This is a genomic window from Streptomyces sp. NPDC049879 (assembly GCF_044461265.1).
In the GTDB taxonomy this organism is placed as follows: Bacteria; Actinomycetota; Actinomycetes; order Streptomycetales; family Streptomycetaceae; genus Streptomyces.
In genome coordinates this window covers 287,079-343,311 of sequence record NZ_JBITKT010000007.1, presented here as the reverse complement: position 1 = coordinate 343,311, position 56,233 = coordinate 287,079, and the positions used below count along the sequence as shown (strand labels likewise).

The window sequence follows — 56,233 nt, the reverse complement described above, 5'->3', positions numbered from 1 at the left end:
CAGCAGGTCGGGCGCCGCGCCCAGTTCCTCGGTGGTGCGCCGCGTCGCCGCGAGGAAGGGCTCCTCACCCGGCAGCGGATGCCCGCAGCACGTGTTCGACCACACACCGGGGGAGTGGTACTTGCCGTGCGCGCGGCGCTGGAGCAGCAGCCGTCCCGCGTGGTCGAAGAGGAAGACGGAGAACGCCCGGTGGAGCTGCCCGGGAGCCTGGTGGGCCGCCAGCTTCTCGGCCGTGCCGATGGTCCTGCCGTCCTCGTCCACGAGTTCCAGCATGATCGGCTCCGCCGCGACGGCGCTGCTGTGGGGCATGGCTACCTTTCCCTCATTTCCCGGAGCACGCCGTAACGGCGCATTTCCCAGGTTTTCTGGCTTTCCCCGGATCTGCCCGGTTTCCCGGCCAGTCTGCCGCACGGCCCCCCGCGCGCGGGCCCGCTTGCGGAATGACGCGCCTGCCCCCGCCTCCACCCCCGGGTGGAGGCGCCGCCCCGTCCCGCGGCCGGGGAAGCCGTGCGCGGCAGGCCGGCAGCGGGTTCCCGGGCGCGCACGGTGATGCCCGCATCGCATAAGGTCGCCTCGGTCCCCCGCGGGAACCATGCCGTGGGAGCCGTGCCATGCGAGCCTGACGTGAACGCCGGGTTTCCTCACTCCAACGCCATTCTTGCCGCACGGTGGTCATCGGATAATCTCTGCCGACGTGCGGGCCGCAGAGAGCGGTTCCGCCCCAAGGAGTGAGTCAAGCTGTCGACCGCGATCCTCACCGGTTCGCCCCTTCCCGGGTCGCCCCTCGAAGACGACCTGCGCGCGCTGGGATTCACCGTCACGGTGGCCGACGACGCCGCCGCGTTGACCGACGCCCTCGCCGCCGCCCCGGCGGGCGGACGCGTCGCGCTCGTCGATCCGCGCTTCACCGGCCACCGGCACAGCCTGCGCCTGGGACTGACCGATCCACGCTTCGACGCCGCCGCGATCCCCGGCGCCGTGACCGCCCGCCCGCAGGCGCGCCCCGCCCTGGCCGCCGCGCTCGGCGGCGCGACAGCGCGGACGGCCCCCGCCGCGACGCGCAACCCCGTTGCGGGCGGCGCCCGTTCCGCCGCACGCCCGGCCACCGCGCCGCTCGCGGACCGCGTCGCCGCCGCCGTCGAGGCGGCCGGCACCGCCGTCCACCGCCCCGAACTCGGCGCCCTCGTCGCGGCCGTCCCCGCCACCGAGGCGGAACGGGCCGAGGCCGCCGCCGCCGTCGCCGCCGTGGACGACGAGGCCGTACGGCTCCGCTCCGCCGTCAAGTCCCGCGACGGGTTCGTCACCACCCACCTCGTCAGCCCGTACTCCCGCTACCTCGCCCGCTGGTGCGCCCGCCGCGGCCTGACGCCGAACCAGGTGACGACCGCTTCCCTGGTCACCGCGCTGATCGCCGCGGGCTGCGCCGCCACCGGCACCCGCACCGGCTTCGTCGCCGCGGGCGTCCTCCTGCTGCTGTCCTTCGTGCTCGACTGCACCGACGGCCAGCTCGCCCGCTACTCCCTCCAGTACTCCACCCTCGGCGCCTGGCTCGACGCCACCTTCGACCGCGCCAAGGAGTACGCGTACTACGCCGGACTCGCCCTCGGCGCCGCCCGCGCCGACGACGACGTGTGGGCCCTCGCGCTATCCGCGATGATCCTCCAGTCCTGCCGCCACATCGTGGACTTCGCGTTCAACGACGCCCACCCCCCCGCCGCGGGCAGCGGCGGCACGCGCGCACCCGCCGTCGCCCTGTCCGGACGGCTGGACAGCATCGGCTGGACGGTGTGGGCCCGCCGCATGATCGTCCTGCCCATCGGCGAACGCTGGCTGCTCATCGCCATCCTCACCGCGCTGACCACGCCCCGCGTCACCTTCATCGTCCTGCTCGCCGCCTGCGGATTCGCCGCCTGCTACACCACCGCGGGCCGCCTGCTGCGCTCCCGCCGCCTCCCAGGACCGACCCCGCAGGCCGCCCTGACGCTGACCGGCCTCACCGACAACGGCCCGCTCGCCGCCCTGGTCAGCCGCCTCCCCGCCAGGCGCGGCCCGTTCCCCGCCCCCGCCTGGGCGCTCGGCGGAACGGCGCTGCTCGTCGCGACCGCGCTGTGGTCGGGCACCGACGGCGGCTGGGTCACGGTCCTGGCCGCCGCCTGCTACGCCTTCGCCGCGGGCCGCGCGCAGGCCGCGCCCCTGCGCCGCCCGTTCGACTGGCTGCTGCCGCCGCTGTTCCGGGCCGGCGAGTACCTGACGATCCTGGTCCTGGCGGCCCGCAGCGAGGTGAACGGAGCCTTGCCGGCGGCTTTCGGCCTGGTGGCCGCTTGCGCCTACCATCACTACGACACGGTGTACCGCCTCCGCGGCGGTGCCGGGGCGCCTCCGCCCTGGCTGGTCCTGGCCACCGGCGGCCACGAGGGGCGCACCCTCCTGGTCACCGTCGCCGCCGCCCTCTGGGCGTCGGGGCAGGGCTTCACCGTCGCGCTGACCGTCCTCGCCGGGGCGCTGGCGCTCCTGGTGCTGGCGGAGAGCATCCGATTCTGGGTCTCCTCGCAGGCACCGGCCGTACACGACGAAACAGGAGAACCCGCATGATCGGCCTCGTGCTGGCCGCCGGCGCCGGACGGCGTCTTCGCCCCTACACCGACACCCTGCCCAAGGCACTGGTGCCGGTCGTGAACCACGAGGGCGAGGACGCGGACACCAGAACCGTCCTCGACCTCACGCTGGCCAACTTCGCCGAGGTCGGCCTCACCGACGTCGCGATCGTCGTCGGCTACCGCAAGGAGGCCGTGTACGCGCGCAAAGCCGCGCTGGAGAGCCGCTACGGCGTGCGCCTCACCCTCGTCGAGAACGACAAGGCGGAGGAGTGGAACAACGCCTACTCCCTGTGGTGCGCCCGTGACGTGATCGCGGAGGGCGTCATCCTCGCCAACGGCGACACCGTCCACCCCGCCTCCGTCGAGCGCACGCTGCTCGCCGCGCGCGGCGGGGACCGCCGCATCATCCTCGCCCTCGACACGGCCAAGAAGCTCGCCGACGAGGAGATGAAGGTCGTCGCGGACCCCGAGCTGGGCGTGCGGCGCATCACCAAGCTCATGGAGCCCGCCGAGGCCACCGGCGAGTACATCGGCGTCACCCTGATCGAGCCGGACGCCGCCGCCGAACTGGCCGACGCCCTGCGCACCACGTTCGAGCGCGACCCGCAGCTGTACTACGAGGACGGCTACCAGGAGCTGGTCAACCGCGGCTTCCGCATCGACACCGCCCCCATCGGCGACGTCAGCTGGGTCGAGATCGACAACCACGAGGACCTCGCCAGGGGACGGGAGATCGCGTGCCGGTACTGACCCGTCTCATCCCGTCCCCCGTCTCGGTGGACATCGCCGCCGGGGCGCTGGACAACCTGGGCGGGCTCCTCGCCGACCAGCGGATCTCCTCCTCGGGACGGCTCGCCGTCGCGATCAGCAACGGCTCGGGCGCCGCCCTGCGCGACCGCCTGAGCCCGGCCCTGCCGGGCGCCGACTGGTACGAGGTCGGCGGCGGCACCATCGACGCCGCCGTCCAGCTGGCCGACGCGATGCGCTCGGGCCACTACGACGCCGTCGTCGGCCTCGGCGGCGGCAAGATCATCGACGCCGCCAAGTACGCCGCCGCCCGCGTCGGCCTGCCCATGGTCGCCGTCGCGACGAACCTGGCGCACGACGGCATCTGCTCGCCGGTGTCCACGCTCGACAACGACGCGGGCCGCGGCTCGTACGGCGTGCCGACGCCGATCGCCCTGGTCGTGGACCTCGACGTCATCAGGAACGCCCCGGTCCGCTACGTCCGCTCGGGCATCGGCGACGCCGTCTCCAACATCTCCGCCATCGCCGACTGGGAGCTGTCCCACCGCGAGACGGGCGAGCAGGTGGACGGCCTCGCCGCCGCCATGGCCAGGCAGGCGGGGGAGGCGGTGCTGCGCCACCCGGGCGGCTGCACGCAGGACCCGTTCCTCACCGTCCTCGCCGAGGCCCTGGTCCTGTCCGGCATCGCCATGACGATCGCGGGCCACACCCGCCCGTCCTCCGGCGCGTGCCACGAGATCTCCCACGCCCTCGACGTCCTGCACCCCAGGCGCTCCGCGCTGCACGGGGAGCAGGTCGGGCTCGGCGCCGCCTTCGCGATGCACCTGCGCGGGGCGCACGACGACTGCCGGCTGATCGCCGACGTGCTGCGCCGCCACGGGCTGCCCGTGCTGCCAGGCGAGATCGGCTTCAGCACCGAGGAGTTCGTGACGGCCGTCGCCTTCGCCCCGCAGACGAGGCCGGGCCGTTACACCATCCTCGAACACCTCGATCTGACCACCGACGAGATCAGGGACGCGTACGCGGACTATGTCAAAACCATCGGTAGCTGAACTCAGGCCGGTCGTGCACCCCGCCGGGGTCAAGGACCGGCGCAGCGGTGAGCACTGGGCCGGGCGCCTGTACATGCGGGAGATCTCGCTGCGCTGGACCAGGCACCTGGTCGGCTCGCGGATCAGCCCCAACCAGCTCACGTACCTGATGGTCGTGGCGGGCGTCGCGGCGGGCGCCGCCCTGCTGATCCCGGGCCTGGCCGGGGCGGTGCTCGCCGCGCTGCTCATCCAGCTCTACCTGCTGCTCGACTGCGTCGACGGCGAGGTGGCCCGCTGGCGCGCGCAGACGTCCGTCACCGGCGTCTACCTCGACCGCGTCGGCCACTACCTGGCCGAGGCCGCGCTGCTCGTCGGCTTCGGCGTACGGGCGGCCGACGTCTTCGCGGCCGAGGAGTCCGCGCCCAACTGGCTGTGGGCCTTCCTCGGCACCCTGGCCGCGCTCGGCGCGATCCTGATCAAGGCGGAGACGGACCTGGTGGACGTCGCCAGGACCCGCAGCGGTCTGGCGGCGGTCAAGGACGAGGCGGCGACGCCCCGGTCCTCCGGTGTCGCGCTCGCGCGGCGCGCGGCGGCGGCCCTCAAGTTCCACCGGCTGGTGGGCGGGGTCGAGGCGTCGCTGCTGATCCTGGTGGTGGCGGTGCTCGACCTGATCGGCGGCGACCTGTTCTTCACCCGCCTCGGTGTCGCGCTGCTCGCGGGGATAGCGGTCCTCCAGACGCTGCTGCACCTGGTGTCGATCCTCGCGTCCAGCAGGCTGAGGTGACATCTGTGGGCACGGCACAGCTCAAGCTCGGCGCGGTCGTCCTCACCATGGGCGACCGGCCGGAGGAACTCCGCGCGCTGCTCGACTCGGTGGCGGCCCAGGAGGGCGAACGGATCGAGGTGGTCGTCGTCGGCAACGGCGCGGCGCTCCCCGGCCTGCCCCCAGGCGTCCGCAGCGTCGAACTCCCCGAGAACCTCGGCATCCCCGGTGGCCGGAACGTGGGCATCGAGACGTTCGGTCCCGGGGGCGGTGAGGTCGATATGTTGCTGTTTCTGGACGACGATGGACTACTTCCAGACAAAAACACGGCGCAATTGGTTCGGGCGGCGTTCGCGGACGATCCGAAGCTCGGCATCGTGAGCTTCCGCATCGCCGATCCGGAGACGGGCACCACACAGCGGCGGCACGTTCCCAGGCTGCGCGCCTCCGACCCGATGCGCTCCTCGCGCGTGACGACGTTCCTCGGCGGCGCCAACGCCGTGCGCACCCAGGTGTTCCAGCAGGTCGGGGGCCTGCCCGACGACTTCTTCTACGCGCACGAGGAGACCGACCTCGCCTGGCGCGCCCTGGACGCCGGGTGGTCCATCGACTACCGCGCGGACATGCTCCTGTACCACCCGGCGACCCCGCCGTCCCGGCACGCGGTCTACCACCGGATGGTGGCCCGCAACCGCGTGTGGCTCGCCCGCCGCAACCTGCCGCTGCCCCTGATCCCCGTGTATCTCCTGGTCTGGGTGCTGCTGACCCTGGCGCGCCGTCCGTCGGGCAGCGCGCTGAAGGCGTGGTTCGGCGGCTTCGCCGAGGGCTGGCGCACGCCGAGCGGTCCCCGCAGGCCGATGCGTTGGCGTACGGTATGGCGCCTGACCCGTCTGGGACGCCCCCCTGTCATCTGACAAGCTCGGGTCTGAGACCATCCCCGTGCCGCTGTACGGCGGCAGTGCCTACCGCCTTTGCCCTGCGAGGACGAGAGTTACCAGGTGAGCGAGACCACGCGCGAGAGTGCGCCCCCACGCGCCGTACCACTGGCCGAACTGGCGGCCAGGCACGGCCTGACCGTCAGCGGTGCGCGGCCTTCCCTTCCCGAGTACATGAGGCAGCTGTGGGGGCGCCGGCACTTCATCGTCGCGTTCTCCCGGGCCAAACTGATGGCCCAGTACGGCCAGGCGAAACTGGGCCAGCTGTGGCAGGTGTTCACGCCCCTGCTCAACGCGTGCGTCTACTTCCTGATCTTCGGACTGCTGCTCGGCGGACGCGCCGGGATGACCAACCGGGAGTACATCCCCTTCCTGGTCACGGGCGTCTTCGTCTTCACCTTCACCCAGGCGTCGGTGATGGCCGGGGTCAAGTCGATCTCGGGCAACCTCGGGCTGGTGCGCGCCCTGCACTTCCCGCGGGCCTCGCTGCCCATCGCCTTCTCGCTCCAGCAGCTGCAGCAGCTGCTCTACTCGATGATCATCCTGGTCGTGATCGTCATCGGCGCCGGACACTACCCGGCCCTGACCTGGCTCCTGGTCGTCCCGGCGCTCGCCCTCCAGCTCGTCTTCAACGCGGGCCTGGCCATGATCATGGCCAGGCTGGGCAGCAACACCCCCGACCTAGCCCAGCTGATGCCCTTCATCCTCCGCACCTGGATGTACGGCTCCGGCGTCATGTTCCCGCTGCGGACGATGGTCGAGGGCCGCGCCGACGGCCCGAGCTGGGTCGCCACCGTCCTGGAGGCGAACCCCGCCGCCGTCTACATGGACCTCATCAGGTACGCGCTGATCGACAGCGACATGCACAACGCCATACCGGCGACCACCTGGCTGTGGGCCCTGGGCTGGGCCGTGGTGATCGGTGCCGGCGGATTCCTGTTCTTCTGGAAGGCGGAGGAGAAGTACGGCCGTGGCTGACAACACCCCGGCCCTGGCGGCCGACGACGGGCGCAAGCCGACCGTGATCGCCGAGGACCTCCACATCGTCTACCGCGTCTACGGCGCGGGGAACCGCGGCAACGCCACCGCCGCCCTGCGCCGCATGATCCGCCGCGAGCCGTCCCGCCGCGTCCGCGAGGTGCACGCCGTGCGCGGCGTCAGCTTCGTCGCGTACCGCGGCGAGGCCATCGGCCTCATCGGCACCAACGGCTCCGGCAAGTCCACGCTGCTGCGCGCCATCGCGGGCCTCCTGCCCGCCGAGAGCGGCCGGGTCTACACGGACGGCCAGCCGTCGCTGCTCGGCGTGAACGCCGCGCTGATGAACGACCTGACCGGCGAGCGCAACGTCATCCTCGGCGGCCTGGCCATGGGCATGTCCCGCGACCAGATCCGCGCCCGGTACGACGACATCGTGGACTTCTCGGGCATCAACGAGAAGGGCGACTTCATAAGCCTGCCGATGCGCACCTACTCGTCCGGCATGCAGGCCAGGCTGCGGTTCTCCATCGCCGCAGCCAAGGACCACGACGTGCTGATGATCGACGAGGCGCTCGCCACCGGCGACAAGAAGTTCCAGCGCCGCTCCGAGGCCCGCGTCCGCGAGCTGCGCGAGGAGGCGGGCACCGTCTTCCTCGTCAGCCACAACAACCGGTCGATCCGCAACACATGCGACCGCGTCCTGTGGCTGGAGAAGGGCGAGCTGGTGATGGACGGCCCGACCGACCAGGTGCTGAAGGCCTACGAGGAGGAGACGGGCAAGTAGCCCGCCGCCCCGCCCGACCCCCGCCCGGAACCACTGGAGCCCGGCCGCGTGTCCCCGGCCGGGCTCATCAGACCATAAGGTAAAACAGCAGACATGACGACCACGGCGTGCTGGACGACGAGGGGCCGCCCGTGCTGACGGCGACACCGGGCGGCGGCCCCGGCGGCACGGGGGAGAGCGGCGGCACGGGGGACCCCGGGGGAGTGCTCGCCAAGGCGGCCCACGAGAACTTCCCGGTCGCCCCCCGCTTCCTCCCCCGCGCCTGGCGCGACGACCTGATGGCCGTCTACGGGTACGCCCGCCTCGTGGACGACATCGGCGACGGCGACCTCGCGCCCGGCGACGGCGACGCCGTGCTCCTCGGCCTCGACGCCGACGCCGTGACCGACCCCCTCGCCATGCTGGACGCCGTCACCGACGACCTCCACCGCGTCTTCGCCAGCGCCCACGGCGGCCCCCCGCCCCGGCACCCGCTGGTCCGCGAGCTGATCCCCACCGTCCGCCGCGCGGGCCTCACCCCCGGCCCGTTCCTCGACCTGATCGAGGCCAACCGGATCGACCAGCGCGTCAGCCGCTACCCCGACTGGGACGCCCTCCTCGACTACTGCCGCCTGTCCGCCAACCCCGTCGGCCGCCTCGTCCTGGCCATCACCGGCACCGCCACCGAGGACAGCCTGCGCCGCTCCGACGCCATCTGCACCGCGCTCCAGATCGTCGAGCACGTCCAGGACGTCGCCGAGGACCTGCGCCGCGACCGCGTCTACCTGCCCTCCGACGCCATGCGCCGCTTCCGCGTCACCGAGGACGACCTCGCCGCGCCCACGGCCAACGCGTCCGTGCGCACCCTGGTCGCCTGGACGACCGACCGGGCACGTAGGCTGCTGGACGAGGGAGCCCCGCTGGTGGGGAGCCTGCACGGGCGGCTGCGACTGCTCCTCGCCGGCTTCGTCGGCGGCGGACGCGCCGCCGCCCAGGCCATCGCCGGCGCCGGGTACGACGTGCTGGCGGGCCCACCCCGACCGTCCAAGGGCGGCCTGCTGTACGCGGCGGGAACGACACTGCGAAGAGGAACGTGAGCTTCAATCCCGTGAGTCCCGCACCCAGGAGAGCCCCGCTGCCGCCCGCCGTCTTCGCGGCCTACGAGTACTGCGCCGCCGTCTCCACCCGGCACGCCAGGAACTTCAGCTACGGCGCCCGCCTCATGCCCCTGGCCAAGCGCCGCGCCCTCTACGCCCTCTACGCCTTCGCACGGCGCGTGGACGACATCGGCGACGGCACCCTCGCCCCCGACGTCAAGGAGACCCGCCTCACCGGCACGCGCGACCTCCTCCAGCGGGTCCGCGACAAGCAGGTCACCGAGGACGACACCGACCCCGTCGCCGTCGCCCTGGCCCACGCCACCCGCCGCTTCCCGATCCCGCTCGGCGGCCTCGACGAGCTGATCGACGGCGTACTTCTCGACGTCCGCGGCCACGCCTACGAGACCTGGGACGACCTGCGCCACTACTGCCGCTGCGTCGCCGGGGCCATAGGCCGTCTGTGCCTGGGCGTCTTCGGCACCGCGCCCGGCGCCCGCGGCACCGACCGCGCCGCCGAGTACGCCGACACCCTCGGCCTCGCCCTCCAGCTGACCAACATCCTGCGCGACATCCGTGAGGACGCCGACAACGGCAGGACGTACCTCCCCGCCGAGGACCTCCGCGCCTTCGGCTGCGAGGCCGGTCCCCACCTCGACCCCGCGCCGCCCGGCGCCGACTTCCCCGGCCTGGTCCGCTTCGAGGTGCGCCGCGCCCGCGAGCTGTTCGCCCAGGGCCTGCGGCTGCTGCCCATGCTGGACCGCCGCTCCGCCGCCTGCGTCGCCGCCATGGCCGGCACGTACCACCGGCTGCTCGACCTGATCGACGAGGACCCGCACGCCGTCCTGCGCGGCCGGGTCGGCCTCCCCGGCGCCCAGAAGGCCGTCGTCGCCCTGCGCGGCCTGACGGGATTCGACACCCGCCGCGTCGCGCGGGCGGGCCGCACATGACACCGCCCCCGGCCCCGCACACGTCCCCGCACACAGCGGTCGTCGGCGGCGGCCTCGCCGGGATCACCACCGCCCTCGCCCTCGCCGACCGCGGCCACCGCGTGACGCTGCTGGAGACCCGCCCCCGCCTCGGCGGCCTCGCGTTCTCCTTCCGCCGCGACACCCCCGCGGGGCAGATCACCGTGGACAACGGCCAGCACGTCTTCCTGCGCTGCTGCACCGCCTACCGGGGCTTCCTCCAGCGCATCGGCGCCACCGCCCTCGCCCCCCTCCAGCGCCGCCTCGACGTGCCCGTCACCGACGCCGCCACGGGCCGCACCGGCCGCATCCGCAGGACCGCCCTGCCCGTCCCCCTGCACCTCGCGGGCTCCCTGGCGCGTTACCCCCACCTCTCCCCGGCGGAACGGGCCGCCGCCCCCCGCGCCGTCCTCGCCCTGCGCCGCCTCGACCCCGCCGACCCCGCGCTGGACGACCAGGACTTCGCCTCCTGGCTCCGCCGCCACGGCCAGAGCGACCGCGCCGTCACCGCCCTGTGGGACCTCATCGGCGTCGCCACCCTCAACGCGCGGGCCGCCGACGTGTCCCTCGGCCTGGCCGCCATGGTCTTCCGCACCGGCCTGCTCACCGAGCCTGGCGCCGCCGACATCGGCGTGCCGGACGTGCCCCTCGGCGAACTGCACGACACCCTCGCCCGCACCGCCCTGGACAGCTCCGGCGTCACCACCCACCTCGCCACCCGCGTCCGCCGCCTGCGGCCCGCCCCCGGCGGCGGCTGGCGCGTCACCGTCAGCTCACGCTCCCTCGCCCCGGCCGCGCAGCCCGTCCGCGAGCTGACCGCCGACTCCGTCGTCGTCGCCGTCCCGCCGGACGCCGCACGGGCGCTGCTGCCCCACGACGCCCTGCCCGACCCGTCCGCCCTCGCGGCCTTCGGCACGGCACCCATTCTCAACGCCCACGTCCTGTACGACCGGACCGTGCTGCCCCGCCCGTTCCTCGCCGCCCTCGGCAGCCCCGTGCAGTGGATCTTCGACCGCACCCGTCCGGCCGGGGTCACCGAGGGCCAGTACGTCGTCCTGTCGCAGTCCGCCGCCCAGGAGGAGATCCAGCTCCCGGCCGACGTCCTGCGCAAGCGCTACCTGCCCGAGATCGCCCGCCTGCTGCCCGCCGCACGCGGCGCGCGCGTCCGCGACTTCTTCGTCACCAGGGAACGCGCCGCCACCTTCGCCCCCACCCCGGGCGTGGGGCGGCTGCGCCCGGGACCGGTGACCCGCGCCCCCGGCCTGCACCTGGCCGGTGCGTGGACCGCCACCGGCTGGCCCGCGACGATGGAGGGCGCCGTGCGCAGCGGCCTCGCCGCCGCGCGCGCCGTCGCACCGTGACGGCGCGTCCCGTGACCCCCCTGACCACCCCCGCACCGCCCGCACCGGAAGTCCCGCCCCGAGCACCACGCACGCCCAGCGCCAAGGAGAGCATGTGAACGCCACGGAAGCCCAGCCCGCCAGCGCCGTCCCGGCGCTGCTCGCCCGCGGACGGGAACTGGCCGCTCCCGCGCTGCGCTCCGCCGTCGCCAGGCTCGCCCCGCCGATGGACACCATCGCCGCCTACCACTTCGGCTGGATCGACGCCGAGGGCCGCCCCACCGACGCCGACAGCGGCAAGGCCGTACGGCCCGCCCTCGCCCTGCTCTCCGCCGAGGCGGCCGGTGTGCCCGCCGACGCGGGCATCCCCGGCGCGGTCGCCGTCGAGCTGGTCCACAACTTCTCGCTGCTCCACGACGACCTGATGGACGGCGACGAGCAGCGCAGGCACCGCGACACGGTCTGGAAGGTCCACGGCCCCGCCCAGGCCATCCTGGTGGGCGACGCGCTGTTCGCCCTCGCCATCGAGGTGCTCCTCGAACCGGGCACACCGGACGCCGCCCGCGCCACCCGCCGCCTCGCCACGGCCAGCCGCCGCCTGGTGGACGGCCAGGCCCAGGACATCGCCTTCGAGCACCGCGAGCGCGTGAGCGTCGCCGAGTGCCTGGAGATGGAGGGCAACAAGACCGGCGCCCTGCTGGCCTGCGCCGCCGCCGTCGGCGCGGTCCTCGGCGGCGCGGACGACCGCGTCGCCGACGCGCTGGAGGAGTACGGGCAGCGCCTCGGCCTCGCGTTCCAGGCCGTGGACGACCTGCTCGGCATCTGGGGCGACCCGGCCACCACAGGCAAGGCCGCCTGGAGCGACCTGCGGCAGCGCAAGAAGTCGCTGCCCGTCGCCGCCGCGCTCGAAGGCACAGGACCGGCCGCCGGGCGGCTCGCCGCGCTGCTGATGGCGGACGCCAAGAAGTCGCCCGAGGAGTTCGAGGACTTCGACGAGGCCGAGTTCGCCACCCGGGCCGCGCTCATCGAGGAGGCGGGCGGCCGCCGCCTCGCCGAGGAGGAGGCGAGGCGGCAGTACGACGCCGCGCTCGGCGCGCTGGACGGGCTCGACCTGCCCGACGGCGTACGCGGCCGGTTCGAGGCGCTGGCGGACTTCGTGGTGGTGCGCACGAAGTGAGCGCGCCCCCCGGCGTCACCCGTCCGTGAGGAGCGCGCGGCGCAGCCCCGCCAGGTCGGCGGCCGTCAGCCCCAGCGCGTCGCCGAAGTACGCCGCGGGCCCGCCCCAGGCCGCGTCGATCTCGTCGAACGCCGCCGCCAGGTACTCGGCGCGCGCGTCGAACAGCGGCGCCAGCAGCTCCCCGACCTCGGCCGCCAGCGCCTCCGTCAACGGCGGGGCGCCGCTTCCCCGCCGCACGGGGTAACGGCGGTGCGGCGCGTTCGACTTCAGGTAGTCGGCCACGATCGCGTCGCGCTCCACGCCCACCGCGAGCAGCGTCAGCGCGACGGTCAGCCCGGCCCGGTCCTTGCCCGCCGCGCAGTGCAGCAGCGCGGGCGTGCCCCCGCCCGCCAGCGCGCGCAGCACGCGCCCCAGCTCCACCGTCCGGTACTGCACCATGTGCCGGTACGAGGTGACCATCCGCCCGGCCGCCCGCCCGCCGTTCAGCGCCTCCCGCAGCTCCGCGACGCCGCCGTCCCGCACCATCGCCCAGAACTGCGCGCCGTCCGCCGGGTCGCTCAGCGGGACACCGACGTTCCGCACGCCGGGCAGCGCCACGTCCGGGCCGTCCAGCGCCTGGTCGGCGGCGTTCCTGAAGTCGAAGACCGTCCGCAGGCCGAGTGACGCCAGGAAGGCGCGGTCGGACGCGGTCGCCGCCGCCAGGTGGCCGCTGCGGAACAGCCGCCCGGGGCGCACGCGCCGCCCGTCCCCGGCCGGCAGGCCGCCGAGGTCTCTGAAGTTGCGCACGCCGGTCAGCACGGGCTCGCCGGTCTGCGGTGCCGTCATGGACCCTCCTCGCTCGTCAGGCAGGGGCAGCGAAACCCTACGGCGCCCGGACGCCCCCGCCCAGAGGCCCCGGCCACGCCGTCCGGCGGCTCCGCGGGGTCCGTCCGCGCCTGCGCCACCGCCGGACCGGCGGCCGCCCGCGCGCCCCGGCGCGTCCGGGGCCCCCTGCCCGGCGCCCGGCCCCGGGCGCATGATGGGACGTGTGACCGACGCACTCTTCCCCCGCGACCGTGCCGACGTGGCACCGGGGGCCGTGCACCTGCCGGACTGGCTCGACGACGCCCGGCGGCACGCCCTCCTCGCCGCCTGCCGCGCGTGGGCACTGCCGCCCGCAGGGCTGCGCACGGTCCGCTTCGGCGGCGGCGTCATGTCCGTCCGCCAGGTCTCCCTCGGCCGCCACTGGCACGCGGGCGGCTACGCCCGCACCGTCGTCGACGGCGACGGCGCGCCCGTGAAACCGTTCCCCGCCTGGCTCGGCGCCCTGGCCGCCGCGGCGGCGGCCGACGCGGGCTTCCCGCCGCCCGCCGACCCCTACGACATCGCGCTCGTCAACTTCTACGACGCCTCGGCCCGGATGGGTATGCACCGGGACTCCGACGAGCACTCGCCCGCGCCCGTCGTGTCGTTCAGCCTCGGCGACACGTGCGTCTTCCGCCTCGGCGGCACCGAGCACCGGGGCCGCCCGTGGACCGACACCGAACTGCGCTGCGGCGACGCGTTCGTCTTCGGCGGCCCCGCCAGGCTGGCGTACCACGGGGTGCCGCGCACCCGTCCGGGCACCGCGCCGCCCGGTCTCGGGCTCACCGGGCGCCTCAACATCACGGTCCGCGCCTCCGGCCTCGACTGACCGCCGGGACGGCGCGCGCGGTCAAGACAGCCGCTGCCGTATTCACCCGTAGGGAGGTGGCGAGGGGTGGCGATTGGCGGAACTGTAGCTCTGCGCAGTGGTGTTGAGCCATAGCGTGGCCTCGGCACATTGATCCGCCCGATAAGGACACCGATGCCAGAACAGCCACGCACCGGGGCAGCCACCGGTCGCCACAGCCGGCCGGCCGGCACGGCACCGGGCGCGGGAGAGTTGGGGTGCAGACGCCGCCTGCTGCGCCTGGCCGTGCTCCCCGCCGCCCTGGTCACCGCCGTCTCGACGGTCACCGTCGCGTACCTGCTCGTCAGCGGCGGTCCCCAGCGGACCGTGGCGGGCGGTTTCGCGCGCTGGGCGGTGCCCGCGGCCGCCGCGGTGCTGGTGGGCGCGGTCCTCGCCGGAGCGGTTCTCCTCGCCCTCACCGAGGCCAGGCTGCACGCCGGGCGGCTCACCGCGCTGCGCCGCCAGGCCAGCCGCGGCCGGGTCGAATTGCACGCGCTGCTGCGGAAGGTGGAGCGCGGCGAGCGCATCAGGCCGCCCGAGGGCCCGCCGCCCGCCGAGCCGGACGACGCCGACGCGTACCGCAGGCTCGGGCACGAGATCGCCGCCGCCGGGTACGCGGCCGAGTCCGCCGTCGCCCAGGCCGCCTCCCTCGCGGGCGCGGTCTACGCCGGGGACGAGCGGGTCGAGGTGTTCGTCAACCTCGCGCGCCGCATGCAGTCCTTCGTGCACCGTCAGCTCGAATACCTCGACGAGCTGGAGAACGATGTCGAGGAGCCCGAACTCCTCAAGGGCCTCTTCCACATCGACCACCTCGCCACCCGCATCAGGCGGCACGCGGAGAACCTCGCCGTCCTCGGCGGCGCCGTCTCCCGCCGCCAGTGGACCCGGCCGGTGTGCATGTCCGAGGTGCTGCGCTCCTGCATCGCCGAGGTCGAGCACTACTCGCGCGTCAAGCTGGTGCCGCCCTTCGAGGGCACCGTGCGCGGCCACGCCGTCGCCGACGTCGTGCACCTCCTGGCCGAACTGGTCGAGAACGCCACGGAGTTCTCCGCCCCCCAGACCCAGGTCCTGCTGCGCGTCCAGCGCGTCACCGCCGGTCTCGCCATCGAGGTCGAGGACCGCGGCCTCGGCATGACCGTCACCGAGCAGAACCGCATGAACGCCATCCTGTCCGGCGCCGAACGGCTCGACGTCGCGCAGCTGCTGGAGGACGGCCGAGTGGGCCTCTTCGTGGTCTCCACGCTCGCCAAGCGGCACGACATCGTCGTCCAGCTCCAGAGCAACATCTACGGCGGCGTGCAGGCCGTCCTCGTCCTGCCGCACGAGCTGCTCGGCGACGAGTCGGAGGGGCACTACGTCCCCGGCCGCCCCGTCACGCAGGCGGGGGACCAGTACGCGCTGCCCGCGCCCCTGCCCGCCCCCGCCGGACCGGTGGCTGACGGCGACCCCGCCGCCCCGCCGCCCCGGCCCGCACAGCCCCCTGCGGCACCACCGGCGGCCAGGCCCGCCCCCGCGCAGCCCGCGGACGAGGAGCGGCCCGCCGCGTCCCCCGCGGCTGCCGCCGCCGACCGTTCGGATCGGCCCCCGCTGCCGCGCCGCCCCCGCCCGCGCCACCTCGTCCCGCCCCCGCGCGACACGGCCCCCGCCCCCCAGGCGCCCCGCCAGTCCGCCAGGAAGGGCGGCCAGGGCGCCGTCCCCGCCCCGCTCGACCCCGGGCTCACCGCCGCCTTCCGGCGCGGCGCCCGCCTCGCCGAGGAGGACGGGGACAGATGACCCGCCCCACCCCGCCCGCCACCCCGCCGAGCGCACCGGCCGCGCCGTGGTGACCGACACGCCCTGGCCACCCAGGACCGACCCGGCCTGGCTGCTGGCCCACCTCGTCGACCGCCTGCCGCAGGCCCGCAAGGCCGTCCTGCTCAGCAGCGACGGCCTGCCCCGCGCCGCCCACGGGCTCGACCCGGAGGACGCCGACCAGCTCGCCGCGCTCGCCTCGGGACTCCACGCCCTGGCCAGGACCGCCGGGAGCGGGCCCGCCGCCCCCGGCGGCCGCGTCCGCCGGATCACCGTCCGGCTCGACTCGGGGCTGCTGATCGTCACGGCCGCGGGGCAGGCCGCGGCGCTCGCCGTCCTCGCCGACCCCGACGCGGACGCCGCCGCGCTCGGCCACGAGATGGCCCTGCTGGTCCGCAGCGTCAGGGCCGCCCTCGCCATCCCGCTGCGCCAGGGGGCCAGGGGATGAACGCGACCGGCACGCCACGCGCCACCACGGCCGTGGCGTCAGGACCCCTGCTCGACGAGGACGCGGGCCGCCTGGTCCGCCCCTTCACCGTCTGCGGCGGGCGCACCAGGCCCGCCGCCCGCCTCGACCTGCTGAGCGTGGTCACGGCCACCGGGCGGCGGATACGCCGCAGGCTCGGGCCCGAGCACGCCCAGGTCCTGCGCGTCTGCCAGGGACCGGCGTCGGTCGCCGAGATCGCCGCGCACGTCGGCCTGCCCGCCGCCGTCACCAAGGTCCTGCTCTCCGACCTGCTCGACTCGGGAGCCGTCACCGTCAGCACTCCCGCGTCCCCGGGCCGCTTCGTCACGGACCCGGCCCTGCTGCGGGCGGTGCTGCACGGGCTGCGGCAGCTCGTGTGACGCCCGCCCGGGCGGGGGCGGCCCGTATCCGATCCACGCAAGGAACACCATGTCCACGATGGGCTTCGACCCCACAGGCCGGCTGCTGCCGACACCCGACGACCCGGACGCACCGGCCCGCGCGGAACGGCTGCGGCAACTGGGCGTCGGCGCCGAGGCGGACCCCGCCTTCGACGCGGCGGCGCGCGACCTGGCACGCCTGGCGGGCACGCCGCTCGCGCTGGTCAACTTCGTCGGCGAGCGGTACCAGTTCTTCGCCGGCCTCTACCCCCTGCCCGGCCCCGGCGAGAGCCGCACGGCCCCGCGCGACCGCGGCTTCTGCCCGTACGTGGTGGTACGCCGCAAGGCGCTGGTGCTGGACGACGTGACCGACTACCCGCGGTTCGCCGGGAACCCGGTGGTGGACGAGGAGGGCATCCGCTCCTACCTGGGCGCCCCGTTGCTCGACCTGGACGGCAGCGCGCTGGGCACCGTCTGCGTGCTCGACCGGCTGCCGCGCCCGTGGGGGCGTCCGGGCCTGGAGAGCATCAAGGCCGCCGCGGCCGAGCTGTCCGGGCGCATCCTGGCCGGGGCGGCGGGCTGAGCCGGCCCGCTCCCTCCCCGACGGGCGCACGGCGTGCCGGACGGACCGTTCCCCGGCCCGTCCGGCACGCCGTGCCGTGCCCGCGTGAAGCGTTCCCGTCAGGCGTCGGTGTCGCCGCCGAAGCGCGCCCGGTAGCCGTCGAGGTCCTCGTCGGTGATCTTCGCGAACAGCACCGGCGGAACGGTGAACGCCGTCCCCGCCGGGACCGCGTCCAGCGCCCGCGCCTCCTCCGGCGACACCCACTGCGCGGTGTCGTCCAGGGCGAAGACCGCGCGCAGCGTGCGCGCGCTGGACGGGATGATCGGCTCGGACAGCACCGCGTAGAGGCGGATGAGGTTCATCGCCGTGCGCAGGGTGAGCGCGGCGGCGTCCTCGTCGGTCTTGATCTCGCGCCAGGGGGCCTTCTCCTCCAGGTAGGAGTTGCCCGCGCTCCACAGCGCGCGCAGCGCGAAGGCCGCCTTGCGGAACTGGAGCGCCTCCAGGTGCTCCTCGTACTCGGCGAGCAGCCGCGCCACCTCGTCCCCGAGGCGCCGCTCGGCGTCGCCCGCCGCGTGCCCGGCCGGCACGGCGTCGCCGAAGCGCTTGCGGGAGAACGTCAGGACGCGGTTGACGAAGTTGCCCAGCGTGTCGGCGAGGTCCTTGTTCACGACCGAGGAGAACAGCTCCCAGGAGAACGACGAGTCGTCCGACTCCGGCGCCCCCGCCATCAGGAAGTACCGCCAGTAGTCGGCGGGCAGCAGGTCGAGCGCCGTGTCGGCGAAGATGCCGCGCTGCTGCGACGTGGAGAACTTGCCGCCGTAGTACGTCAGCCAGTTGAACGCCTTGACGTAGTCGACGCGCTTCCACGGCTCCCGGGTGCCGATCTGCGTGGCGGGGAACATCACCGTGTGGAACGGGACGTTGTCCTTCGCCATGAACTCGGTGTAGCGCACCGAGTCGTCCGCCTCGTACCACCACGAGCGCCAGTCGCGCGCCTCGCCGGGACCGGCCGCGTCCGCCCACTCCTTGGTGGCGCCGATGTACCCGATCGGCGCGTCGAACCAGACGTAGAACACCTTGCCCTCGGCCGCCAGGTCGGGCCACACGTCCGCCGGGACGGGCACGCCCCACTCCAGGTCGCGGGTGATGGCCCGGTCGTGCAGGCCCTCGGTCAGCCACTTGCGGGCGATGGAGGAGGCCAGCGTCGGCCACTGCTCGCCGTGGGCGTCCACGAAGGCGGCGACCTCGCTCTCCAGCTTCGTCTGGAGCAGGAACAGGTGCTTCGTCTCGCGGACTTCGAGGTCCGTGCTGCCGCTGACGGCGGACCGCGCGGACACCAGGTCGGTCGGGTCGAGGACGCGCGTGCAGTTCTCGCACTGGTCGCCGCGCGCCGCCTCGTAGCCGCAGTAGGGGCAGGTGCCGACGATGTAGCGGTCGGGGAGGAAGCGGCCGTCGGCGGGGGAGTAGACCTGGCGGGTGGTCCGCTCCTCGATGAAGCCGTTCTCGTGCAGGCGGCGGGCGAAGTGCTGGGTCACCTCCACGTTCTGCGCCGACGAGGTGCGGCCGAAGTAGTCGAAGGCGAGCCCGAAACCGTCGTAGATCGCCTTCTGCGCCTCGTGCTGCTGCGCGCAGAACTCCGCGACGGGCAGTCCGGCGGCCTTGGCGGCCAGCTCGGCCGGGGTGCCGTGCTCGTCGGTGGCGCAGATGTAGAGGACCTCGTGCCCGCGCTGCCGCAGGTAGCGGGAGTAGACGTCGGCGGGGAGCATCGAGCCCACCATGTTCCCCAGGTGCTTGATCCCGTTGATGTAGGGCAACGCACTGGTGATGAGGTGTCGGGCCATCCTCGGATGCTCCAATGATCGAGAGAACGCGCGCAGTGACGGGGTCACGGAGGGTGACAAATCACTGTTGTGGACATCACGCATCCTACCGATGCGCGGAAGGGCGGCCCCACCAGGTTTCCCCGGCGAGCGGGCCGCTCAGACCGCTTCCGGCAGCCGCTCCGGCGGTCCCGGCCTGGCGTAGAACCAGCCCTGCGCCGAGTCGCAGCCCAGCTCCCGCAGCCGGTCCGCCTGCGTGGACGTCTCGACGCCCTCCACGGTCACGGACAGCTCCAGCGTGTGCGCCAGCGACACGATGCCCTCGACGATCTTGAGGTCCACGGGGTCGGCCGGCGCCCGCTGGAGACCGAGCGTGAAGGAGCGGTCGAGCTTGAGCGTGCTGGCCGGGAGGCGCCGGAGGTTGGCGAGGTTCGAGTAGCCGGTGCCGAAGTCGTCCAGCGCGATGCCGACGCCGAGGTCGGCCAGCTCGCGCAGGGGCCGCAGCTCGTTCTCGTCCGCGCGGATCATCGCCGTCTCGGTCACTTCGAGGCACAGCGAACTGGGCGGCAGCCCGGCCTCCTTCAGCACCGAGATGGTGTCCTCCACCAGCTCCGGGTGGTGCAGCTGCCGCGGCGACAGGTTGACGTTGACCTTCAGCGGACGCGGGCCGCCGATGCCGCGCACCTGCCACTGGCACGCCTGCCGCACCGCCTCCTGGAGCACCCAGCGGCCCAGTGGCACGATCAGCCCCGTGTGCTCGGCGAGCGGGATGAAGCGGTCGGGGCCCAGCACGCCGTGCCGGGGGTGGCTCCAGCGCACCAGCGCCTCGGCGCCCTCCAGGCTGCCGTCCTCCATCTTCACCAGCGGCTGGTACTCGATGAAGAACTCGGCGCCCTTCAGCGCGGCGGGCAGGTGGTGGGTGAGGTGGTGCCTGCTGATGGCACGCGCGTCCGAGTCGGGGTCGGCGACGGCGTACCTGTTGCCGCCCTCCGCCTTCGCGCGGTACATGGTGATGTCCGCGCTGCGCAGCATCTCCGCCGAGCTGAGGTACCGCGCCGGGCCCTCGACGACGCCGATGCTGGCCCGCACCATCAGCTCGCGGCCGCCGACGTCCACCGGCGTGGACAGCGCGTACAGGGCGCGTTCCGCCAGCTCCGTCACGGTCTCGGGCGACGGCGGGTCCAGGACGAGGGCCACGAACTCGTCGCCCCCGATCCGCGCGAGCATCTGCCCGGGGCCCGACGCGCAGTCGTGCAGCCGCTCGGCCACGGCGATCAGCAGCTGGTCGCCGACGGCGTGGCCCAGGCTGTCGTTCACCGCCTTGAAGCCGTCGAGGTCGAGGTAGCACAGGCCGATGCGGGCGGTGTCGGAGGCGCGGGAGAGCGCCTGCTCCAGGCGCTCGAAGAACAGCGAGCGGTTGGGCAGGTCGGTGAGCGCGTCGTGCGTCGCCTGGTAGCGCAGCCGCAGGTTGAGCAGGCGCCGCTCGGAGACGTCCTCCATCATCGCGAGCATGTAGCGCGGCTCGCCGTTCGCCGCCCGCAGCAGGGAGACCGTGAGGTTGGTCCACAGGACGGTGCCGTCCGTGCGGCCGTACGACTTCTCGACCTGGAAGTGCTCGCGCTCGCCCCGCATCAGCTCCCGCTGCATCCGCCACACCTCCGGCGGATCCTCCGGATGCGTCCACTCCAGGATGGAACGGCTGCGCACATGGTGCTCCGAGCCGCCGAACATCCGGGCCAGCGCGTCGTTCACATCCAGCACGCGCCCGCTCATGTCCGCCAGCGCGATGCCGAGCGCGGCGTCCTTGAAGACGGCGCGGAAGCGCGTCTCGCTCTCGTGCAGCGCGCGGGCTATCTCCCGCTGCGCGCTGAGCGCCGCCCGGGACAGCGCCTCCTGCTCCGCGCGCGTGCGCTCCTGGAGCGCGGCGGCGTACCCGGCGGCGATGGCGTGCTGGAGCCGCGTGCTGCGGGCGCGCGCCTCGTCGGCCGGCAGCTCGGCGGGGTCGGAGCAGTACAGCGGCAGGTAGGCGTCCACGACGCCGAGGACGCGGGGCAGCGCCTCGGGCACGGTGCAGTGCGCCGCCACCAGCGCCTCGCCCACGGCGCGGCCCGGCGACGGGTCGAACGGGCGGGCGCGCAGCGCGTCGGCGAGCCTGCGGGTCAGCCCGGCCATCAGCTCCTCGAACTCGGCCCTGGTCATCGAGGTGGCCGTGTCCGCGTAGACCGCGCGGCACCAGATGCGGGCGAAGCGCCGCAGGCCGTCCGGCGGTTCGCCGCCCGCGCCGTGCTCGTGCGGGCCGAGGGGCCCGGTCGGCGGCGTCACGCCTTGCGCCCCACGCCGGCGAAACCCGCGGCCGCCACCGGGTCCTCCTCGTCGGCGGGCCCGTCGGGGCGCCACTCCGGCAGGGGGACGAGGCCCGGCTCGACCAGCGTGAAGCCGTCGAAGAACCGCTCGGTCGCGGCCCTGCCGCGCATCACGAGCGTCGCGCCGCCGCGCCGGTACACGTCGCTCAGCTCCGCGCCCTGCTCGTGGGTGGCGAGCCCGGCCTCGGTGGTGGCGTGGGTCAGGATCAGCAGGCTGCCAGGTGCGAGGGCGTCCCGGAGCGTGGCCACGTGTCCCTCCGGCTTCTCCTCGTCGGGCAGGAAGTGCAGCAGGGCGACGAGCAGCAGGGCGACGGGCCGCCGCAGGTCGAGCAGCCGTTCCGCCTCCGCGCAGCCGAGGACGGACGCGGGGTCGCGGAAGTCGGCCGCGGCGATGCCCGCCCGCTCGTCACCGGCCAGGACGGCGCGGCTGTGCGCGACGGCGACCGGGTCGTTGTCCACGTACAGGACGCGGGCGGCGGGGTCGGCGGCGCGGGCGACCTCGTGGACGTTCCCGAAGGTCGGGATGCCCGAGCCGATGTCGAGGAACTGGGTGACGCCCTCGGCGACGGCGTACCGCACGGCGCGGCGCGTGAACGCCCGGTTCGCCTGCATGATCTTCGGCAGGCCGGGGAACGCCGCGATCGCCTTGCGGGCGGCGGCGCGGTCAGCGGCGAAGTTGTGGGAGCCGCCGAGGTAGTAGTCGTACATCCGCGAGACGCTCGGCACGGTGAGGTCGATGCCCTGCGGCGCCCAGCCGGGTCGTTCCATCGGCGCCTCCAAAGTCCCCTGCGCGTGCGCGGATTGGCCCCCAGACGGTCGAGCCTAACGACCCGGTGCCTGGTGAGGGAAGGAAACGCGGGCTCGACGTCCCCCGGTCGTGGGGTTACTAGAGCATCTGTCCTGATACGGGTCGGGCCGTGCGGCGGCGGTCAGAGGGAGACGCCCTTTCCGCGCAGGTACGCCAGCGGGTCGATGTCCGAGCCGAAGCCGGGGCCCGTGCGGATCTCGAAGTGGAGGTGCGGGCCGCTGGAGTTGCCCGTCGAGCCGGACCGGCCGAGGCGCTGGCCGCCGCTGACGGGCTGACCCGCCGAGACGGAGATGGCCGACAGGTGGGCGTACTGGCTGTAGCGGCCGTCGGCGTGCCGGACGATCACCTCGTAGCCGAACGACCCGGCCCAGCCGGCCGAGACGACCTCGCCGGCCGCGACGGACTTGACCGTGGTGCCGGTGGCGACGGGGAAGTCGACGCCCGTGTGGTAGCCGCGGGACCAGGAGCTGCCGGTGGCGTGGTAGGCGGTGCCGAGACCGGCGTTGACGGGCGCGCTCCAGGCGGCGGCCTGCTCGGCGCGCTCGCGTTCGGCGGCCTCGGCGGCTTCCCGTTCGGCGGCCTCGCGCTCGGCGGCTTCCCGTTCGGCCGCCGCACGCTCCGCCGCCTCGCGTTCCGCGGCTTCCTCTTCCGCCGCGGCCTGCTCGGCCGCTGCCTGTTCGGCCGCCGCGGCCTGCTCGGCCGCTGCCTGTTCGGCCGCCGCGGCCTCGGCGGCCGCTGCCGCCTCCGCCTCCTCGGCGGCGGCGCGTTCGGCCTCCTCGGCCTCGGCCTCCGCCCGCGCCGTGGCCTCCGCCGCCTCGTCCGCGTCCCCGGCCTCCCGTTCGGCCTCCTCGGCGGGCGCTGCCGCCCCGGGGACCGACGCGGCCTGCAGCGCCAGCCGCTGGCCGGGGAAGATCAGGTCGGGGTCGCCGCCCACGACCTGCCGGTTCAGCTCGTACAGGGACTGCCATCCGCCGCGTACGCCCTGCGTGGCCGCGATGCCCGACAGGGTGTCGCCGCTGACCACCCGGTAGCGGCCCGCCTCCTGCGCCGGTCGCGCCGGGACGGCGGTGGCCTGCGCGGTCGCGGGTCGCGCCTCCTCCCGCGCCGGGGCCTCGGCCTGCTCCGGCGCGGACTCCGGCGCCGCGAACGGCGCGGGTCCGCCCCTGGCCAGGCCCGCCTGGCCCGAGCACGCGGGCCAGGCGCCGGGGCCCTGGCCCTCCAGCACCTCCTCCGCGACCGCGATCTGCTGCTCCCTCGTGGCGAGGTCGGCGCGCGCGGCGTACCGCGTGCCCCCGAACGCCTCCCAGGTGCTCTGCTGGAACTGGAGGCCGCCGTAGAAGCCGTTCCCCGTGTCGATGTCCCACCGGCCGCTGCTCTCGCACTCGGCCACCCGGTCCCAGGTGTCCTCGGAGGCGGCGGAGGCGCCGCTCGCGCTGATCAGCGGCAGCGCGAGCCCGGCGCCCGAGGCGGTCACGGTGAGCGAGGCGCGGGAGACGGCGTTCGGCCGGTAGCGGCGGTGGCGTCCACGGGTGGTCACGGGCGGTCCCCTCCTTGGGCACATGAGGCCCTGTCGCCCATCTATTTCCGTCCCTGACAAGGGAGTTGTCAGAGCGGACCCACCATAGGGGCGCGGAATCGCGCTCGGCAAGGTGCGCACCGGGGGCGCGTGAGGGGTGCGCCGGTGTGCCCGAGGGTGCCTCCGGCGTTACGGACGGGGTGCAAGGAAGGGAGGACCCGCCGGGCGGCGGCCGGGAAAAGGCGGAAGGCGGGAAATACCGTGGCGTGCGCGCGACTTCAGGCGTGTGCCCGGACGGGGAAAAGGGGCCGGGCGCGATTTTCCCGGCGCGTTTCGGCGGGCCCTCTGGCGGCATTCTCCGGCCGCCGCCGCCACGCCCGGAGAAGGGGGCGCGGGAACGCCGCCGGATGAGGGCACCGGACGGCGCACGGTCGCATTCGGACGGATTTCCGTGCTCCGCCCCGGTGTGCGGCGCGCCGGTCCGCCGGGCGGAAAAGGAGGGGCCCCGGGGAACGGGACCACACCGTTCCCCGGGGCCCGGCCCCGCACCGCGTTGCGCCCGCTAGCCGTCGCGGTGGACGAGGTCCGCCTGCGGCCGGGTGGCGGCGGGGGTCCCCGCCCCGGACGTCCTGGGCGCCTCCGCGGCGGCCGGGACGGTCGCGCGCTCCGGCGCCGGTTCGGTGCCCGGCGCGGGCAGGTCCCGCCTCGGCGGCTTGAGCACCAGCAGGATGATCCCGAGGAAGGAGGCCGCGACGATGCCGTCCATCCAGTAGTGGTGCCCGGTGCCGACGACGGCCAGGATCGTGATCGCCGGGTGCAGCAGCCACAGCCAGCGCAGCCGCGTGCGGCTCGACACGATCAGGGCGATCGCGATGACCAGCGCCCAGCCGACGTGCAGCGATGGCATGGCCGCGAACTGGTTGGACATCGAGTCGCCCTCGGGCTTCCCGTACACGGCCGGGCCGTACACCATGCTGGTGTCCATCAGTCCGCTCGTGTGGAAGAGGCGGGGCGGCGCCAGCGGCACCAGGAGGTGCAGCACCAGCGCGGCGGCCGTCAGCCAGGTGAGCACCCAGCGCACCCACAGGTAGTGGCCGGGGCGGCGCCAGAACATGTAGACCAGGAAGATCGCCATGGCGGGGAAATGCACCGTGGCGTAGTACACGTTGATCGTGCGGATGACCGGTTCGAAGTGCAGCAGGAGGTCCTGGACCCAGCCCTCGTGGGGGAGGAACAGGGCGCGCTCCAGGTTCCAGACGTGCTCCGCGTTGTCGTACGCGTCGGCGAACTGGCCGTTGGCCACCCGCCGGCCGTATTTGTAGGCGGCATAGAGAACGGTCACGAGCAGGAGTTCCCGGACGAGCGGTGGTCTCGCCGACTGGGCGGGCCGTTCCCGGGAGGTGAGGGCACGTTTCAGCACACCAGTACGTCGCATAAGGCTCAATTCCCGAATGGCAGGATTCCCGGGCCGTGGTGTGAAACGCAGCGCCTCCTGCGGCCCCTGTTCGATCTTCACTTCTCGGCGTGAGTTTACGGTGCCGCCCGGTCCGGGCGGCGCTGGGCGTACGCCTACCCGCTTTCCTCACACTCACGTCAAACCCGAACGGCCCTCCCCGCCGGACCCCCGCCGGGTCCCCGCGCCGCCACCACCCGGACGGGTCCCGCCGGGACGCGCGGCGGCGGCCGTCCGGAGGGCCCGACGGCAGGGCTTTGTCCTGCCAGAGGAAAAAGTCCAACTGAACTGTGCCGAAGTTCTTCCCAGTCCGGAGACGCGCTGCTATGTTCCCCTCGCAAGCCCGGCGGGGGATCTCGACGCCGCCGGGAACCGAGGCCGACGGTGGCGGGAGGGGCAGATGAGGCGGATGACCGCTCGTCCCGCGAACTCCCACCAGGCGAGGCTGCTGCGGCTGCTGCGCGACGGCGGCCCCAGCTCGCGCGCCCAGCTCGGCGACCACATCGAGCTGTCGCGCTCGAAGCTGGCCGTCGAGGTGGACCGGCTGCTCCAGACGGGCCTGGTCGTCGGCGACGGCTTCGCCGCCTCGCGCGGCGGACGCAGGTCGCACAACGTCCGGCTCGCGCCGCAGCTGCGCTTCCTCGCCGTGGACATCGGCGCGACCTCCATCGACGTGGCCGTCACCGGCCCCGAGCTGGAGATCCTCGGGCACCTCACCGAGCCGATGGACGTGCGCGAGGGGCCGGTCGCGGTCTTCGAGCAGGTCCTCGGCATGGCCGCGAAACTGCGCGACGCGGGGCTCGCCGACCGCTTCGACGGCGCCGGGATCGGTGTGCCGGGACCCGTGCGCTTCCCCGACGGCGTCCCGGTCGCACCGCCGATCATGCCCGGCTGGGACGGCTTCCCGGTCCGCGAGGCGCTCAGCCAGGAGCTGGGCTGCCCCGTCATGGTCGACAACGACGTGAACCTCATGGCGCTCGGCGAGCAGCACGCCGGGGTGGCGCACTCCGTGCAGGACTTCATCTGCGTGAAGATCGGCACCGGCATCGGCTGCGGCGTGGTCGTGGCCGGACGGGTCCACCGCGGCGCCACCGGCAGCGCGGGCGACATCGGCCACATCCAGGTGGAGGCCGAGGGGCGGCAGTGCCCCTGCGGCAACCGGGGCTGCCTGGAGGCGCACTTCGGCGGCGCCGCGCTCGCGCGGGACGCCGAGACCGCCGCCCGGGAGGGCAGGTCGGCCGAACTGGCGGCCAGGCTCGCGGCGAGCGGTGAGCTGACCGCCGCCGACGTCGCCGCCGCCGCGGCGGCCGGCGACGTCGCCTCGCTCGACCTGATCCGGCAGGGCGGCAGCCGCACCGGGCAGGTGATCGCGGGCCTCGTCAGCTTCTTCAACCCCGCGCTCGTCGTGATCGGCGGCGGTGTGACCGGCCTCGGCCACACGCTGCTCGCCAGCATCCGCACACAGGTGTACCGGCAGTCGCTGCCCCTCGCCACCGGGAACCTGCCCATCGTCCTCGGCGAACTCGGCCCCGCCGCCGGGGTGACGGGCGCCGCCCGCCTCATCAGCGACCACCTCTTCAGCTATACGCCGACCTGAGCCCCGCCCCGGCCCCGGCGGCCGGCCCCCGCGACATGACCAGCAGCACCGATCCGTACCACCAGCAGAACCCGAACAACCCGCACAACCAGCAGTACCGGCAGCATCCGCGTCACCAGCAGGACACGTACAACCCGTAGGACCCGCACCACCCCGCCGTCTCCGGCGTCACAACAGCACACACGCGCAACAGCACATCGCGCAACGCCACTTCCTCCCCGGCACGAGCCGCGCGCCGCGGGAGCGGTGGCATCCCCGCACACCACGACAGCAAGGCGCCACCTTGCGTTCCGCCGCCGAGCACCACGCCCGCGGAACGGCGAGATCCCCGCAGGACCGCAGCACAAGGCAGGACCGCACCACAGGGCACGACCGCACCACCGGCACCTCCCGGGCGCGCACCCCTCGTCCGCGGCGGCACCGGCAAGCCGCAGCACCCAGCGCACCACAGCTGGCCCTGGCACCACCGCACCATCCCGCACCACCGTGCCCCGGCACCGGCCCGTACGAGCCGCGTACCCGCCCGGCCGCCGGACACACGCACCACCCCGTACACCACCGCCACGCGGCGACACACCCGCCGCGCGGCGGACCGCGACAGCGCAGCGCCCCGCACAGCCGCCAGGAGGCCCAGCAATGGCAAGCGCGCCACCACCGATACTCACCCTGACCGGAATTACCAAGTCGTTCCCCGGCGTCCGGGCGCTCGACGGCGTCGACCTCGACGTGCTGCCGGGCGAGGTCCACTGCCTGCTCGGGCAGAACGGCGCCGGCAAGTCCACGCTCATCAAGGTGATTTCCGGCGCACACCGGCCCGACGAGGGCGAGATAGCCTGGAACGGCGAGTCCGTCCAGCTCCTGCGCCCCACCAGCGCCATGAGCCTGGGCATCGCCACCATCTACCAGGAACTCGACCTGGTCGAGCACCTCTCCGTCGCCGAGAACGTCCACCTCGGCCACGAGAACGCCCGCGCCGGGTTCGTCCGCCGCGGCGCCGCCCGGCAGACCACCGCCGCCCTGCTCACCCGCCTCGGCCACCCCGAGATCAGCCCCGACCGCATCGTCGCGACGCTCTCCGCGGCCGGCAAGCAGATCGTCAGCATGGCCCGCGCCCTGTCGCACGACGTCAAGCTGATCGTGATGGACGAGCCGTCCGCCGTCCTCGACCCGGACGAGGTGAACAACCTCTTCCGCATCGTCGCCGACCTCACCGCCGACGGCGTCGCCGTCGTCTACATCTCGCACCGCCTGGAGGAGATCCGCCGCATCGGCGACCGGGTCACCGTCCTGAAGGACGGCCGCGCCGTCGCCCGCAACCTCCCGGCGAAGTCCACGCCCACCCGGGAGGTCGTCGCCCTCATGACCGGGCGCGACACCGACCAGGTCTTCCCCGACCGCCCCGCCGGGGCCCCGCGCGCCGCCGAACCCGTGCTGCGCGTCGAAGGGCTCACGCGCGCCGGCGAGTTCGCGCCCGTGGACCTCGACGTGTACCCCGGGGAGATCGTCGGCCTCGCCGGTCTCGTCGGCTCGGGCCGCTCCGAGATCCTGGAGACGGTCTACGGCGCCCGCCGCCCCGACGCGGGCCACGTCACCGTGGAGGGCAGGCGGCTGCGCCCCGGCAGCGTCACCTCCGCCGTACGGGCCGGACTCGGCCTCGCCCCCGAGGAGCGCAAGGCCCAGGGCCTGTTCCTCCTCGACTCGGTGACGCGCAACGTGTCCATCTCCTCCCTGCCGCGCTTCGCCCGCGGCGGCTGGCTCAACCGCTCCGGCGAACGCGCCGCCGCACGGGCCCGCACCACCGAACTGTCCCTGCGACCCGACAACCCCGACGTCCAGATCCGCACCCTCTCCGGCGGCAACCAGCAGAAGGCGGTCCTCGCCCGCTGGCTGCTGCGCGAATGCAAGGTCCTGCTCCTCGACGAGCCCACCCGGGGCGTCGACGTGGGCGCGCGGGCCGAGCTGTACGCACTCATCCGCCGCCTCGCCGACGACGGTGTCGCCGTGCTCCTGGTCTCCAGCGAGATCCCCGAGGTCCTCGGCCTCGCCGACCGGGTGCTCGTCCTGCGCGAAGGCACCGTCGTCCACACCGCACCCGCCCGGGAGCTCGACGAGCACCGGGTCCTCGATCTCGTCATGGAAGGGAGCCCGGCGTGACCCACGGCGCCACCTCCGAACCCGCCTCCCCGGCCGCCGAGCCCGCGCTCGCCGCGCCAGCGCCACCGCCGGGGGAGAAGTCCCCGGGCACCGGCGGCCCGCGCGGCCGCGTCCAGCTGGGCGGCCTGTTCAACGTCCAGACCCTGTCGCTGCTCGGCGTCCTCGCCGCCCTGTGCGTCGTCGGCGCGATCACCAAGCCCGACCAGTTCCTCGACACGGGCAACGTCCAGCTGATCCTGACCCAGGCGTCGGTCATCGGCGTCGTCACCGTCGGCGTCACCTTCGTCATCATCAGCGGCGGCATCGACCTGTCCGTCGGCGCCATCGTGGCGCTCGCCTCCGTGTGGTGCACCACCGTCGCCACCCAGGAGTTCGGCTTCTGGGGCATGCTCTTCACGGCCCTGCTCGTCGGCCTCGGCTGCGGGCTCGTGAACGGCACGCTCATCGCGTACGGCCCGATGGTCCCGTTCATCGCCACCCTCGCGATGCTCGCCTCGGCGCGCGGCCTCGCCCTCCAGATCACCGGCGGCAACACGCAGATCGTCACCGTCGACTCGGTCCTGGACCTCACCAACCGCGACTCGTACATCCTCGGCATCCCGCCGCTGGCGATCATCTTCGCCGCCGTCGTCGCGCTCGGCTGGCTCGTCCTCAACCGCACGACGTTCGGCCGCCGCACCGTCGCCATCGGCGGCAACGCCGAGGCCGCCCGCCTCGCCGGCATCTCGGTGAAGCGCCAGCGCCTGATGATCTACGCCCTGTCCGGCATCTGCTGCGGCATCGCGGCCTTCATGCTCGTCGCGCTCTCCGGCTCCGGCCAGAACACCAACGGCAACCTCTACGAACTCGACGCCATCGCCGCCGCGATCATCGGCGGCACGCTGCTCACCGGCGGCCGGGGCACCATCATCGGCTCCGTCCTCGGCGTCCTCGTCTTCACCACCATCACCAACCTCTTCATCCTCAACAACCTGGAGAGCTCGTCCCAGCAGATCGCCAAGGGCGCGATCATCGTCGTCGCCGTGCTCCTCCAGCGCCGCACCCCGTTCGGGCAGACCTGACGCACCACCGGGCGCGCCCGCCGGCGCCCCGGCACCGCACCCCCCTTTGCCCACGTGTCCCAGCCGCCCCCGCACCCCCCCCGCAGCTCCTGCAACTTCCGCACCCCGCACGACCGTTACCGATTTCCTGTCCCGCACGGAAGGCCACACCATGAGATCTCTGCCCCGCCCCAGCCGCCGCGGTCTGCTGTTCGGCGGCGCCGCCGCCGCGTCCGGCGTCGTCCTCAGCGCCTGCACCAGCAACGACACCAGCGACGGCGGTGACGACGAGGCGACCCAGGCCGCCGTCACCGACGAGGAGTCGGGCGCGCCGGTCACCATCGGCTTCGCCGGCCCCCAGGCCGACCACGGCTGGCTCAACGCGATCAACGAGCAGGCCAGGCGCCGGGCCGAGGAGTACCCGGACGTCACGCTGAACATCACCGAGGGCTCCAACGACACCGCCCAGCAGATCGGCCAGATCGAGGCGCTGATCAACGACCAGGTCGACGTCCTCGTCATCCTGCCCGCCGACGGCAGGTCGCTGACCCAGATCGGCCGCACCGCCATGGACGCGGGCATACCGGTCATCAACCTGGACCGCATCTTCGACTCGCCGCAGTCGTACCGCTGCTGGATCGGCGGCGACAACTACGGCATGGGCCTGAACGCGGGCCACTTCATCGGCGAGCAGCTGCGCGACGTCCCGAACGCCCGCGTGGTCGAGCTGTCCGGCCCCGACAACCTGGCGCTGACCGGCGAGCGCACCCAGGGCTTCGACGACGCCCTCGCCAACTACCCGAACATCGAGAAGGTCGCCCGGCAGGCCGCCGAGTTCACCGTCGAGTCGGGCCAGGAGGTGATGGCGGGCCTGCTCCAGGCCGTCCCGGAGTTCAACGCCATCTGGAACCACGACGACGACCAGGGCGTCGGCGCCGAGCGCGCCATCGAGCAGGCGGGCCGCGACGAGTTCATCATGGTCGGCGGCGCCGGCTCCCGGCACGCGATGGAGGCCATCCAGGCGGACAACTCCGTGCTGAAGGCCACCGTCCTGTACCCGCCGACCATGGCCGCCTCGGCGATCGACCTCGCCCGCGCCCTCGGCCAGGCCAGGGGGATCGGCGGTCTCGCCGAGTTCGAGATCCCGTCCTCCATCACGCTGTACTCCGCCGTCGTCACCAGGGACAACGTCGAGCAGTACCTGCCGACCGGCTTCAACTGACGGACTTCGCGCGCCGGCCCGGACCGGGCCGGCCCGGAACTGACGGATGATCCTCGCTACGGACAGGGAACAGATGCCGAAAACCACCCCCGCACCCCCGCTCGGCGTCGGCATGGTCGGCTACGCCTTCATGGGTGCGGCCCACTCACAGGGCTGGCGCTCCGTCGGCCGGGCCTTCGACCTGCCGCGCACCCCCGTCATGGCCGCCGTGTGCGGGCGTGACGCGGACGCCGTGTCGGCCGCCGCCGCCCGCCACGGGTGGGCCGCGGCCGAGACGGACTGGCGCGCCCTCATCGCACGCGACGACGTCGATCTCGTGGACATCTGCACTCCGGGTGACAGCCACGCCGAGATCGCCATCGCCGCCCTGGAGGCCGGCAAGCACGTGCTGTGCGAGAAGCCGCTGGCCAACACGGTGGCCGAGGCCGAGGCCATGGTGGAGGCCGCCCGCGCCGCCGAGGCGCGCGGCCAGATCGCCATGGTCGGCTTCAACTACCGCCGTGTCCCCGCCCTGACCCTGGCGCGCGAGCTTGTCGCCGAGGGCCGCCTCGGCACCCTGCGCCACATCCGGCTGCGCTACCTCCAGGACTGGGGCGTGGACCCGGACGGCCCGCTGGTGTGGCGGCTGCGCAAGGAGGCGGCGGGCTCCGGCGCGCTCGGCGACCTGGGGGCGCACATCATCGACCTCGCCCACTACCTGACGGGCGAGGCGCTGGTCTCGGTCTCCGCGCAGATCGAGACCTTCGTGAAGGAACGGCCGCTGCCGGACGACCCCACCCGCCGCGGTGAGGTCACGGTGGACGACGCCGCCCTGATCGGCGGCCGGCTCGCGTCGGGGGCGCTGGCCTCCCTCGAGGCGAGCCGGTTCGCCACCGGCCGCAAGAACGCCCTGACGGTCGAGCTGAACGGCTCGGACGGCTCCCTCGCGTTCGACCTGGAGCGCCTGAACGAGCTGGAGTTCCACGACCACACGCTGCCGGCCGCCGAGAGCGGCTTCCGCCGCATCCTGGTCACCGAGCCGGACCACCCCTACCTGGAGGGCTGGTGGCCCCCGGGCCACGGCCTCGGCTACGAGCACAGCTTCGCCCACCAGGCGCGCGACCTCGTGCACGCCATCGCCGGGGGCACGCGGCCCGAGCCGTCCTTCGAGGACGGGCTGCGGGTCCAGCGCGTCCTGGCCGCCATCGAGGAGAGCGCCGCCAAGAACGCCGTCCTCACGCCCGTACCCACCGCCCCCGAGGCGTAGCCCCGCCCGGGGAAGGAGAACGACATGTCCCGCAAGTTCACCCTGTTCACCGGCCAGTGGGCCGACCTGCCCTTCGAGGAGGTCTGCCGGCTCGCCCGCGACTTCGGCTACGACGGTCTCGAACTCGCCTGTTGGGGCGACCACTTCGAGGTGGACCGCGCGCTGGCCGAGCCCGACTACGTGGCCGGGCGCCGCGCCCTGCTGGAGAAGTACGGCCTGGAGTGCTTCGCCATCTCCAACCACCTCGTCGGCCAGGCCGTCTGCGACAACCCGATCGACGAGCGCCACCACGGCATCCTGCCCGCCCGCATCTGGGGCGACGGCGAGGCCGAGGGCGTGCGGCAGCGCGCGGCCAAGGAGATCGCCGACACGGCGCGCGCGGCCGCCGCGTTCGGCGTGGACACCGTCATCGGCTTCACCGGCTCGTCGATCTGGCACCTCGTCGCGATGTTCCCGCCCGTGCCGCCCGGCATGATCGAGCGCGGCTACGAGGACTTCGCCGAGCGCTGGAACCCGATCCTCGACGTCTTCGACGCGGAGGGCGTGCGCTTCGCCCACGAGGTGCACCCCAGCGAGATCGCTTACGACTACTGGACGACCAAGCAGGCGCTCGACGCCGTGGACAACCGTCCCGCGTTCGGCCTGAACTTCGACCCGAGCCACTTCGTGTGGCAGGACCTCGACCCGGTCAACTTCCTGTACGACTTCCGCGACCGCATCTACCACGTGGACTGCAAGGAGGCCCGCCGCCGCCTCGACGGCCGCAACGGCCGCCTCGGCTCGCACCTGCCCTGGGGCGACCCGCGGCGCGGCTGGGACTTCGTCTCCGCCGGGCACGGCGACGTGGCGTGGGAGGACGTCTTCCGCATGCTGCGGGCGATCGGCTACGAGGGCCCGATCTCCGTGGAGTGGGAGGACGCCGGGATGGACCGTCTGGCCGGTGCCCCCGAGGCGCTCGCCAGGCTGAAGTCGTACGACTGGCCCGCGCCCACCGCGTCGTTCGACGCGGCCTTCGGCGGCGGCGGCGAGTGACCCGCCGCTGACCTGCCACCCCAAAGGGGGCCGCCCGGCCGACGGCCGGACGGCCCCCTCGGCGCGTCTGGCGCGGTGCGCGAGGCTTCGCGGTAGGGGCCGGGACGGTCGGTCCCTGGTCCGCGTCGCCGGGCGCGGCGCTCGTGGACGGCGGTCGGCTCCCCGTGGAGGGCTGGGCGGCGCGGTTCCGGCTTTCCTCGCGCCCGTACGCCCGCAGGCGGCGGCGTCAGCCCGGCGGGGCGACGAGGCCCGTTTCGTAGGCGAGGATCACGAGCTGCACCCGGTCGCGCGCGTCCAGCTTGGACAGCAGCCGGGTCACGTACGTCTTCGCCGTCGCCACGCTGATGTGCAGGCGCTCGGCGATCTCCCCGTTGGACAGGCCGGAGCCGACCAGCGTCAGCACCTCGCGCTCCCGGCCCGTGATGCCGGTGATCTCGCGCGGCGCCCGCGCCGTCTCGGGCAGCCGGGCGAACTCGCGGATCAGCCGCCGCGTCACGCCGGGCGCGATCAGCCCGTCCCCGGCGGCGACGACGCGGACGGCGTCCAGGATGTCGTCCAGCGCCATGTCCTTGACGAGGAAGCCGCCCGCCCCCGCGCGCAGCGCCCCGTACACGTACGCGTCGTCGTCGAACGTCGTCAGCACCACGACGTGCACGTCCGGGTGCGCCGCGGTGATGCGGCGGGTCGCCTCGATGCCGTCCACGCCGGGCATGCGGATGTCCATCACGACGACGTCGGGCCGCAGCGTGCGCGCCAGTTCGACGGCCGCCGCGCCGTCGCCCGCCTCACCGGCGACCTCCAGGTCAGGAGCCTCCGCGATCACCATGCGCAGCGCGGTGCGGATGAGCGGCTGGTCGTCGGCCAGCACGACCCGTACGGCTCGCGCGGTCACGCGACGGCCGCCGGTACCGGCGGTACGGGCAGCCGCGCCGTGACGCGGAAGCCGCCCCCGGGCGCGTGCCCGGCCGAGAACTCGCCGTCCAGCAGCTCGGCGCGCTCCCGCATCCCGACCAGCCCGTACCCGGCGCCCCCTGCCGCGCCCGCCCCCCGGCCGCGGTCGCTGACCTCGATGCCCAGCGTGTCCCCGGCGCGCTCGATCGTGACGCGGCACCGGTCGGTCGCCGCGTGCCGCACGACGTTGGTGACCGCCTCCTGGACGATCCGGTAGGCCGACATGTCGATCTCCGGTGGCAGCGGCGCCGTCGTCTCGCCCAGCCAGCGCACCTCCACGCGCACCCCGGCGGCCGTCGTGTCGGCGGCCAGCCGCCCGAGCTGCGCCAGCCCGGGCTGCGGGGCGAGCGGCGGCCCGGACGGCCCCTCCTCGGGCCCGGTCCCGCGCAGCGCGCCCAGCATCCGGCGCAGCCCCGACAGCGTCTCGCGGCCGGTCTGTTCGATGCTGGTCAGCGCTTCGCGGGCGCCCGCCGGCTGGGTGTCGATGACCCGGCGCGCGGCGCCCGCCTGGAGGGCGATGATGCCGATGCTGTGGGCGACCATGTCGTGCAGCTCGCGGGCGATGCGCAGCCGTTCCTCCGTCACGGCCCGGGCCGCCGCCTGCGCGCGCAGCGCCTCGCCGTGGGCGCGCGTCTCGGCGGTGGACCTGCCGATCAGCCAGGCGATCACGGTGACCAGGGCGACGGCGAGTTCCGCCGACGTTCCGATGTTCCATCCCGCCAGCAGCCGGACGGCGAGGTAGAGCACGAGGGTGCCCAGGGCCATGCCCAGCGCCAGGACGCCGGTGCGGCGCGGCCGGGTCGCGGCGACCACGTAGACGGCCGTCGCGACGGCGAGGTACTGGGCCAGCGGGATCTCGCCGACGCTCAGCGCGGTCGTCGCGACGGCCGCGCCCGCCAGCAGCAGGCACATCGCCCGGAGGGGGCGCCGTACGAGGACGTGCGCGCCGCGGAGGGTCAGCGCGGTGCCGAGGGCGAGCTGCAGCAGCCCGTCCCAGCGGTAGATCAGCACGCCCGCGCTGTGGGACGCCTCCTCCTCGCCCGGCAGCGCGAGGCGTATGAGGAAGGTGAACGCGAGCCCTGCGCACCAGGCACAGGCGGCCCAGACGCCGGGTGACATGCGCCGGGGGAGCGGGACGGGAGGTGTGGCCTGCATGACGCCAGCCTAGGCAGCCGCCCGCGCGTCGCCATCAGACCGGGGAGGTACACCCGCGGGTGACACCGGGGCCGGGGAATGTCCGCGCGGGCTGGACGACGCGGGACGGGCCGCCGGGCCAGTGTGGGCCGCATGATCGAAGTACGAGAGCTGTCCAAGAGATACGGCGCCCGGACGGTCGTGGACACCCTGTCGTTCGCCGTGCGCCCCGGACGTGTGACGGGCTTCCTGGGCCCGAACGGCGCGGGCAAGACGACGACGCTGCGGATGGTCCTCGGGCTGTGCCACCCGTCCGAGGGGGCCGTGCGCGTGCAGGGGCGGCCGATGGGGGAACGGGCCCGGGCGCTCACCGACGTCGGCGCGCTGCTGGACGCGGGGGACGTGCACCCGGCGCGTACGGCGGAGGCGCACCTGCGGGCGCTGGCGCGGTCCAACGGGCTGCCGCGCTCGCGGGTGGACGAGGTGCTGGGCGAGGTCGGGCTCCAGGAGGCCGCGCGGCGGCGCGTCAAGGGGTTCTCGCTGGGGATGCGGCAGCGGCTGGGGATCGCGGGCGCGCTGCTCGGCGATCCGCCCGTCGTGGTGTTCGACGAGCCGCTGAACGGGCTGGACCCGGAGGGCGTGCGGTGGGTGCGCGGGCTGTTCCGGCGGCTGGCGGGGGAGGGGCGCACGGTGCTCGTCTCCAGCCATCTGATGGGGGAGATGGAACACACGGCGGACGACCTGGTGGTGATCGGGCGGGGGCGGCTGATCGCGGCGGAGGGCCTGGAGGTGTTCGCCGCACGGGGGAGTGGCGGGGGTGTGTGGGTGCGGGTGGACGACCTGGCGGCGCTCACCCGGGTGTGCGAGGCGGACGGGCTGGTGGTGCGGCCGGAGGGCGGCGGCCTGCTGGTGTCGGGGGCCGGGGTTGGGGCCGGGCGTGTGGGGGAGCTGGCGGCGGGCGCGGGCCTGGTGGTACGGGGGCTCGCCGAGCGGTCGTCGTCCCTGGAGGACGTGTTCATGGAACTGACGGCGGAGAGCGTCGAGTACGGGACGGAGCGGAACCGATGAGAACGGGCACCCTGAAGGCAGCGGGCACGGACCGTGGCGTACCCCGCGAACCCGCCGCGCCCCGCGGCCGGTTCACCGATCTGCTCGCCGCCGAGTGGATCAAGCTGCGGACCCTGCGCTCCACCTGGTGGAGCCTGCTCGCCGGGGCACTGGCCGTCCTGGCGTTCAACATCGGCACCGCGTACGACACCTACCGCTACTGGCAGCCCGGCTCCGACCGGGAGCGGTACCTCGCCGACGGCATCCCGCTCCTGCACGCCTTCACCGCCAACGGGGCACTGGTCCTCGCCCTCTTCGCCGGGGGGTTCGGCGCGCTCGCCGTCACCGGCGAGTACACCTCGGGCCTGGCCAGGACGACGTTCGCCGCCGTCCCCGCGAGGCGCCAGGTCATGGCGGCGAAGGCGATCGTCCTGACGGCGGTCACCGTCCCGTTCGGCGCGGCCGTGGCGGCCGCCTCCTTCTGGGCGACCCAGGCGATCCTCCACCGCGTGGGCATCGGCGTGCCCCTCGGCCACCCGGGCGCGCTGCGCGTCCTCGTCGCGTCCGCGCTGCTCGCACCGGTCTGCGCGCTCGTCGGCGCGGCCTTCGGCACCCTGCTGCGGCACGGCCCCGGCGCGGTCCTGGCGGCCGTCGCCCTCCTCCAGCTCGCGCCGCTGGTCCTGACCGACGACCGTCGCTGGTCGGCCGTCCTCGACCACGCGACCGTGATGAGCGCCTGGGACCGCCTCACCGACCCCGTGTACCGCGCGGCGGACGTCGCCCATCCGTGGTCGGAGGGCGGGGCGTGGACCACCCTCGTGCTCTCCGCGCTGGTCGCCGCCGTGGTGGCCGTGGCGGCGGAGCACCGGCGCGACCTGTGAGCCGGTTCCGGGCGCCGGCTCCGTGAACCCTCGGGCGGTGGACGGGCGTTCGGCGGGTGAATCCCGCCGATCGTCACGGGGTGTCACAGGCATCTACTACAGTTGCGTCAATCCTCGCCCAGGGAGGCCCTCTCGTGTCCGAGCCGTACGAGCCGTCCGAGCCGTCCGCACCCGACGCGTCCGGGGGAACCGGCGACACCGGCACATCCCCCGCCCGCACAACTCCCGCCCGCCGCCCCCCTGCCCGGTCCCCGCTCGCCCGGCTGCGCCCGGCCGGTTTCGGCGCCGAGCCGACCGGGGAGCGGCTGGCCCGCGTCGAGCGGTCGCCGCAGTACCGCGACGGCGCGTTCCGCAACGAGCGGACCGCCGCCACCGGCAGCCCCCGCAGCACCGTCCCCCTCCTGCGCGACCTGCTGCGCCGCGCCGACCGCGTCCGCCGCAAGCCCGCCGGGCGGATGCCGGTCGCCCCCACCACCGCCGCCGACCTGGAGCGCCCGCCCGCGTCCGGTCTCCGCCTCACCTGGGCCGGGCACGCGGGCGTCGTCGTGGACATCGACGGCCACCGGCTGCTGTTCGACCCCGTGTGGGGCGAACGCTGCTCGCCCGTCTCCTTCGCCGGTCCGAAGCGGCTGCACCCCGCGCCGCTGCCGCTGGACCGCCTCGGACACGTGGACGCCGTCGTGATCTCCCACGACCACTACGACCACCTGGACATGCCGACGGTCAAGGGCCTCCTCGCCCGGGACACCGTCTTCGCCGTCCCCCTCGGTGTGGGCGCGCACCTGGAGTTCTGGGGCGTGCCGCCGGAGCGCATCGTCGAACTCGACTGGTGGGAGTCGGCCACGGTCGGCGGGCTGACGCTCACCGCCACCCCCGGCCAGCACTTCTGCGGGCGCGGCCTGCGCAACCAGGGCCGCACCTTGTGGGCCTCCTGGGCCGTCACCGGCCCCGACCACCGCGTCTTCCACTCCGGCGACACCGGGTACTTCCCCGGCTTCGCCGAGATCGGCAGCCGCCTCGGCCCGTTCGACGCGACCATGATGCAGATCGGCGCCTACAGCAGCGAGTACTGGCCGGACATCCACATGACGCCCGAGGAGGGCATCCAGGCGCACGTGGACCTCTCCGGCGGCACCCCGCGCGGCGTCTTCCTGCCCATCCACTGGGGCACGTTCACCCTCTCCCTCCACCCCTGGGACGAACCGGCCGAACGCACCGTCGCCGAGGCACGGCAGCGCGGCGTGACCGTCGCGCTGCCCCGGCCCGGCGAGTCCTTCGAACCGGCCGTCCGCGTACCCACCGAGAACTGGTGGCAGGAGATAGCCGTGCGCCCGGCGGGCGGCGGCAGACCGGCCGGATCGTCGCTCAACGCCCGCCCGGCGGGCGGCTGACCGGCATCCCCGGCATCCGGGCGGGCGCACCGCGCCCGCCCGGCCCGCCCACGCGGGTCGGCAGGAACGTTCCAGCGGCCACAGCGCTAGGCTCCCTCCGGCGGCCCCCGGACCGCCCCCCACCGGCACCACTCACCGGGCGGCGCCCCACCCGGAGGAAGGCGGCAGCGACCCATGTCACCGCGACACCACAGGCTCGGCCGCAGCGACGTCACCTTCAGCGAACTGGCCCTCGGCGGCGCGCCGCTGGGCGGCTCGGGCGCCCCCGTCACCGACGGCGACGCCCGCCGGGTCATGGAGACCGCCTGGGAGCTGGGCATCCGGGGCTTCGACACCGCGCCGCACTACGGCCTCGGCCTGTCCGAACGCCGCATGGGCGCCGTGCTGTCCGGGCTGCCCCGCAGCCAGTTCACCCTCTCCACCAAGGTCGGCAGACTGCTCGTCCCCGGCGACGGCGGAACGGCGGACGACGCCGCCAACGGCTTCCCCGGCCTGCGCACCCCGCTGCGCCGCCAATGGGACTTCAGCGCGGCGGGCGTACGGCGCAGCCTCGCCGAGAGCCTGGAACGCCTCGGCCTCGACCACGCCGACATCGCCCTGATCCACGACCCCGACGACCACGGCGAACAGGCCTTCGCCGAGGCCTACCCGGCGCTGGAGCGGCTGCGGGCGGAGGGCGCGGTCGGCGCCATCGGCGCGGGCATGAACCAGTCCGCGATGCTCACCCGCTTCGTGCGCGACACGGACGTGGACGTCGTCCTCCTCGCCGGCCGCTACTCCCTGCTCGACCAGAGCGGCCTCACCGACCTGCTGCCCGCCGCCGCCGAACGCGGCACCTCCGTCATCGTCGGCGGCGTCTACAACTCGGGCCTCCTCGCCGACCCGCACCCGGGCGCGACGTACGACTACGTCCCCGCCAAGGCCGAACTGCTGCAGCGCGCGCTGCGCATCAAGCAGATCACCGCCCGCCACGGCGTGCCGCTGCGCGCCGCCGCCGTGCAGTTCCCCCTCGCGCACCCCGCCGTCACCTCGGTGCTGGTCGGCGCACGCTCGGCCGCCGAGGTCCGCGACGCCGCCGCGATGCACCGGCATCCCATACCCGGGGAACTGTGGGAGGAGTTGCGCGCCGAGGGCCACCTGCGCCCGGACGCACCGGTGCCGGGCGGAGGAACGCGCGCGGCCTGACGGCCACCCGTTCCCGCGCCCGGCACCCGGCCGGCTCCCGGGGAGCCGTCAGCCGCTCTCGGACCGCAGCGGGTCGTGCCCCAGCGTCATCAGCCGGTGGCGCCAGTCGGGCTCCGGCACGGACGGCCTGGGCCCGGCCTCCCGCTCGGCGGTGACCTCGTCCACCACGTCGTACATCAGCTCGATGTCGGCGTCGGTGAGGTCCATCTGCCGCTTCCGCAGGATCGCCAGGACACCGCGGCCCTGGTCGCTCCCGGAGTTCTCCGGCGGCTCCTCGGTGTCCTCGCCCGCGCTGCTCGTCCGCAGCCAGGCGGCCAGCTCCTGGGACGTCATGTTCACCGCGTTGTGGAACTCGGCCCACAGCGCGTCGATCTCCAGTGCCTCCGTGTCGGCCATGTTGCCTCCCCTGTCGGGTCGAGTCGAGTCGGGTGGGGGCGGACTCGTGACCACCGGGTCCCCCGCCGCGCGGGCCGGAAAACGTGGCGGTCAGGCCGCCGCGGCGGCTTTCACGGCACGCGCGAGCTTCGCGTCGAGCGCCACGCGGACCAGCCCCGCCGTCAGGCGCGCGGTGTCGTCGTCCGGCACCAGCCCGCCCAGTGTTCTCGCCGACCTGGGCAGCCCGACGCGTTCGGCGCCGTCGAGCACCTTGCGGTCGGCGTACGGCGCGTACTCGGGCCACACCGCCTGTGCCTCCCGCAGGAAGATGTCCGCCCCGGCGGGGCCGATCCCGCGGAACTCCGTCAGCCGCTTCCCCGCCTGCCCGTCGCCGTCACCGCGCAGTCCGCGCAGGTCGCCGCCGTAGCGGTCGAGGACGCGGTCCGCCTCCTCGCCGAGCTGCGCGGCGGTCCGCTCGTCGTAGCGCCGGTAGTGGCCGGCGCCGAGGGCGTCCACGCGCTTCTGCCAGCCGGCGTCCCGCATCCTCCGGGGGTCGCGCATCCCGGCGTCGAACAGCGCCCGCGCCGCCGCGGTGGCGACGTCGGCCCGGATACGCGCCGACAGCAGGTGCGCCATCACCAGCAGCTGGTAGAGGGGTCCCGGCGTGTTCCGCAGCCGGATGCCGGACTCGTCCGCGTACGTGCGTCCGCAGCGGTCGAGCACGGCGTGCGCCGTCCGCTCACGCTGTTCCGTGCGCGTGGTCATCGGGTGATCACCTCCGCCCGCGTACGCAGGGCGCTCAGTCGGTCTCGGGCCGTTCGTCGGCGGGGGGCGCCCCGTCCTCCGGCGCGGCGGGCGTCTGCCAGCGCGGGGCGAGGTGCAGGGCCTCGTCCGGGTCCTGGCGGACGGGCTCCGCCGCGGACCGCCAGGGGGCGTGGTGTATGCCGTATGCGTTGCTGAGCCGTTCAGCCATTTCCTCATCACCTCGGTCACAGCGGGTGCCCCGGCGGCGGGGACCGAAACCCACTGGCACCACCCGTACCCGGCTCGTAGCATCCGGCGCATGTTCGCGCACCCTCCGCCGACCGAGAGCCTGCTCGACCCGCGGGCCGTCGTCCTGCCCTCGCCGATCGAGGGCTTCGGGCTGTTCGCCGCCGTGCCGATCCCGCCGGGGCAGGCCGTCCAGCGGTTCGGCGGGCGGCTCCTCGACGACGCCGCGCTCGCCGCCCTCACCCCGCCCCACAGCAGCCTGGCCGTCGCCGAGGGTCTGCACCTGCTGCTCGATCCGGAGACCCCGGCCCGCTTCGGCAACCACTCCTGCGACCCGAACCTGTGGTTCCGCGACGCGCTCACCACCGTCACCCGCCGCGCGGTCGCCGCCGGGGAGGAGCTGACCGTGGACTACGCGACGCTGACCGGTGTCGAGGACTGGTCGATGGACTGCCGCTGCGGCAGCCCGCTCTGCCGCGGCGCCGTCACCGGCCGCGACTGGCGCCGCGCCGGCCTGCGGGCCGCGTACGGCCGCCACTGGACGCCGCCGCTGCTCGCCCGCATCGACGCCCTGGGCGACACCGCTCCGGACGGCACGGCTTCCGACGACACCGCGTGAACGCCACTACCGCCGCCCGAGGCCGCCGAGCGGCGGCGCGAGCCAGCCGGACGCGGCGGTCCTGAAGACCTCCGGCGGCAGCGACCCGGCGCCCGCCGGGAGGACGCCGAGCAGCGGGAGGCCCGTCACGGCGGGCAGGTCGGTCAGGTTGCAGCGCTCCGCCAGTCCCGGCGCGGCGGGCATGCTGCCGACGACGATCCCCGGGCAGGCCAGGCCGCGTGCGCGCAGGGCCTCGGCGGTCAGCTCCGAGGCGTTGAGCGTGCCGAGTCCCGCCTCCGTCACGACGAGGACGGGCGCGGCCAGCAGCCCGGCGATCCCGGCGATCGTCGCCCCGGTGTCGTCCAGGCGCACCAGCAGCCCGCCCGCGCCCTCGACCAGCACGAGGTCGTGCTCCTGCGCCAGCGCCCGCGCCGTCTTGGCGATCACGGCCGGATCGACCGGCGGCAGCCCCGAGCGGCGCGCCGCCGTCGCCGGGGCGAGCGGCTCGGGGTAGCGGGCGGGCTCGACCGCCGTCACGGGCCCGGCGAGGCGTACGACCTCCGCCACGTCCCCGGGCTCGCCCGGCGCGACCCCTGTCTGCGCGGGCTTGAGCACGGCCACCGTCCGCCCGCGCGCCAGCGCCGCCGCGGCCAGCGCGGCCGTCACGACCGTCTTGCCCACCCCGGTGCCCGTGCCGGTCACCACCAGCACGCCCGTCAGCCCGTCCACGCGCCGCTCCTCTCCGTTCCGCCCCGCCCGGCCCGTCATCCGGCCAGCGCCGCGTCGCGCATGGCGGCGCAGATCAGCGCGAGGTCGTCGTCGTCCGTCACATAGGGCGGCATGGTGTACACCAGATCGCCGAACGGGCGCAGCCACACGCCCGCCCGCACCGCCGCCCGCGTGGCCGCCGCCATGTCCACGGGGTGGTCGAGCTGCACGACGCCGATGGCCCCGAGCACCCGCACGTCCCGCACGCCCGGCAGCCCCGCGGCCTCCGCCAGCCCCTCGCGCAGCCCCGACTCGATCCGCTCGACCGTGCCCGGCAGGTCCTGCCCGAGGAGCAGGTCGATCGAGGCGTTCGCGACCGCCGCCGACAGCGGGTTCCCCATGAACGTCGGCCCGTGCGCCAGCACCGGCACCTCGCCGCGCGAGATGCCCTCCGCCACCCGCGTCGTGCACAGGGCCGCCGCCATCGTCAGGTAGCCGCCCGTCAGGGCCTTGCCGACGCACATCACGTCCGGCGCGACGCCCGCGTGCTCCGCCGCGAACAGCGGGCCGGTGCGCCCGAAGCCGGTCGCGATCTCGTCGAACACCAGCAGCACCCCGTGCTCGTCGCACGCCTCCCGCAGCACCCGCAGGTAGCCGGGGGAGTGGAAGCGCATGCCGCCCGCGTTCTGCACCACGGGCTCGACCACCACGGCCGCCGCCTCGTCCGCGTGCCGCGCGACCATGTCCCGCAGCTGCCGCTCGTACGCGGGATCGACTCCCGCGCCGAAGCCGGACGGCGGGACGTCGGCGAACACCTGCCGGGGCAGCGCGCCCGACCACAGCGCGTGCATCCCGCCGTCGGGGTCGCACACCGACATGGGGTGCCACGTGTCGCCGTGGTAGCCGCCGCGCCAGGTCAGCAGCCGCCGCTTCGCCGGCTTCCCGGCCGAACGCCAGTACTGCAGGCACATCTTGAGCGCCACCTCGACCGACACCGAGCCCGAGTCGGCCAGGAACACGTGCCGCAGCGGCTCCGGCGTGACCGCGACCAGCCGCTCGGCCAGCCGCACGGCGGGCTCGTGCGTGAGCCCGCCGAACATGACGTGGCTCATGCGGCCGAGCTGCCCGGTCACCGCCTCGTTGAGCACCGGGTGGTTGTAGCCGTGCACCGCCGACCACCACGACGCCATGCCGTCCACCAGCTCGCGCCGCCCGTACGCCTCTTCGGCCAGGCGCAGCCGCACGCCGGACGCCGACTCGACCAGCAGCGGCTCCGTACGCCCGGGCATGGGCCCGTACGGGTGCCACACGTGCCGCCGGTCCAGGTCGAGCAGTTCGCGCACGCGGCCCGGCTCAGGCATTGGGCGGCAGCTCCGTGCCCGCGCCGCGCCGCCGCACGGCGACCAGGTCCGCGCGGTGCCCCGGCAGCGTCGTCTCGCCCGCGCCCTCCACCTCGAAGCCCGCGTCCGCGATCATCTCCAGGTCCGCCTTGCCCGCCTGGCCCTCGCTGGTCAGGTAGTCGCCGAGGAAGACCGAGTTCACCAGGTGCAGCGCGAGCGGCTGGAGCGACCGCAGGTGCAGCTCCCGGCCGCCCGCGAGGCGCACCTCCACGTCGGGGCAGACGAAGCGGACCATCGCCAGGATGCGCAGCGCCCGCTGCGGCGTCAGGTTCCACTCGCCGGCCAGCGGCGTGCCGTCGAAGGGGATCAGGAAGTTCACCGGCACCGAGTCGGGGTCCAGGGCGCGCAGCGCGAGGGCGACGTCCACGAGGTCCGCGTCGCTCTCGCCCATCCCCGCGATCAGCCCTGAGCACGCCGAGAGACCGGCCCCCTGCGCCCTGCGGACGGTGTCCACGCGGTCGGCGAACTCGTGGGTCGTGCAGATGTCGCCGTACGTCGCCTCGGACGTGTTGAGGTTGTGGTTGTACGCGTCGGCGCCCGCCTCACGCAGCCGTTCCGCCTGGCCGTCGGACAGCAGCCCGAGGCAGGCGCACACCTCCACCTCGCCGTGCCGCTCGCGGATCGCCGCGATGGTCTCCGAGACGCGGTCCACGTCCCGGTCGGTCGGGCCCCGGCCGCTCGCGACGAGGCAGACGCGCTTCGCGCCGCCCGCGACACCGGCGCTCGCCGCGTCGGCGGCCTCGCCGGGCTTCAGCCAGGTGTATTTCAGCACCCCGGCGCGCGAGCCGAGCCGCTGCGAGCAGTAGGAGCAGTCCTCGGGGCACAGGCCGGACTTGAGGTTCACCAGGTAGTTCAGCTTCACCCGGCGGCCGAACCACTGGCGCCGCACCCTGCCCGCCGCCGCGACGACGTCGAGCAGTTCGTCGTCGGTGGTCGCCAGCACGGCGAGGGCCTCGTCACGGGTCGGCGTCTCGCGGCGGAGCCCTTTGTCCACGAGGGTGTTCAGCAGGGTGCTCAGCAGATCCATGCCCTCGATACTCGCCCAGAGGCAGCCCCACCGGAAAGGCGGAAACCCACAAAGCGAACGACCGGAGTGTGTCCGTGACGGCCTGTCACCGAGCGGCGCGGGCCACTATCTTTTATATGCATTCCACAACCGGTATATGCACTCCACAACCGGCGCGCGCCCCGCCCGGTAGTCACCCGTGCCGGGAGGCCATGATGCCGGACGACCGCACGCCGGACGACGGCGCGGACCCGCGGCGGGTCTTCGCCTGGCTCGACACGGCCGCCGAGACCCGCCGCCGCGCCGGGCTCACCCGTGTCCTGCGCCCCCGCGCGGCGGACGCCGCGTTCCTCGACCTCGCGGGCAACGACTACCTCGGCCTCAGCCGCCACCCCGAGGTCACGGCCGCCGCCGCCGAGGCCGCCCACCGGTGGGGCGCCGGGGCGGGCGGCTCCCGCCTCGTCACCGGCAGCACCGCCCTGCACGCGCGCCTGGAGGCGGAACTCGCCGCCTTCTGCGGCTTCGAGGCCGCCCTCGTGTTCGCCTCCGGGTACGCCGCCAACCTCGCCGTCCTCACCGCGCTCGCCGGGCGCGGCACCCTCGTCGTCTCCGACGCGGGCAACCACGCGTCGCTGATCGACGGCTGCCGCCTGTCCCGCGCCGCCGTCACCGTCGTGCCGCACGCCGACCCCGCCGCGTTCGGCAAGGCCCTGACCGGCTATCCGGGACGCACCCTCGCCGTGAGCGACACCGTCTTCTCCGTGGACGGCGACGCCGCGCCGCTCGGCCCGCTCGCCGCCGTCTGCCGCGAGCACGGCGCCGCGCTGGTGCTCGACGACGCCCACGGCCTCGGCGTGATCGGCGACGGCGGGCGCGGCGCCACGGCCGCCGCCGGGCTCGCGGGCGCGCCCGACGTCGTCGCGACCGTCACCCTCTCGAAGGCGCTCGGCAGCCAGGGCGGCGCCGTCCTCGGCCCGGCCCGGGTCGTCGCGCACCTGGTCAACGCGGCCCGCACGTTCATCTTCGACACCGGACTCGCCCCCGCCGCCACCGGAGCGGCGCTGGCCGCCCTGCGCGTCCTGCGCCGCGAGCCCGACCGCCCCGCGCGCACCCGCGCGGTGGCCGCCGCCCTGCACGGCGGGCTGACGGCGGCGGGCCTGACGGCGGTGCGCCCCGACGCGGCCGTGGTGTCCGTGCGCGCCCCGTCGCCCGACGCGGCCGTCGCATGGGCCGAACGGTGCCGCGCCGCGGGTGTCGCCGTCGGCTGCTTCCGGCCGCCCTCGGTCCCGGACGGCGTGGCGAGGCTGCGGCTGACCGCCCGCGCGGACCTGACGGACGCCCAGGTCGCCACGGCGGTGCGGACCGTCGTCTCGCTGGCGCCCGGCTCCGCGCGCGACGGCGGTTGATCCCGTGCGCCCAGGGCGTGGTGCGCTACGTTGTGGGCACGGCTTTGCAGGACGCACCGCAGGAGCTGAGGCCATGACCGACGCCGCTGACGACTCCGACCCCGCCGCCGCCGCCGACGACGCGGCGGCCCCCCGGTCCGAACCCGTGTCCAAGATCGACCAGAGCGTGCCGCACTCCGCCCGCATCTGGAACTACTGGCTCGGCGGTACCGACAACTACGAGGTGGACCGCGCCGCGGGCGACGCGTACTGCCGCTCGTTCCCCGGCATCGTGGACATCGCGCGCGCCTCCCGCGCCTTCCTCGCCCGCTCCATCCGCTACCTCACGCAGGACGCGGGGCTCCGGCAGTTCCTCGACGTGGGCACCGGCCTGCCGACCGTCGACAACACCCACCAGATCGCCCAGCGCGTCGCCCCCGAGTCACGCGTCGTGTACGTGGACAACGACCCGCTCGTCCTGCTGCACGCCCACGCGCTGCTCAGCTCGACGTCCGAGGGCGTCACCCGGTACATCGAGGCCGACCTCCAGGAGCCCGAGGACATCCTCGCGCACGCCGCCGGGACGCTCGACCTCGACCGGCCGGTCGGCCTGATCCTGAGCGGCATCCTGGGGCACGTCGCGACGTACGGGGAGGCGCGGGACATCGTGCGGCGCCTCATGGCGGGCCTGCCGTCCGGCAGTTACCTCTCGCTCAACGAGGGCACCGACACCGACCCCGTGTACGTCCGCGCGCAGGGCGAGTACAACGCCTCGGGCGCCATCCCCTACCGCCTGCGGCCGATGGACGAGATCGCCGGGTTCTTCGACGGCCTTGAACTCGTCCCGCCTGGCGTCGTCCAGGTCCCGCGCTGGCGGCCCGACATCGCGCCGTCGGGCGACCAGCCCGAGGACATCGGACAGGCGGGCGGGGTGGCCCGCAAGCCCTGAGGGCTTGCGGCGGTGCCACCCCGCCCGCCTCGCGCGGCGCGCCGTGCGTCAGACCGCCGCGGCGGGCTCCCGCCCGGCACCCGCGCCGCGCCGCGCCCTGATCTCGCGCCAGATCACGAACGCGGCGAGCAGCACCGCGAGGACCAGCAGGCCCACCGGCAGCAGGAAGCCGACCAGCCACAGGGCCCGCCCGTTCGAGTCGGCGTCGTCCGCGCGCTCCGCGATGCCCTCAGGGGTGCCCTCGACCGACATCGAGCTGACGGGCGCGAGCGTCACCGGGCCGCCGGGGCCCTCGGTCTGCGCGACGATCGTCTGCTGGAGCGAGCCGTTGAGCACCGCGCCGGTCCCCGAGTCGATCCACGCCACGCGCTGGGTGGTCGCCGCGTAGGTCAGCGGGACCGTCTCGGGCAGCTGGGCCAGGCCCGCCGGGTCGGGCCGCTGCTCGGCGGGGAGCGTCTCGGCGAGGCCGGCCAGCACGTCGCGGGGCAGCGCGGTCGGCAGGTTCTCGATGATCGACGGGTCGCCGAGCGGACCGGCGGCGTCGATGGTGTAGACGTACGCCTCACGTCCCTCGACGTCCTCCGTCCTGTCGTAGACGGCGGGGGCCTCGGTGGCCGTGGTCGGGTCCCAGAAGGTGTAGTCGCGCTCCTCCGGTTCGAGCGGCCAGGAGATCACCAGGCCCTGGTGCAGCTCGGCCCCCGAGTCCTGGGGGGCGGGGCGGTCCTCCAGGTCGGTGCGGTCCACGGACCAGCGGTGCGAAGTCGCCGACAGCTGCGTGTCGTTCGGCCCGGTCATGACGACCTCGTCGCTGATCACGGCGGTCCCGCCGTCCGTGTCGATCACCTGTACGTGCCGGTCGAGCGTCACCGGTACGTCGGTGAGCAGCGCGTTCGCCAGGTCGCCCGACTCCAGCGCGGCGGCGTTGAGCGTCGAGGCCGTGCCGGTGTACTCGAAGACGCTGTCCGTGTCCGACGGCAGCTGGTGGACCGCCGGATAGATCATCAGTCGGACCACGGCCGACGCCGCCACGAGCAAGACGGCGACGCCGGACAGAATCCAGCTGCTGGTACGCATGGTTACCCTCCCGAGCGCGAACGTACAGCGGTGTACGACGGCTGAGTCAACTTAGAGTTGACCGGAGGTGACGTCAATAAGTCCGACCATTCGTTCATCAGTACATACAGGGCTGTGACCTTCAGGCCTTCCGGGGCCGTCTCGCCCTGCTCGGCTGCACGCGCGCCGGCTCGCCCGCCGCCTTCGGATGCTCCGGCGGATAGGGCAGGTCACCCAGGCCGTGCTCGCGCTCGTCCCGCGCGGCGAGGTCGAGCGCCGCGTCGAGGACGAACGCCTCGCCATCCATGTCCGCGTGCACGTCGCCCACTTCGGCGAACCGGCCGGGCATCGACGCCAGGTCGAAGTCCCCGGGCCGCGCGTCGGGCACCTCGTCCCAGCGCAGCGGCGCGGAGACGGTCGCCCGGGGCGTGGGCCGCACCGAGTACGCGCTCGCCACGGTACGGTCGCGCGCCGTCTGGTTGTAGTCCACGAAGATCCGCTCCCCCCGCTCCTCCTTCCACCAGGCCGTCGTGACACGGTCGGGCGCGCGCCGCTCCAGTTCGCGCCCGATGGCGATCGCCGCCCGCCGCACCTGCGGGAACGTCCAGCGCGGCGCGATCGGCACGAACACGTGCAGCCCCCGCCCGCCCGACGTCTTCGGCCAGCCCCGCAGCCCGAGGCCGTCGAGCACCTCCCGCAGGTCGAGCGCCGTGCGCACCGCGTCCGCGTAGTCCGTGCCCGGCTGCGGGTCGAGGTCGATGCGCAGCTCGTCCGGGTGCTCGGTGTCGTCGCGCCGCACCGGCCACGGGTGGAACGTGAGGCATCCCAGGTTCGCCGCCCACACGACGGCCGCCGTCTCGTCCGGGCAGATCTCGTCCGCGTACCGCCCGCTGGGGAAGGCGATCCTGCCGGTCGGGATCCACGACGGCAGGTTCTTCGGCGCCCGCTTCTGGAAGAACGACTCGCCCGTCACGCCCTCGGGGTAGCGCTCCAGCGTCGTCGGCCGCCCGCGCAGCGCCCGCACCACGCCGTCGCCGACCGCGATGTAGTACCGGGCGAGGTCCAGCTTGGTGAAGCCGCGCTCCGGGAAGTACACCCGGTCCGGATGCGACAGCCGGACGGTCCGGCCGCCGACGTCGAGCTGCATCGCGTCCGCCATGCCGCCACCGTAGGACGGCCCGCCCGGACGCGCCCGCCGGACCGCGCGGCTCCCCGCCCACGCGGACAATCGCGGATAATCCGGGCATGGATCTGCCGGTGCTGCCGCCCCTCGCCCCGATGCTCGCCAAGCCCGTCGCCGACATCCCGCCGGGACTGCACTACGAGGCCAAGTGGGACGGCTTCCGCGCCCTCGTCTTCCGCGACGGCGACGAGCTGGAGATCGCCAGCCGCACGACCAAGCCGCTGAACCGCTACTTCCCCGAGCTGGTGGAGGGGCTGCGCGCCGCGCTCCCGCCCCGCTGCGTCGTCGACGGCGAGATCGTCGTCGTCCACCGGGGCCGCCTCGACTTCGACGCGCTCCAGGAACGCATCCACCCCGCCGCCTCCCGCGTCCGGCAGCTCGCCGAGCGCACACCCGCCGCGTTCGTCGCCTTCGACCTGCTCGCCCTCGGCGGCGACGCCCTCCTCGACACGCCGCTGGACGAGCGCCGCGCCGCCCTCACCGACGCCCTGCGCGGCGCCCGCCCGCCGCTCCACCTGGCCCCCGCCACCCGCGACCTGGAGACGGCGCGCGACTGGTACGGCCGCTACGAGGGCGCCGGGCTCGACGGCATCGTCGCCAAGGCCCCCGACCTGCGCTACCACCCGGGCGAACGGGTGATGCTCAAGATCAAGCACGAGCGCACCGCCGACTGCGTGGTCGCGGGCCTGCGGCACCACAAGAGCGGCCCCGTCGTCGGCTCGCTGCTGCTCGGCCTCCACGACGGCGCGGGCACCCTCCAGCACGTCGGGGTCTGCGCCGCGTTCCCCATGCGCCGCCGCCGCGAGCTGATGGACGAGCTGGCGCCGCTCGTGCTGGACGACCCCGCCGGACACCCCTGGGCCGGCGGGCACGCCGGGGACGGCGCGACCCGCGTGCCAGGCGCCCCCAGCCGCTGGAGCGGCGGCAAGGACCTGTCGTGGGTCCCGCTGCGTCCCGAGCGGGTGTGCGAGGTGGCGTACGACCACATGCAGGGCGACCGGTTCCGCCACACCGCGCGCTTCCGCCGCTGGCGGCCCGACCGCACACCGGACAGCTGCACCTACGAGCAGCTGGAGCAGCCCATGCGCTTCGACCTGGCCGACGTCCTCACACCCCCGCCCGGCTGAGGGCTCACCGCTCCACGGCGGCCTCCCGCACGCGCGCGGCGACCGCCGCCGCCTCCGCCTCGTCCGCGTACCGCCCCCGCGGCCAGAAGAACCCCCGCAGCCCGTCCTTGCGGCGGCGCGGCACCACATGGACGTGCAGGTGCGGCACGGACTGGCTCACCCGGTTGTTCTCCGCGACGAACGACCCGTCCGCCCCCATCCCGCGCTCCACCGCCAGCGCCAGCCGCCGCACACGCGAGAAGTACGGCCCGACGTCCCCCTCCGCCAGATCCGTCAGCGTCTCCACGTGCCGCCTGGGCACGACCAGCGTGTGGCCGGGGAACAGCGGCCTGGTGTCCAGGAACGCCACCGCCACCCCGTCCTCGTACACCCGGTGGGCGGGCGCCTCGCCCGCCGCGATCGCACAGAACACACAGTCCACGGCGCCCAGTCTCCCGCCCCCGCCGCCCGGCCGCGGGAAGCCACGGGCGGCCGGGAGCGTTCACCGGGCATGGAGCACACGCGGATCGTCGTCGTCGGAGCGGGCCAGTCCGGGCTCTCGGCCGCCCACCACCTGCGGCACCACGGCCTGGAGCCGGGACCCGGCTTCGTCGTCCTCGACCACGCCCCGCGGCCAGGCGGCGCCTGGCAGTACCGCTGGCCCACCCTGACCTACGGCGGCCTGCACGGCATGCACTCCCTGCCCGGCATGGAACTGACGGGCGCCGACCCCGACCGCCCCTCGTCCGAGGTCGTCGGCGAGTACTTCGACGCCTACGAGCGCGCCTTCGGCCTGCGCGTCCTGCGCCCCGTGGACGTCTCCTCCGTCCGCGACACCGGCGACGGGCGGCTGCTCGTCACCTCGTCGGCGGGGGAGTGGAGCGCGCGCGGCCTGATCAACGCGACCGGGACGTGGGACCGCCCGTTCTGGCCGTACGTGCCGGGCCGCGAGTCGTTCGCCGGCCGCCAGCTCCACACCGCTTCCTACCCCGGCCCTGAGGCGTTCGCGGGACGCCGGGTGATCGTCGTCGGGGGCGGCACCTCCGCCGTGCAGCACCTGCTGGAGATCTCCGGCACGGCCGCCGAGACCACCTGGGTCACCCGCAGGCCGCCCGTCATCCGCGACACCCCGTTCGACGAGGAGCGGGGCAGGGCGGTCGTCGCGCTGGTGGCCGACCGCGTGAGCCGCGGGCTGCCGCCGCAGAGCGTGGTGTCGGTCACCGGCCTCGTGATGACGCAGGCCGTGCGCGAGGCTCGGGAACGCGGCCTGCTGGCGCGGCGGCCCATGTTCCGCCGGATCGTCCCCGAGGGCGTGGTGTGGGACGACGGGACCACCCTCGCCGCCGACACGATCGTGTGGGCGACCGGCTTCCGCGCGGCCGTCGACCACCTCGCGCCGCTCGGCCTGCGCGAGCCCGGCGGCGGCATCAGGCTCGACGGCACGGGCGCCGTCCGCGATCCGCGCGTCCACCTCGTCGGTTACGGGCCGTCCGCCAGCACCGTGGGCGCCAGCCGCGCCGGACGGGCCGCCGTCCACGCCCTGCTGCCCCTGACCGGCGACGACGCCGCGCCGCACGGGCGGACCGCGGAACACCGGGCGGAACCGGGGGAGTCGCGGGACCGCGCGACCGGCGGAAACGGTGACGCACCGTCACCGTACGCTGCCGCACAGCATGTCCCGGCGGCCGACCTCATCCGTTCATGACGTTTTATCGACCAAGCGATAGGCGGCGTCTATGATCCCGTGCTGTCATTGATCACCGTGGGACGGGCCAACGGCTGGTTCCGCGGCACGGCGATCCGCGCGGTCACCCGAGCCAGAGCACCACCCAGCACAGCAGTACAGGAGAAATGCCCCGTGACCGACGAAGCACCCATGATCGACATCTCGGTGCCCCACTCGGCGCGGATCTGGAACTACTGGCTGGGCGGCCAGGACAACTACGAGGTGGACCGCGCCGCGGGAGAACGCTACCGCGCGACGTACCCGGACATCACCCAGCTCGTCAGAGCGTCCCGCGGCTTCCTGACCCGGGCCGTCCACCACCTCGCCGCCGAGGCGGGCATACGGCAGTTCGTCGACATAGGGACGGGCCTGCCCACCGCCGACAACACCCACCAGATCGCGCAGCGCATCGCCCCCGAGTCGCGCATCGTCTACGTCGACAACGACGCGCTCGTCCTCGCCCACGCGCGGGCCCTGCTGATCAGCGGCCCCGACGGAGCCGCCGACTACGTGTACGCCGACCTGCGGCAGCCCGACGTCATCCTCGACGCCGCCGCCCGCACCCTCGACCTGGCCCGGCCGGTCGGCCTGATCCTCAGCGGGGTCCTCGGCCACGTCGCCTCGTACGCGGAGGCGCGGGCCATCGTCGGGCGGCTGGTCGCCGCGGTGGCGCCCGGCAGCCACCTGGTCCTGAGCGACGGCACCAACGTCTTCGCGAAGGCGTGCGTGGCCGCGCAGCAGGAGTACAACGAGAGCGGCGCCGTCCCCTACCACCTGAGGTCCCCGGAGGAACTGGGCGTCTTCTTCGACGGACTCGACTTGGTCGAGCCGGGTTTCGTTCCCTGCTCGCAGTGGCGTCCCGGCACCAGGACGCCGGAGCCTGGAGAAGAGCTCGACATCTTCGGCGGTGTGGGCCGGAAACCCTGACGCGTGTCGTCGCGGGCCACCGGCCTGCCGCGCCGCGACCAGGCGCGATGACAGCATGACACCAGCGTGAGAAAGGCGGGTCACCCATGGCCTACACCTACGGCAGGACCATCTCCCACTGCCCCTTCTGCGGCACGGCCTACGCGGCCGACGCCCTGTGGCCGCGCGACTGCCCCGGCTGCGGCGAGACGCAGTGGGCCAACCCGCTGCCCGTCGCGGTCGCCATGCTCCAGGTCCGGCTGGCGCACGGCACCGGACTCGTCGTCGTCCGGCGCGACATCGAGCCCTGCCGGGGCGAACTTGCCCTGCCTGGCGGATACATGGAGCTGGGCGAGAACTGGCAGGAGTCCGTCGTCCGCGAGCTGCGCGAGGAGACCGGGCTGATCGCGGACGCCGCCGGCGTCACCCTCTTCCAGGTGCACAGCGGCGACCGCACGGTCAACGTCTACGGCCTGCTGCCGCCCGTGGACCACGCCGACCTGCCGGAGTCCGCCCCCACCGACGAGACCACCGAGTGGCTCGTGCTCGACAAGCCCGTCCCCCTGGCCTTCCCCGGCCACGACACGGTGGTGGAGGCGTACTTCGACCGTGTCCGCGACGCGGACAGCGGCAGCCCGGCGCGCTGACCGTCAGGCGACCCCGGCCTGCTCGGTCCTGCGGGCCTGGCCGCCCACGGTCTGCCGGGCCGTGGTCCAGGAACCGAGCGAGATCTCCGCGGTGATCCCCGGGCCGAAGCCCGCGATGACACCGCGTGCCGCCTCGGCCGCGCCGCCGTCGGCGAACAGCCGCTCCAGCGCGTCGAACACGACGCAGCTCGCGATGTTGCCCCGCTCGGTGAGCGTCGCCCTGCTGTAGCGGTACATCTCCGGCGCGACCCCGAGGAAGTGGCACAGGTCGTCGAGGATGCGGGGCCCGCCCGCGTGGACGATGTGGAAGTCGAGCCCCGCCATGTCCCAGTCGTGCTGCGAGGCCAGCGTCCGCAGCGCGGGGGCCAGCATCTTCATCGTCGTCGGCACCCGCTTGTCCAGCAGGAAGTGGAAGCCGGTGCCCCGCACGGCGTACGAGATCCAGTCCTCCGTGTCGGGCACCAGGTGCGACCCGTTGCGCTCCAGGCGCACGCCCGTGCCGCCCTGGCCGCGGACGACGGCCGCCGCGACGGCGTCGCCGAACAGCCCGTTGGACAGCAGCGACCCCACGCCGAGGTCGGTCGGCTGGTAGCACAGCGAGCAGAACTCGCAGGCGACGATCAGCACGTTCGCGTCCGGGTAGGCCAGGCAGAAGTCGTGCGCCCTGTTGATGGCCGCGCCGCCGGCGGCGCAGCCCAGCTGGGCGATGGGCAGCTGCCGGGTCTCCGGGCGGAAGCCGAGCGTGTTGATCAGCCAGGCCGTCATCGACGGCATCATGAAGCCGGTGCACGACACGTAGACGATGAGGTCGATGTCGCGCACGCCGAGGCCCGCGTTGTCCAGGGCCCCGTAGACGACCTGCGGCACGCGCCGCTTGGCCTCCGCCTCGTAGACCTTGTTGCGCGCCTCGAAGCCCGGGTGCTTCAGCGTCTCCTCGATGGGCTGGACGATGTGCCGGGTCTTGACCCCCGTGTTCGCGATCAGCCGCAGCGCGAGGCCGAGCTGCGGGTGGTCGGCGTGCATGGTGCGGGCGAGTTCCAGGGTCTCCTCGACAGTGAGGATGTGCTCAGGAACGGCGATGGACGGTCTGCACAGGGTCGCCATGATTCGATCCCCTCCCCTTGCTTCGGCGTTCACGGGCGTGGCCGCCGCGGTATCGATGGCTGTTCGGTGGTGCGGGTGGCGCGGACGCCGGTGACGCGGACGTCCGCGGTGCGGGCATGGACAGGAGTACGGGCGCTGCGGGCGGTGGGTGCGGTGCGGGCGCGGACGTGCCGCCCGGTCACCAGGTGACCGGCAGCTCGTACGGGTAGCGCCAGATCGACTCGTCGTTCCACCGGACCTCCCCGGGCGGCACGGCGAGCGTGAGCCGCGGGAACCGTTCCAGCAGGCTCCCGATCGCCAGCTCCAGCTCCATCAGCGCCAGCGGGGCGCCGATGCAGTGGTGCGCGCCCCAGCCGAACGTCATGTGCGGCGACGCGGGCCGGTCGATGTCCAGCTCGTCCGGCCGCTCGAAGCGCGCCGGGTCCCGGTTGGCGGCCAGGTAGGAGACGTGGACGGCCTCCCCCTTCCTGATCAGCACGCCGCCGACCTCCACGTCCTCCGTGGCCACCCGGGGGATGCCGACGCCCTTGCGGAACGGGATGTACCGGAGGAACTCCTCCAGCGCCCGCGGCAGCAGCCCCGGCTCCGCGCGCAGCCTGGCGAGCTGCTCGGGCCGGGTGAGGAGGGTGTAGACGATGTTGCTGAGCTGGTAGGTGCTGGTGTCGTGCCCCGTCATCAGCAGGACCATGGCCATGACGGTCAGCTCGTCCGCGCCGAGGACGTCGTCGCCGTCCTTGGCGACGGCGAGCGAGCTGATCAGGTCGTCGCCCGGCTCCGCGCGGCGGCGCCGGGTGAGGTCCGCGAAGTACGCCCGCAGCTCCGCCTTGGCACGGACCGCCGCCTCCTTGGTGGTCGCGCCGACGGACATCATGGCGATGGCACGGCGCCGCAGTTCGGGCCGGTCCGCCTCCGGGATGTCGAGCACTTCGCAGATGGTCGTCAGGGGCAGCTGCATCGACACGTGCTTGACGA

At 74.3% G+C, this 56,233-nt stretch carries 53 protein-coding genes (2 of these 53 only partly in view); 33 read left to right on the top strand and 20 right to left on the bottom strand.

Annotation, left to right across the window (positions count from 1 at the left end; genetic code table 11):
• Nucleotides 1-309, bottom strand: partial view of an isopentenyl-diphosphate Delta-isomerase gene (idi, locus tag ACIBPC_RS24635; RefSeq protein ID WP_362959894.1) — the 5' portion only. Its footprint begins 261 nt before the window's first position; the window shows 309 of its 570 coding nt (coding positions 1-309); it begins with the start codon at nt 307-309; its stop codon lies beyond the left edge, outside the window.
• A gap of 429 nt (nt 310-738) precedes the next feature.
• On the opposite strand from idi, the gene ACIBPC_RS24630 reads away from it, so the two are divergent.
• From ACIBPC_RS24630 to ACIBPC_RS24580, 11 genes are all read left to right on the top strand, one after another.
• Nucleotides 739-2,592, top strand: coding sequence for a DUF5941 domain-containing protein (locus ACIBPC_RS24630; RefSeq protein WP_398847672.1), 1,854 nt, complete (start codon nt 739-741; stop codon nt 2,590-2,592).
• Nucleotides 2,589-3,347, top strand: a complete 759-nt coding sequence (locus tag ACIBPC_RS24625) for a sugar phosphate nucleotidyltransferase (protein ID WP_398847579.1) — start codon at nt 2,589-2,591, stop codon at nt 3,345-3,347. Before ACIBPC_RS24630 ends, ACIBPC_RS24625 begins: the two co-directional genes overlap by 4 nt.
• On the top strand, nt 3,335-4,396 hold the full coding sequence (locus ACIBPC_RS24620) for an iron-containing alcohol dehydrogenase family protein (protein ID WP_362959888.1): 1,062 nt from the start codon (nt 3,335-3,337) through the stop codon (nt 4,394-4,396). The genes ACIBPC_RS24625 and ACIBPC_RS24620 overlap by 13 nt, the downstream gene beginning before the upstream one ends.
• Nucleotides 4,374-5,159 (top strand): CDP-alcohol phosphatidyltransferase family protein, encoded by a 786-nt coding sequence (locus tag ACIBPC_RS24615; protein ID WP_362959885.1) that lies wholly within the window; start codon nt 4,374-4,376, stop codon nt 5,157-5,159. The genes ACIBPC_RS24620 and ACIBPC_RS24615 overlap by 23 nt, the downstream gene beginning before the upstream one ends.
• A 47-nt stretch (nt 5,160-5,206) precedes the next feature.
• Entirely contained in the window at nt 5,207-6,052 is an 846-nt protein-coding gene (locus ACIBPC_RS24610) for a glycosyltransferase family 2 protein (RefSeq protein ID WP_398847670.1), read from the top strand.
• A gap of 84 nt (nt 6,053-6,136) precedes the next feature.
• Nucleotides 6,137-7,051, top strand: a complete 915-nt coding sequence (locus tag ACIBPC_RS24605; RefSeq protein WP_398847577.1) for an ABC transporter permease — start codon at nt 6,137-6,139, stop codon at nt 7,049-7,051.
• Nucleotides 7,044-7,835 carry an ABC transporter ATP-binding protein gene (locus ACIBPC_RS24600; protein ID WP_362959879.1) on the top strand — a complete coding sequence of 264 codons (792 nt, stop codon included), beginning with the start codon at nt 7,044-7,046 and terminating at the stop codon, nt 7,833-7,835. Before ACIBPC_RS24605 ends, ACIBPC_RS24600 begins: the two co-directional genes overlap by 8 nt.
• Nucleotides 7,836-8,038: 203 nt before the next feature.
• Nucleotides 8,039-8,911, top strand: coding sequence for a squalene synthase HpnC (gene hpnC, locus ACIBPC_RS24595; protein WP_398847669.1), 873 nt, complete (start codon nt 8,039-8,041; stop codon nt 8,909-8,911).
• 11 nt (nt 8,912-8,922) lie between these two features.
• The gene (hpnD, locus tag ACIBPC_RS24590) at nt 8,923-9,861 is read left to right on the top strand and encodes a presqualene diphosphate synthase HpnD (RefSeq protein WP_398847574.1); all 939 of its coding nucleotides are present in this window, start codon (nt 8,923-8,925) and stop codon (nt 9,859-9,861) included.
• Entirely contained in the window at nt 9,858-11,240 is a 1,383-nt protein-coding gene (gene hpnE, locus ACIBPC_RS24585) for a hydroxysqualene dehydroxylase HpnE (RefSeq protein WP_398847573.1), read from the top strand. Before hpnD ends, hpnE begins: the two co-directional genes overlap by 4 nt.
• A 94-nt stretch (nt 11,241-11,334) precedes the next feature.
• Nucleotides 11,335-12,396: a polyprenyl synthetase family protein gene (locus ACIBPC_RS24580; RefSeq protein ID WP_362959871.1), complete on the top strand. Its 1,062-nt coding sequence runs from the start codon at nt 11,335-11,337 to the stop codon at nt 12,394-12,396.
• 15 nt (nt 12,397-12,411) lie between these two features.
• On the opposite strand, the gene ACIBPC_RS24575 is transcribed toward ACIBPC_RS24580, so the two are convergent.
• The gene (locus ACIBPC_RS24575; RefSeq protein ID WP_398847571.1) at nt 12,412-13,221 is read right to left on the bottom strand and encodes a tyrosine-protein phosphatase; all 810 of its coding nucleotides are present in this window, start codon (nt 13,219-13,221) and stop codon (nt 12,412-12,414) included.
• 202 nt (nt 13,222-13,423) lie between these two features.
• On the opposite strand from ACIBPC_RS24575, the gene ACIBPC_RS24570 reads away from it, so the two are divergent.
• The 5 genes from ACIBPC_RS24570 to ACIBPC_RS24550 all read left to right on the top strand — a co-directional run bounded on the left by ACIBPC_RS24570 (nt 13,424) and on the right by ACIBPC_RS24550 (nt 17,306).
• Complete coding sequence (locus tag ACIBPC_RS24570) at nt 13,424-14,068, top strand: alpha-ketoglutarate-dependent dioxygenase AlkB (protein WP_398847569.1); 645 nt, start codon at nt 13,424-13,426, stop codon at nt 14,066-14,068.
• 231 nt (nt 14,069-14,299) lie between these two features.
• Nucleotides 14,300-15,859 carry a sensor histidine kinase gene (locus ACIBPC_RS24565; RefSeq protein ID WP_398847567.1) on the top strand — a complete coding sequence of 520 codons (1,560 nt, stop codon included), beginning with the start codon at nt 14,300-14,302 and terminating at the stop codon, nt 15,857-15,859.
• Between the two features lie 46 nt (nt 15,860-15,905).
• Nucleotides 15,906-16,325: a roadblock/LC7 domain-containing protein gene (locus tag ACIBPC_RS24560; protein WP_398847566.1), complete on the top strand. Its 420-nt coding sequence runs from the start codon at nt 15,906-15,908 to the stop codon at nt 16,323-16,325.
• Nucleotides 16,322-16,723, top strand: a complete 402-nt coding sequence (locus ACIBPC_RS24555) for a DUF742 domain-containing protein (RefSeq protein ID WP_362959857.1) — start codon at nt 16,322-16,324, stop codon at nt 16,721-16,723. Before ACIBPC_RS24560 ends, ACIBPC_RS24555 begins: the two co-directional genes overlap by 4 nt.
• Nucleotides 16,724-16,781: 58 nt before the next feature.
• Nucleotides 16,782-17,306, top strand: coding sequence for a GAF domain-containing protein (locus ACIBPC_RS24550; RefSeq protein WP_362960084.1), 525 nt, complete (start codon nt 16,782-16,784; stop codon nt 17,304-17,306).
• A gap of 98 nt (nt 17,307-17,404) precedes the next feature.
• On the opposite strand, the gene metG is transcribed toward ACIBPC_RS24550, so the two are convergent.
• The 5 genes from metG to ACIBPC_RS24525 all read right to left on the bottom strand — a co-directional run bounded on the left by metG (nt 17,405) and on the right by ACIBPC_RS24525 (nt 25,134).
• On the bottom strand, nt 17,405-19,126 hold the full coding sequence (gene metG / locus ACIBPC_RS24545) for a methionine--tRNA ligase (RefSeq protein ID WP_398847564.1): 1,722 nt from the start codon (nt 19,124-19,126) through the stop codon (nt 17,405-17,407).
• Nucleotides 19,127-19,264: 138 nt separating this feature from the next.
• Nucleotides 19,265-21,427, bottom strand: coding sequence for a putative bifunctional diguanylate cyclase/phosphodiesterase (locus ACIBPC_RS24540; RefSeq protein WP_398847562.1), 2,163 nt, complete (start codon nt 21,425-21,427; stop codon nt 19,265-19,267).
• On the bottom strand, nt 21,424-22,236 hold the full coding sequence (locus ACIBPC_RS24535; RefSeq protein WP_398847560.1) for an SAM-dependent methyltransferase: 813 nt from the start codon (nt 22,234-22,236) through the stop codon (nt 21,424-21,426). The genes ACIBPC_RS24540 and ACIBPC_RS24535 overlap by 4 nt, the downstream gene beginning before the upstream one ends.
• 161 nt (nt 22,237-22,397) lie before the next feature.
• Nucleotides 22,398-23,813 carry a transglycosylase family protein gene (locus ACIBPC_RS24530; RefSeq protein WP_398847558.1) on the bottom strand — a complete coding sequence of 472 codons (1,416 nt, stop codon included), beginning with the start codon at nt 23,811-23,813 and terminating at the stop codon, nt 22,398-22,400.
• Between the two features lie 541 nt (nt 23,814-24,354).
• Nucleotides 24,355-25,134 carry a phosphatase PAP2 family protein gene (locus ACIBPC_RS24525; protein ID WP_398847556.1) on the bottom strand — a complete coding sequence of 260 codons (780 nt, stop codon included), beginning with the start codon at nt 25,132-25,134 and terminating at the stop codon, nt 24,355-24,357.
• 520 nt (nt 25,135-25,654) lie between these two features.
• Between ACIBPC_RS24525 and ACIBPC_RS24520 the strand changes: the two genes are divergently transcribed.
• From ACIBPC_RS24520 to ACIBPC_RS24495, 6 genes are all read left to right on the top strand, one after another.
• A complete protein-coding gene (locus tag ACIBPC_RS24520) occupies nt 25,655-26,842 on the top strand; it encodes an ROK family transcriptional regulator (RefSeq protein ID WP_362959842.1) in 1,188 nt (395 codons plus the stop codon).
• 636 nt (nt 26,843-27,478) lie between these two features.
• Nucleotides 27,479-28,996 carry a sugar ABC transporter ATP-binding protein gene (locus ACIBPC_RS24515; protein ID WP_398847554.1) on the top strand — a complete coding sequence of 506 codons (1,518 nt, stop codon included), beginning with the start codon at nt 27,479-27,481 and terminating at the stop codon, nt 28,994-28,996.
• Complete coding sequence (locus ACIBPC_RS24510; protein ID WP_362959837.1) at nt 28,993-30,057, top strand: ABC transporter permease; 1,065 nt, start codon at nt 28,993-28,995, stop codon at nt 30,055-30,057. The genes ACIBPC_RS24515 and ACIBPC_RS24510 overlap by 4 nt, the downstream gene beginning before the upstream one ends.
• A gap of 151 nt (nt 30,058-30,208) precedes the next feature.
• Entirely contained in the window at nt 30,209-31,258 is a 1,050-nt protein-coding gene (locus ACIBPC_RS24505; protein WP_362959834.1) for a substrate-binding domain-containing protein, read from the top strand.
• Between the two features lie 73 nt (nt 31,259-31,331).
• On the top strand, nt 31,332-32,504 hold the full coding sequence (locus ACIBPC_RS24500) for a Gfo/Idh/MocA family oxidoreductase (RefSeq protein ID WP_362959831.1): 1,173 nt from the start codon (nt 31,332-31,334) through the stop codon (nt 32,502-32,504).
• 24 nt (nt 32,505-32,528) lie between these two features.
• Entirely contained in the window at nt 32,529-33,536 is a 1,008-nt protein-coding gene (locus ACIBPC_RS24495) for a sugar phosphate isomerase/epimerase family protein (protein ID WP_362959828.1), read from the top strand.
• A gap of 226 nt (nt 33,537-33,762) precedes the next feature.
• On the opposite strand, the gene ACIBPC_RS24490 is transcribed toward ACIBPC_RS24495, so the two are convergent.
• Together ACIBPC_RS24490 and ACIBPC_RS24485 are read right to left on the bottom strand one after the other, a co-directional pair.
• Complete coding sequence (locus tag ACIBPC_RS24490; protein WP_398847552.1) at nt 33,763-34,428, bottom strand: response regulator; 666 nt, start codon at nt 34,426-34,428, stop codon at nt 33,763-33,765.
• Nucleotides 34,425-35,642: a sensor histidine kinase gene (locus ACIBPC_RS24485; RefSeq protein ID WP_398847550.1), complete on the bottom strand. Its 1,218-nt coding sequence runs from the start codon at nt 35,640-35,642 to the stop codon at nt 34,425-34,427. The genes ACIBPC_RS24490 and ACIBPC_RS24485 overlap by 4 nt, the downstream gene beginning before the upstream one ends.
• 132 nt (nt 35,643-35,774) lie before the next feature.
• On the opposite strand from ACIBPC_RS24485, the gene ACIBPC_RS24480 reads away from it, so the two are divergent.
• The 4 genes from ACIBPC_RS24480 to ACIBPC_RS24465 all read left to right on the top strand — a co-directional run bounded on the left by ACIBPC_RS24480 (nt 35,775) and on the right by ACIBPC_RS24465 (nt 40,125).
• Nucleotides 35,775-36,689 carry an ATP-binding cassette domain-containing protein gene (locus ACIBPC_RS24480; RefSeq protein ID WP_398847548.1) on the top strand — a complete coding sequence of 305 codons (915 nt, stop codon included), beginning with the start codon at nt 35,775-35,777 and terminating at the stop codon, nt 36,687-36,689.
• A complete protein-coding gene (locus ACIBPC_RS24475) occupies nt 36,686-37,549 on the top strand; it encodes an ABC transporter permease (RefSeq protein ID WP_362959817.1) in 864 nt (287 codons plus the stop codon). The genes ACIBPC_RS24480 and ACIBPC_RS24475 overlap by 4 nt, the downstream gene beginning before the upstream one ends.
• Before the next feature lie 263 nt (nt 37,550-37,812).
• Nucleotides 37,813-38,940, top strand: coding sequence for an MBL fold metallo-hydrolase (locus ACIBPC_RS24470; RefSeq protein WP_362960081.1), 1,128 nt, complete (start codon nt 37,813-37,815; stop codon nt 38,938-38,940).
• A gap of 174 nt (nt 38,941-39,114) precedes the next feature.
• Nucleotides 39,115-40,125 carry an aldo/keto reductase gene (locus tag ACIBPC_RS24465; protein WP_398847546.1) on the top strand — a complete coding sequence of 337 codons (1,011 nt, stop codon included), beginning with the start codon at nt 39,115-39,117 and terminating at the stop codon, nt 40,123-40,125.
• Nucleotides 40,126-40,173: 48 nt separating this feature from the next.
• On the opposite strand, the gene ACIBPC_RS24460 is transcribed toward ACIBPC_RS24465, so the two are convergent.
• The 3 genes from ACIBPC_RS24460 to ACIBPC_RS24450 all read right to left on the bottom strand — a co-directional run bounded on the left by ACIBPC_RS24460 (nt 40,174) and on the right by ACIBPC_RS24450 (nt 41,473).
• Nucleotides 40,174-40,521, bottom strand: a complete 348-nt coding sequence (locus ACIBPC_RS24460; protein ID WP_362959811.1) for a DUF3140 domain-containing protein — start codon at nt 40,519-40,521, stop codon at nt 40,174-40,176.
• 90 nt (nt 40,522-40,611) lie between these two features.
• Entirely contained in the window at nt 40,612-41,265 is a 654-nt protein-coding gene (locus tag ACIBPC_RS24455; RefSeq protein WP_398847544.1) for an endonuclease, read from the bottom strand.
• A gap of 34 nt (nt 41,266-41,299) precedes the next feature.
• The gene (locus ACIBPC_RS24450) at nt 41,300-41,473 is read right to left on the bottom strand and encodes a hypothetical protein (protein ID WP_362959806.1); all 174 of its coding nucleotides are present in this window, start codon (nt 41,471-41,473) and stop codon (nt 41,300-41,302) included.
• A 90-nt stretch (nt 41,474-41,563) separates the two neighbouring features.
• Here ACIBPC_RS24450 and ACIBPC_RS24445 point away from each other — a divergent pair, with 90 nt between their 5' ends.
• Nucleotides 41,564-42,109 carry an SET domain-containing protein gene (locus tag ACIBPC_RS24445; RefSeq protein ID WP_398847542.1) on the top strand — a complete coding sequence of 182 codons (546 nt, stop codon included), beginning with the start codon at nt 41,564-41,566 and terminating at the stop codon, nt 42,107-42,109.
• 6 nt (nt 42,110-42,115) lie between these two features.
• On the opposite strand, the gene bioD is transcribed toward ACIBPC_RS24445, so the two are convergent.
• Genes bioD through bioB form a run of 3 tightly spaced genes read right to left on the bottom strand, consistent with a single transcriptional unit; the run spans nt 42,116 to nt 45,223 of the window.
• Nucleotides 42,116-42,808, bottom strand: coding sequence for a dethiobiotin synthase (gene bioD, locus ACIBPC_RS24440; protein ID WP_398847667.1), 693 nt, complete (start codon nt 42,806-42,808; stop codon nt 42,116-42,118).
• A 44-nt stretch (nt 42,809-42,852) separates the two neighbouring features.
• Nucleotides 42,853-44,157 (bottom strand): adenosylmethionine--8-amino-7-oxononanoate transaminase, encoded by a 1,305-nt coding sequence (locus ACIBPC_RS24435; protein WP_398847540.1) that lies wholly within the window; start codon nt 44,155-44,157, stop codon nt 42,853-42,855.
• On the bottom strand, nt 44,150-45,223 hold the full coding sequence (gene bioB, locus ACIBPC_RS24430; RefSeq protein ID WP_362959799.1) for a biotin synthase BioB: 1,074 nt from the start codon (nt 45,221-45,223) through the stop codon (nt 44,150-44,152). Before bioB ends, ACIBPC_RS24435 begins: the two co-directional genes overlap by 8 nt.
• 194 nt (nt 45,224-45,417) lie before the next feature.
• Here bioB and ACIBPC_RS24425 point away from each other — a divergent pair, with 194 nt between their 5' ends.
• On the top strand, nt 45,418-46,608 hold the full coding sequence (locus ACIBPC_RS24425; RefSeq protein ID WP_398847538.1) for an 8-amino-7-oxononanoate synthase: 1,191 nt from the start codon (nt 45,418-45,420) through the stop codon (nt 46,606-46,608).
• Nucleotides 46,609-46,681: 73 nt separating this feature from the next.
• Nucleotides 46,682-47,536 (top strand): SAM-dependent methyltransferase, encoded by an 855-nt coding sequence (locus ACIBPC_RS24420; RefSeq protein ID WP_398847536.1) that lies wholly within the window; start codon nt 46,682-46,684, stop codon nt 47,534-47,536.
• Between the two features lie 48 nt (nt 47,537-47,584).
• Here ACIBPC_RS24420 and ACIBPC_RS24415 read toward each other — a convergent pair whose 3' ends face one another.
• On the bottom strand, nt 47,585-48,610 hold the full coding sequence (locus tag ACIBPC_RS24415; RefSeq protein WP_362959792.1) for a porin PorA family protein: 1,026 nt from the start codon (nt 48,608-48,610) through the stop codon (nt 47,585-47,587).
• 121 nt (nt 48,611-48,731) lie between these two features.
• Nucleotides 48,732-49,748, bottom strand: coding sequence for a non-homologous end-joining DNA ligase (gene ligD / locus ACIBPC_RS24410; protein ID WP_398847534.1), 1,017 nt, complete (start codon nt 49,746-49,748; stop codon nt 48,732-48,734).
• A gap of 86 nt (nt 49,749-49,834) precedes the next feature.
• On the opposite strand from ligD, the gene ACIBPC_RS24405 reads away from it, so the two are divergent.
• The gene (locus ACIBPC_RS24405) at nt 49,835-50,899 is read left to right on the top strand and encodes an ATP-dependent DNA ligase (protein WP_398847532.1); all 1,065 of its coding nucleotides are present in this window, start codon (nt 49,835-49,837) and stop codon (nt 50,897-50,899) included.
• A gap of 4 nt (nt 50,900-50,903) precedes the next feature.
• Here the strand turns inward: ACIBPC_RS24405 and ACIBPC_RS24400 are convergent, their stop codons facing one another.
• Entirely contained in the window at nt 50,904-51,320 is a 417-nt protein-coding gene (locus ACIBPC_RS24400; RefSeq protein ID WP_398847530.1) for an HIT family protein, read from the bottom strand.
• Between the two features lie 69 nt (nt 51,321-51,389).
• On the opposite strand from ACIBPC_RS24400, the gene ACIBPC_RS24395 reads away from it, so the two are divergent.
• The 3 genes from ACIBPC_RS24395 (at nt 51,390) to ACIBPC_RS24385 (ending at nt 54,157) form a co-directional block, all read left to right on the top strand.
• Complete coding sequence (locus tag ACIBPC_RS24395) at nt 51,390-52,583, top strand: NAD(P)-binding domain-containing protein (RefSeq protein ID WP_398847528.1); 1,194 nt, start codon at nt 51,390-51,392, stop codon at nt 52,581-52,583.
• A 171-nt stretch (nt 52,584-52,754) separates the two neighbouring features.
• Nucleotides 52,755-53,531 (top strand): SAM-dependent methyltransferase, encoded by a 777-nt coding sequence (locus ACIBPC_RS24390; protein ID WP_362960075.1) that lies wholly within the window; start codon nt 52,755-52,757, stop codon nt 53,529-53,531.
• 86 nt (nt 53,532-53,617) lie between these two features.
• Nucleotides 53,618-54,157: an NUDIX domain-containing protein gene (locus ACIBPC_RS24385; protein ID WP_362959779.1), complete on the top strand. Its 540-nt coding sequence runs from the start codon at nt 53,618-53,620 to the stop codon at nt 54,155-54,157.
• 3 nt (nt 54,158-54,160) lie between these two features.
• Here the strand turns inward: ACIBPC_RS24385 and ACIBPC_RS24380 are convergent, their stop codons facing one another.
• Nucleotides 54,161-55,261 carry a type III polyketide synthase gene (locus ACIBPC_RS24380; RefSeq protein WP_362959776.1) on the bottom strand — a complete coding sequence of 367 codons (1,101 nt, stop codon included), beginning with the start codon at nt 55,259-55,261 and terminating at the stop codon, nt 54,161-54,163.
• 178 nt (nt 55,262-55,439) lie between these two features.
• A protein-coding gene (locus ACIBPC_RS24375) for a cytochrome P450 (protein WP_398847525.1) crosses the window boundary here: on the bottom strand, nt 55,440-56,233 show its 3' portion. 412 nt of this gene lie beyond the right edge of the window; only the last 794 of its 1,206 coding nucleotides appear in the window; its start codon lies off the right edge, out of view; it ends in the stop codon at nt 55,440-55,442.

Bases quoted from the DNA above. Each gene is read 5' to 3' on its own strand.
- ACIBPC_RS24425 (WP_398847538.1), top strand. From the start codon at position 45,418: ATGCCGGACGACCGCACGCCGGACGACGGCGCGGACCCGCGGCGGGTC.
- ACIBPC_RS24610 (WP_398847670.1), top strand. From the start codon at position 5,207: ATGGGCGACCGGCCGGAGGAACTCCGCGCGCTGCTCGACTCGGTGGCG.
- ACIBPC_RS24480 (WP_398847548.1), top strand. From the start codon at position 35,775: ATGATCGAAGTACGAGAGCTGTCCAAGAGATACGGCGCCCGGACGGTC.
- ACIBPC_RS24575 (WP_398847571.1), bottom strand. From the start codon at position 13,221: ATGACGGCACCGCAGACCGGCGAGCCCGTGCTGACCGGCGTGCGCAAC.
- ACIBPC_RS24450 (WP_362959806.1), bottom strand. From the start codon at position 41,473: ATGGCTGAACGGCTCAGCAACGCATACGGCATACACCACGCCCCCTGG.
- ACIBPC_RS24460 (WP_362959811.1), bottom strand. From the start codon at position 40,521: ATGGCCGACACGGAGGCACTGGAGATCGACGCGCTGTGGGCCGAGTTC.
- ACIBPC_RS24445 (WP_398847542.1), top strand. From the start codon at position 41,564: ATGTTCGCGCACCCTCCGCCGACCGAGAGCCTGCTCGACCCGCGGGCC.
- ACIBPC_RS24485 (WP_398847550.1), bottom strand. From the start codon at position 35,642: ATGCAGGCCACACCTCCCGTCCCGCTCCCCCGGCGCATGTCACCCGGC.
- ACIBPC_RS24390 (WP_362960075.1), top strand. From the start codon at position 52,755: ATGATCGACATCTCGGTGCCCCACTCGGCGCGGATCTGGAACTACTGG.
- ligD (WP_398847534.1), bottom strand. From the start codon at position 49,748: ATGGCGGACGCGATGCAGCTCGACGTCGGCGGCCGGACCGTCCGGCTG.
- ACIBPC_RS24380 (WP_362959776.1), bottom strand. From the start codon at position 55,261: ATGGCGACCCTGTGCAGACCGTCCATCGCCGTTCCTGAGCACATCCTC.
- ACIBPC_RS24415 (WP_362959792.1), bottom strand. From the start codon at position 48,610: ATGCGTACCAGCAGCTGGATTCTGTCCGGCGTCGCCGTCTTGCTCGTG.
- ACIBPC_RS24550 (WP_362960084.1), top strand. From the start codon at position 16,782: ATGGGCTTCGACCCCACAGGCCGGCTGCTGCCGACACCCGACGACCCG.
- ACIBPC_RS24405 (WP_398847532.1), top strand. From the start codon at position 49,835: ATGGATCTGCCGGTGCTGCCGCCCCTCGCCCCGATGCTCGCCAAGCCC.
- ACIBPC_RS24455 (WP_398847544.1), bottom strand. From the start codon at position 41,265: ATGACCACGCGCACGGAACAGCGTGAGCGGACGGCGCACGCCGTGCTC.
- ACIBPC_RS24535 (WP_398847560.1), bottom strand. From the start codon at position 22,236: ATGGAACGACCCGGCTGGGCGCCGCAGGGCATCGACCTCACCGTGCCG.
- ACIBPC_RS24615 (WP_362959885.1), top strand. From the start codon at position 4,374: ATGTCAAAACCATCGGTAGCTGAACTCAGGCCGGTCGTGCACCCCGCC.
- ACIBPC_RS24555 (WP_362959857.1), top strand. From the start codon at position 16,322: ATGAACGCGACCGGCACGCCACGCGCCACCACGGCCGTGGCGTCAGGA.
- metG (WP_398847564.1), bottom strand. From the start codon at position 19,126: ATGGCCCGACACCTCATCACCAGTGCGTTGCCCTACATCAACGGGATC.
- ACIBPC_RS24395 (WP_398847528.1), top strand. From the start codon at position 51,390: ATGGAGCACACGCGGATCGTCGTCGTCGGAGCGGGCCAGTCCGGGCTC.
- ACIBPC_RS24495 (WP_362959828.1), top strand. From the start codon at position 32,529: ATGTCCCGCAAGTTCACCCTGTTCACCGGCCAGTGGGCCGACCTGCCC.
- ACIBPC_RS24505 (WP_362959834.1), top strand. From the start codon at position 30,209: ATGAGATCTCTGCCCCGCCCCAGCCGCCGCGGTCTGCTGTTCGGCGGC.
- ACIBPC_RS24465 (WP_398847546.1), top strand. From the start codon at position 39,115: ATGTCACCGCGACACCACAGGCTCGGCCGCAGCGACGTCACCTTCAGC.
- ACIBPC_RS24515 (WP_398847554.1), top strand. From the start codon at position 27,479: ATGGCAAGCGCGCCACCACCGATACTCACCCTGACCGGAATTACCAAG.
- ACIBPC_RS24435 (WP_398847540.1), bottom strand. From the start codon at position 44,157: ATGCCTGAGCCGGGCCGCGTGCGCGAACTGCTCGACCTGGACCGGCGG.
- ACIBPC_RS24500 (WP_362959831.1), top strand. From the start codon at position 31,332: ATGCCGAAAACCACCCCCGCACCCCCGCTCGGCGTCGGCATGGTCGGC.
- ACIBPC_RS24475 (WP_362959817.1), top strand. From the start codon at position 36,686: ATGAGAACGGGCACCCTGAAGGCAGCGGGCACGGACCGTGGCGTACCC.
- bioB (WP_362959799.1), bottom strand. From the start codon at position 45,223: ATGGATCTGCTGAGCACCCTGCTGAACACCCTCGTGGACAAAGGGCTC.
- hpnE (WP_398847573.1), top strand. From the start codon at position 9,858: ATGACACCGCCCCCGGCCCCGCACACGTCCCCGCACACAGCGGTCGTC.
- ACIBPC_RS24520 (WP_362959842.1), top strand. From the start codon at position 25,655: ATGACCGCTCGTCCCGCGAACTCCCACCAGGCGAGGCTGCTGCGGCTG.
- ACIBPC_RS24625 (WP_398847579.1), top strand. From the start codon at position 2,589: ATGATCGGCCTCGTGCTGGCCGCCGGCGCCGGACGGCGTCTTCGCCCC.
- ACIBPC_RS24420 (WP_398847536.1), top strand. From the start codon at position 46,682: ATGACCGACGCCGCTGACGACTCCGACCCCGCCGCCGCCGCCGACGAC.
- ACIBPC_RS24385 (WP_362959779.1), top strand. From the start codon at position 53,618: ATGGCCTACACCTACGGCAGGACCATCTCCCACTGCCCCTTCTGCGGC.